The sequence below is a fragment of the Streptosporangiales bacterium genome (assembly GCA_009379825.1).
In the GTDB taxonomy this organism is placed as follows: Bacteria; Actinomycetota; Actinomycetes; order Streptosporangiales; family WHST01; genus WHST01.
In genome coordinates, this window is record WHTA01000028.1 from 1 (window position 1) to 57671 (window position 57671).

Genomic DNA, 57671 nt, shown 5'->3' on the forward strand with positions numbered 1-57671 from the left:
CTAGGCCGCACAGCAGATCGACGGCACCGGCCGGGTCGGTCGTGGTGAGCGTGTGCCTGAGGGCATCGGCCAGGTTGACCTCCTCCGCGCCGAGGGCGTCCATCGCCGCGAACTGGTCCGGGCCGAACAACCGGTCCGCCTCCACCCGCGCGTAGCGCGTCGCCCACCCGAGCCAGGCCGCGGTGGCCGCCGCCTCCGCACCGGCGTCGACCAGTCGCATCCGCCCGAACTCGCGGACCGTCTCCAGCATCCGGTACCGCACCGTCGCGTCCGTCTCGACGACCTGCAGCAGCGACTGGTCCACCAACGCCTGCACCGCAGGGAGGGCGTCGCCGCCCAGCATCTCCTCGGCGGCGGCGAGCGTGAACCCGTCGTGGAACACCGAGAGCCAGCGCAGCGCCGGCGCTCGGGCTCGTCGAGCAGGTTCCACGACCAGTCGATGACGGCCAGCAGCGTCGGGTGCCGGTCGGCTGCGTTCCTGTCGCCGCCGCGCAACAACGCGAACCGGTCCGCCAGCCGGGTGCGGATCTCCTCGACCGACATCGCCCGCGCCTTCGTGGCGGCCAGCTCGGTCGCCAACGGCAAGCCGTCCAGGCGGGTCACGATGTCGGTCACCACGTCGTCGTCGAGCCGTGCGGTCGGGCGCGCGGCGAGCGCCCGGCGCCGGAACAGCTCGACCGCGTACGCAGTGTCGAGTGCGGCGAGCTGGTAGACGCGTTCGGCGCCGATGGCCAACGGCGCACGGCTGGTGACCACCACCTTCAGGTCCCTGGCGGTCGCCACGAGGAACGCGACCAGGTCGGCCACGACGCCCACCAGGCGCTCGCAGTTGTCCAGGATCAGCAGGCTCGGCGCCTAGGCGAGCTGGCTGGCGATGCGGCCACGTACGTCGGAGCGCTGCTCGGAGGACAACGTGCGACGACCGCTGACCGAGTCACGGACGCCGAGCGCCGAGCCGACCTCACCGACCAGGTCCTCAGGCGCCGTGACGCCCACCAGCTCCACGAAGTGCACCACCGGTTGGTCCGCGTCCCGTCCGAGCGCGTGCGCGAGCCTGGTCTTGCCGAGTCCGCCCGGCCCGACGATCGAGACCACCCGCGCGCCGTTCACCAGTGCATGCAGCTGTCTGATGGCGTTCTCGCGCCCGATCAACGAGTTCGCGTCGTAGTGCACCCCGCACGTACCGGCCGGTCGCGGGAGAGCAGCTCCTGGTAGGTCCGCTGGAGGTCCGCGCCGGGATCGACACCGAGCCGGTCGCGCAGCTTGGCGCGGTACTGCTCGTACCTGCCCAGGGCGGCGGCGGTTCCCCGTACGGCCGCCTCGCTTCGCAGCAGGCCGGCGAGCACGGCCTCGTCCGTAGGGTCCCGCTCGAACGCCTCGGTCAACCGCGGCAGCGCTGCGGCATGCTCGCCGCTCGCGCTCAGCGCCCGGCCGAGCAGGCCGGTCAGCTCGCTCGCCCGGGTTGCCGCGGTACGGCGCAGCTCGGCCAGTGCCCCGTCGTCGGTGTCGGCCGGCGGCACCAACGGCTCGGTTAGCGCCACCGCCTCGGCTATCGCATCGCGCGCCGCCGTCGGCTCCGCGGCGGCAAGCGCCTGGCGTACCCGGCGGATCAGGTCGGCCAGCCGCAGCGCGTCCACCTGGTCGGGAGTCGTGCCCAGCCGGTAGCCCTGAGCGTCGCGGACGACGGCGTCCGCGCCGCACGACGAACGGGTGCGCGAGACCAGCACCTGCAGTGCCTTCGTGGTGTTGGCCGGCACGTCGTCGCCCCAGACCGCGTCCACCAGCCGGTCGACGGGGACCGCACGGCCGCCGCCTGCGGCCAGTGCCGCAAGCAGCGCCTGCGACCGGTCGCCGCTCACCGGTCTGCCACACCACCGCACACCGTCGAGAAGCGTCAGCACGATGGACACCCGGGCAAGTCTAGGCAGGCGAGCTGGGGATCAGTCGAAATCCGCCGGGGCGGCGGGGTCGTCCAGCCGGGCGACGATGCGGGCGAGCAGCTCTGCCGAGTTGCGGGTCTTGGACAGCGGCGGCAGCTGGTCCGGCGGGAAGAACCCGACGTCGGCGATCTCACCGCCGGCACCGTCTGCTGGGCCGCCGTCGGCGGCGCCGAGCAGCTGGCAGGCCACCACGACCTTGTACACGTGGTACGCGTGCGGCGGATGGTTCCACTGCGGCGCGTCCCGGTCGTAGACGCCGAGCAGCCGGACCGGCTCCACCGGGTAGCCGGCCTCCTCCGCGGTCTCCCGCACCGCGACGTCTGCTGGCGCGTCACCGATGTCCGCCCAGCCACCCGGCAGTGCCCAGCAGCCGTCGGAACGCTCCTGGACGAGCAGCAGCCGGCCGGCCTCGTCGCGTACCGCGGCACGGACGTCCACCTTCGGCGTGACGTAGCCCTTGTCCGGCAGGTAGAGGTCGGCCACGCGTCCCGGCGACGTCCCGGCGAGGTCCGCGAGCATCTCGGCCGCGAGCACCTGCAGCCGTTCGTAGCGTTGCCGGTCGTAACCATCGGTGGCGTAGGTGCGCCCGATCGCCGCCATCGCCTGCAACTCGCGCGCCCGCGCTACCCACGTCTCGTCGCCCACGCCTGCTCCCGTCTCTGGTGCTCACGGTCCACCGTACGGGGACGCTCACTGTCCGCCGACAGCGCGAGCACGCTCCGATGGACGTCTTGAGGTGCCACTACGGCGCGTCGACACTTGAGGCCAGCTGGCGTGCCCCCGCGCCGGCAGCTCACAAGGAGGTGCCCTCATGCGGTCGATCAGGCTTTCCGTTGGCACGGCGATTGGATCCGCCGCACTGCTGTTCGGCGCCGCGGTTCCCTCGGCCGCAGCGGCACCGCCCGTCCAGCCGGGTTCGCCCATCACCATGGGCGGCTCGTACTGCACGCTCAACTGGATCTACGACGGCACCGGCAGCCGCGACGGCGTGGTGTACGCGGGGACGGCCGGGCACTGTGTCAACCGCACCGGCCAGGCCGTGCACCTCGCGGACGCGGCGCTCGGCGACCCGATCCAGAAGATCGGCCGCGTCGCGTACATCAACAAGAAGCTGGATACCGCACTCATCAAGCTCAACTCGGCGGCGCGCGCGCAGGCGAAGCCGGCGATGGCGGGTCACCCGAACATCCCGACCGGCGTCGCGACCGCCAAGGAGACCAACCTCGGCGACGTGTGTCAGTTCTCCGGGCACGGTGTCGGTTTCCACGCCACCGAGGTGACGCAGCAGCGCCGCGTAGGCGTGCTCGCCTCGAACAACGGCAAACAGCACTACTGCGACGGCGCCGTAACCCCCGGCGACTCAGGCGGCCCCGTCGGGGACGTCACCGCAGGCAACCAGGCCCTAGGCATCGTCAACACGGTAGGCGTCTACACCGACGGCGACATCCCCGCAGCCGGCGAAGGCGGCGTCTCCATGCCAGCCTTCCTCGCCGACGCCCGAGCCCACGGCTTCCCGGTGAAACTCCGCACGGTCTGACGCCCCCTCCCGGAAGCGGTCACGCCACGGCAACCGGCAGTGGCCGCAGGGGTGGTGGCGACCGGCGCAGGACCACGCGGCGCGAACCGCCAGGCGGATAACGCACGGTGCCGCGCATTGCGGCACGGTGCCCGCGCAGTCCAGCGCGGCGGCGCACGGTGACCCGCGGTGCCGCGCGGGCAATGCGACGGTCGGCATTGCCGGCAACCATCGCGACAGCGCAGAGCCCACAGCGCCGCCCGGCGCGCACGCAGCGCAGAGCCCACAGCGCCGCCCGGTGCACACGCGGCACCGAGCCGGCAGGGGGCGCGGCGTGGTGCGGTTGGCTGCATGGCCTTGCGGTTGGGCGCGCTGCGGGACGGTGGGCACTCTCCCGTGCGGGGTGTGGTGCGGCGGGATGCCCGGGCGCGCGCAGTGCGCGGCGACCGCCGGGGCATGCGGCGGTGCCGGGGGCGTGGTGGCCAGTAGGGACCATCCCGGCTCGGGTGCTGGGGTGTGCATCTCGTTCGGGCGCCTGGGGTGTGGTCGTGGTGGGGTTGGTGATGCGTGCGCGACGGACCGGTCGGTGGCGCTGGGGTGGTGGTAGCCGTCGGTGTTGGCCGGGGGCGCGGTGCGCTGCGGCGCAAGTAGCTGCGGGTGTGGCGGGGTTACTTCTTCTCTAGGGTGACTGTGGCCTTCTTGTCGGTGATGGCGATCTTGCCGGAGCGGTAGCCGTTGCCCTTGAACTCGATGAAGCTGCCGCCGGCGTCGCCGATCTCTACGTTCTGCTTGTTGGTGATGGTGTAGCCCTTCTCCGGCAGCTGCTCGACCCAGAAGTCGTACGCGTCGCCGGCGTCCTTGACAGTCACCTGGCCGGCCGTCCTGCCGTTCGCCTCCGTGATGTTGCCCTTCTTCGCGCCCGGCGGCACCGGGAACCCGGCGGGCAGACCGCTCTGCTTCACGTCGGTGTACGCACTGCTCGGAACCTTCGACTTCACCGGCTCAGGCTCGTTGTTGATACATCCGGTGAGTCCGGCGGTCGCGACGACGGCGAACGCCGCCGCGCAGATGGCGACCCGGATGCGGTACATCGATTCACTCCCCCGGGTTCGGCGTCGGACAACAGCCACGGATCATGCCACGTCTAACAGCTCCGTAGGGGTGCCCGGACGGGGGCAGTGCTACTGCTCTACGCGCTCGGCTGCGATCGCCTCGTCGACGACGCGCATCGCCACGCCGGAGGAGTACCCCTTCCTGGCCAGCATGCCCACCAGCCGACGGACGCGCCGGTCGTGGTCGAGCCGGCGGGTGCTCGGCAACTTGCGGTCGACGAGGGCACGCGCGGTGGCCCGTTCGTCGTCCGGGTCGAGCCGCTCGACCGCGGTCTGCACGTCGTCTTCGGCGACACCGCGACGGCGGAGCTCATGGGCGAGCGCCCGCCTCGCCAGCCCCCGACCGGCGTGCCTGGACTGCACCCACGCCTCCGCGTAGGCGGCATCGTCGATCAGGCCGACCTCCACGAAGCGGTCCAGGACCTGCTCAGCGACGTCGTCGGGCACATCCTTCTTCGCCAACGCGGCAGCCAGCTCCGCACGGGTACGCGGCGCGGCGGTGAGCATCCGCAGGCACACCGTGCGTGCCACCTTCTCCGGGTCACCCGGCGCCCCGGAGGCAGCCAACGAGCCAGGCGTGGGGCCGTCGGCCGCCGCAGAACTCGAACCGCGCCGGCTCGCCATCCGGCAGCCCCTTACAGGTCGACCGGGGCCGGCGCCGGCTCGTCGAGCGTCGGGCCGATACCGAGCTTCTCCTTGATCTTCTTCTCCAGCTCGTCGGCGAGCTCGGGGTTGTCGCGCAGGAAGTTGCGGGCGTTCTCCTTGCCCTGGCCGAGCTGGTCGCCGTCGTAGGTGTACCAGGCGCCGGACTTGCGGACGAAGCCGTGCTCGACACCGAGGTCGATCAGGCTGCCCTCCCGGCTGATCCCGACGTTGTACAGCAGGTCGAACTCGGCCTGCCGGAACGGCGGCGCCACCTTGTTCTTCACGACCTTGACCCGGACCCGGTTGCCGACCGCCTCCTGGCCGTCCTTCAACGTCTCGATCCGCCGCACGTCCAACCGCACGGACGCGTAGAACTTCAACGCCTTGCCACCCGAGGTGGTCTCCGGGGAGCCGAAGAAGACGCCGACCTTCTCCCTGAGCTGGTTGATGAACACCGCCGTGGTGCCCGACTGGCTCAGCGCGCCGGCGAGCTTGCGCAGCGCCTGCGACATCAGGCGCGCCTGCAGGCCGACGTGGCTGTCGCCCATCTCACCCTCGATCTCCGCACGCGGCACGAGCGCCGCGACCGAGTCGATGACGATGACGTCGAGCGCACCGGACCTGATCAGCATGTCGGCGATCTCCAGCGCCTGCTCACCGGTGTCCGGCTGGGAGACCAGCAGGCTGTTGGTGTCGACCCCGAGCTTCTCGGCGTAAATCGGGTCGAGCGCGTGCTCGGCGTCGATGAAGCCGGCGACCCCACCGGCCTTCTGCGCCTGCGCGACGGCGTGCAGGGCGACGGTGGTCTTACCCGAGGACTCCGGGCCGTAGACCTCCACGATCCGGCCCCTGGGCAGCCCGCCGATGCCCAACGCCACGTCGAGAGCGATCGCACCGGTCGGGATCACGGCGACCGGCACCCGGCCCTCGTCGCCCAACCGCATGACGGATCCCTTGCCGAACTGTCGCTCGATCTGTGCCAAGGCGGTGTCGAGTGCCTTGTCGCGGTCAGGTGCTGCCATCAGGTGCCACCTCGGGTCGTGAGTTGCTCTGTCTGTCGAGACGACGTTAGGACGTGGCTCGGACACTTGGGGTGGCGCCACACCCATCTGTGGACATCTCGATGGGCCGATCCTAGCCGAACACTTGTTCGAAGCCGACGCGGGACACGCCGACCTCGCAAACCGGCCGCAGCAGGCCGCCGGCTGCCGTACGCGACCATGGACGCCATGACCGCGCATCCCGTCGACCTCCCGCGCTCCGCTGCTCGCTCACGTGCGGTGCGTGCCTCAGTTCCGGCTAGCGTTCTCGCTACGATGCTCACGCCGGAGGCCTCCTCGTGACCGACGAGGTGTCCGCAGACGACTTCCGCGAGACGATGGCCACCTTCGCAACCGGGGTGGTCGTGCTCACCGCCCACACCGACGAGTACGGCGACGTCGGCAGCACGGTGACCTCGTTCAGCTCCGTGGCGCTCGAGCCACCGCTCGTGATGGCGAGCATCGGCACCCTCTCGCGGATGTTCGACACCATGGACACCCAGCCGCTGTGGGCGGTCTCCATCCTGTCCGCGGCGCAGCGGCAGATCGCCGGCCGGTTCGCCGTGCCAGGACGGCCGGGCGGCGAGGTGCTGCTCACCGGCGTGCCGTACCACCGCGGCGAGCACACCGGCGCCCTGTTGGTGGACGACGCCCTGGCGACCTTCGAGTGCCGCACGGCACAACGGGTCGAGGCCGGCGACCACACGCTGTTCATCGGCGAGGTGCTCGGCATCGACGGGCGCACCGACGGCGAACCCCTGCTCCGCTACGCCCACAAGTACCGCTGACCCGCCGGGGTCAGCGCTCGCGGTCGGGCAGGTCGAGCACGTCGCAGACCGCGCGCCACACCACCACGGCGTCGTAGCCGTCGGCCAGCGCCTTGTGCACCGTGCGGCCGCCGAGCGCCTCGATCACGTAGTCGCGCGCGAACGAGTCCGCGTACGCCTCGCCGAGGTGTCGCTCCATCCGCGCCCAGAACTCGGTACGCCACAGCGCCACGGGTGACCCCCAAAACCGGCCGTTCTCACCTGCTGGGACGCTCTCCAGTGAACACCGTTTCCTCACAGTGGAGACAGCTGCCCTCCGACTGGCAGTATCTACCACGATCGCCCCACGCAGCGTCGCGCCACCGTCCCCGGATCGAAGGCACCTACGTGACGACGAAACGCATCGACGATTCGCCCATCACGAAGTTCCACGTCCGCGCCTGCCGCTACACCGTAGGCGGGTTCGTCTGCGACGGGTACATCCTGGGCACCATCGGCCTCGCGCTGCCGCAGATCGCGACGGAGATGGACCTCGGCGCCGTCTGGCAGGGCCTGCTCGGGGCGTCGGCGCTGATCGGCATCTTCGTCGGGTCCATCGTGTTCGGTCCGATCACCGACAAGATCGGCCGGCAGAAGATGCTGGTCGCCGACCTGATCCTGTTCGTGATCGCCTCGATCCTGCAGCTGTTCGTCGCCGGCCCGATCGCGCTCTTCGCGTTGCGTTTCATCCTCGGCGTGGCCATCGGCGCCGACTACGCGATCGGTCCCGCACTCCTGGCGGAGTTCCGTGCCGAGACGCCGCCGCGGCCGGCTGCTGTCCAGCCTGAACGCCACCTGGACGGTCGGCTTCGTCGCCGCGTACGGCGTCGGTTTCGTGTTGCAGTCGTTCGGCGACGACACCTGGCGCTGGCTGCTGGCCAGCAGTGCGGTGCCGGCGTTCATCACGTTGCTGCTGCGGCTCGGCACGCCGGAGTCGCCGCGCTGGCTGGTCAGCAGGGGCAGGCACGACGAGGCGCGCGCGATTGTGCACAAGTACTTCGGTCCCGAGTACGAGCTCGAAGAGGTCGACGAGGCGGCCGGCAAGGTCAGGTACCGAGAGCTGTTCACCCGCCGATATCTCGGCCGGACGGTCTTCGCCGGCATGTTCTGGTTCTGCCAGGTGTTCCCGTACTTCGGCATCGGTACGTTCCTGCCGAGCATCATCGACGCGTTCGGCCTCGGCGAGGGCATGCTCAGCGAGGTGCTGTTCAACGCCTTCCTGCTGTTCGGCGCGGCCGTCGGCTGGCTCGTAATGGACGCGATCAGCCGCCGCTCGATGGTGATCTGGTCGTTCGTCATCGTCGGGGTCGCACTGCTGATGCTCGGCCTGAAACCCGACCTGCCGCTGGTCATCCTGATCCCGACGTTCCTCGTGGTGGCGTTCGTCATCTCCGCCGCCGCTGACCTGGAGAGCGTCTACCCGTCGGAGATCTTCCCGACGGAGGTACGGGCTTCCGGTGTCGGCCTGGCCGCCGGCGTCAGCCGGATCGGCGCGGCGATCAGCACGTTCGTGCTGCCGTCGGTGCTCGAGGGCCTCGGCATCGGGCCGACGATGCTGATCCTCGCCGCGGTTGTCGGGCTCGGTGCCGCCATCTCCATCCCGCTTGCGCCGGAGACGCGGCGGGTCGCGCTGCACGAGGCCGCGAAGGGCGCTCGGGTCGAAGAGGTGAAGGGATGACCACGTACGACGTCATCGTCGTCGGGGTAGGGGGAATGGGCAGCGCCGCCGCCTACCAGCTCGCCAGCCGCGGGCAGCGCGTGCTCGGCATCGAGCGGTTCACCGCGGGCCACGACCAGGGCTCCAGCCACGGCCGCTCGCGCGTGATCCGGCAGGCGTACCACGAGCACCCGGCGTACGTGCCGCTCGTGCTGCGCGCGTACGAGCTGTGGGAGCGCGCCGGCCGCGACACGGACCGCGAGCTGCTCACCGTCACCGGCGGAGTGATGGTCTCCGGCCCGGACGCCGGCCTGGTCACCGGCGCGCAGACCAGCGCACGGCAGTGGGGCCTGCCGTACGAGATCCTCGACCACACCGAGGTGCACGACAGGTTCCCCACCCTCACCCCGCGCGAGCACGAGGTCGGGCTGTACGAGCCTGGCACCGGGTTCGTCCGCCCGGAGGAGTCGGTGCTCGCGCACAGCGAGCTGGCCGCCGCTGCCGGCGCCGACCTGCACTACGAGGAGCAGGTGACCGGCTGGACGGCGACGGACAGCTCGGTGGAGGTCACCACAACGTCCGGTCGCTACACCGCCGGCCGGCTGGTCTTCTGCGGCGGCGCGTGGTCGCCGCAGCTGCTCGCCGAGCTGCAGCTGCCGATGGTCGTCGAACGCCAGGTGATGCACTGGTTCGACCCGATCGGCGGCGCCGAGCAGTTCCGGCCCGACCGGCACCCGATCTACCTGTGGGGCGAGACCGACGACGAGCTCGTCTACGGCTTCCCCGCCCACGACGGCGAGTCGACGGTGAAGGTCGCGTACTACCGCCGGCCGCACACGTGCACGCCGGACGACGTGGACCGCACGGTGAGCCAGGCGGAGGCCGACGAGATCCGCGCGTTCCTGCGGCCGCGGATCTCCGCGCTCGGCGGCAGGCACGTCACGGCGAAGACCTGCCTGTACACGATGACGCCCGATCACCACTTCGTCATCGGGCACCACCCCGGCCGGCCGAACGTGGTCGTCGCCTGCGGGTTCTCCGGGCACGGCTTCAAGTTCGTCCCGCTCGTCGGCGAGGTGCTCGCCGACCTGGCCATCGAGGGCGGCACCCGGCACGACATCGCCCTCTTCGACCCGACCAGGTTCGCCGCCGAGTAGGTTCTGCGGTATGACGCTCACCGAATGGTCCCGCCTGTGCAGTGCCGAGCTCGGTCTCGACGTCGCGTTGGAGAAGGCGGACGTGGACCGGATCCTGGACCTCGCGCGCGACGCGGCGCACCAGGTGGCACGGCCGGCAGCTCCGCTGACCACGTTCCTCCTCGGCGTCGCCGTCGGGCGGGGCGCCGACCCGGCCGACGCCGCCGCGCGGCTCACGGAGCTCGCGAACAGTCAGGAGACCACGGACGAATCGTGACGCAGCGCTCACTGCGCTACGTCGTGCTTACCGTTCAACACTGGCCGTGGTAGGAGTGCCTGGCTAACCTCCCCGACATCGGGACGCCGGCAGGGGACCGGCGCCCGAGAGGTGCCTACCATGTTCACGAAGATCCTGCTCGCCATCGCGAGCGCGGCCGCGCTGTCCGGCGCGGCCGTACTGTTCGGGGCGTCGCCGGCCCAGGCGGCGCTGAGCTTCCAACTACCGTTCCCGTGCGGACAGACCTGGCACGGCAACTCGAGCGCAAGCAGCGCACACACCGGCAAGGAAGTCGACTTCAACCGCGGCTCGTCGGCGACGGCGGACCGCGGCGACACCGTGGTGGCCGGGGCGTCCGGCGTCGTACGTACCGCCGCGCACCAGGGCAGCGCGAACGACTACGGCAACCTGGTGAAGGTCGAGCACTCCGGCGGCTACTTCACCTACTACGCCCACCTGAACGCCATCGCCGTGAAGGCCGGCGAGCGGGGTGCTGCGGGGTCAGGCGATCGGCCAGGTCGGCAACACCAGCCGGCCGGGCAGCGGCATCTCGCCGCACCTGCACTACGAGGTGCGCGAGGGCAGCAGCGGCTACCCGGGCAACCTGCGCAGGGCCGCGTTCGACGGCCGGACGTTCGGCTACCCGGATGCCGACGTGACGTCGAAGAACTGCGCCAACAGCTATGACACCAGGGAGGTGTGCGGCAGCGGTTACCACGTCATCGACTCGGTGGCGCTCGGCGCGAAGGGCGTCGCCGAGCTGGCAACTGCACGGTGACGCTGAAGTTCGCCGCCGTCGGCACGTCGACGCCGACGGCGGCGTACCTGGAGCCTGCCGGTGGTTCACGGGCCACCGACTCCGGTGGCTTCGGCTACTACGCCGGACCCGTGCGCAAGGTCGCACCCGGGTGTGTCCGTTGGGGCGGCGCCACCGGCGGGGAGAGGTACGACAGCCCCGCGGAGCACTGCGGCTGACGCCCGGTCAACCGTGGCGGCCGGACTCGTAGATCTCGATCGCGTGCGCCAACCAGCCGACCGACCGGGCGACGACGAAGACCGCCTCACCGCTGCCGTACGGCATGTCGTGCACGAAGCACAACGCGCCGAGGGCGAACTCGACGTTCGGTGGCAGCTGCCGCCGTTCCTCGACCAACCGGGTGACGGCCTGCACGATCTGCAGCCGGTCGTCATCCGGTGGGTCCTCGGCCAGCATGTCGAGCAGCAGGGTCGCCCGGCCGTCGGTGCGTTCGTACCGCGGCTGGCCGAACCCGGAGATCCGGTCGCCACGGAGCAGCCGCTCGCCGATGACCCTGCGTACCGAGGCGGGCGAGTCGATGTCGCCGAGCCACGCCTGCACCGCGAGCGACGAGCCGCCGTCGAGCAGCAGGCCGCTCGCCACGCTCATCCCGGCGAGCACCACGGAGTACGGGTCGGCCGCCATCGACGCGGCGGCCCGGACGGCGCGGGTGGACGGCGCCACCGCATGGTCGCCGAGCATGACGAGCGCCGCGGACAACAGGGCGATGTCGCGCTCGCGGGCCGGCCGTGCGGACAGCCGCGACCACAGCCGCGCGGCGACCGCGCCCGACAGCGGTTGGGACGAGAGTTCGGGCAGCGACTCGACGAGCGCAGGCACCAGTGACCGCCCCACCGAGCGTACCGAAGGCGCGGAGAGGTCGTACCTGAACGAGTCCGCCGCACCGAGCATTGCCGTGGTCACCTTGAGCCGGTCGAGCGGCAGGCTCGACTCGGGCACTGCGGCACGGACGGCCTCGACCGTCGCCTTGGCCTGCTCGTTGAGCGCCCACGGCACGTCCGGCTCGATGCCCGACTCCCACAGCAGCTCGGCCACCGCCTCGAACGAGTGCGTGGCTGCCAGCTCCGCCGCCTCGTGCTCGCGGTAGTAGAGCCGGTCCTCGACGATGCTCGCGACCCTCGTCGTCTCGCCTGGCGTGGTCGGCTCGAGCGGTTCTGCCCTCGCGCCACTGCGCACGGCCATCGCGTCGACCTCGGCGCGGGACAGCCAGCTCCTGCGGTCCCCAGCCAGCCGCTTGCTGCGCAGCAGGCCGCGGCTGACGTACGCGTACACGGTGCTCGGCTTGACGCCAAGCTGTTCTGCCGCCTCGGCGACCGAGATCAGGCCCGGATCTGCACCACCGCCCGTTACGGCTGCCGGCACCACGCCTCCCCGGGGACTCCAGACGACGTTGACAAGCAAGGGAGCTTGCCGAGTGCGTACCCATCGGATCGCCGTCATCCGTGGTGACGGCATCGGCCCCGAGCTGGTGGACGCAGCACTCCAGGTGCTCGACGCGGTCGCCGCAGGCCGCGACTACCGGTTCGAGACGGTCGAGGTGGACGCCGGCGCGGACACCTACCGCCGCACGGGTACCGCCTGTTCCGCCGAGGCGCTCGAGCTGATCAGGTCGGACGTCGCCGGCACGCTGAAGGGGCCGGTCGGGCTACCGCAGGTACGCCGGCCGGACGGCACGGAAGCCGGGCTGCTCGGCGGCATCCTCCGCACCGGCCTCGACGCGTACGCGAACGTGCGGCCGGTCCGCCTGCTCGCCGGCACCACCTCCAGCCTCGGCCTGCGCGCCGGCGAGATCGACTACGTGATCGTCAGGGAGAACACCGAGGGTCTCTACGCGTCCCGCGGCAAGGGTGTGGGCAATGCCTGGGCGATGGCGGACACGTCGATCACCACCAGGGAAGCGACGCTGCGGGTGTGCCGCCGCGCCTTCGAGCTCGCCCACCGCCGCAACAGCGCGCCGTCCGACGGCACGCGGCGGGTCACCTGCGTGGACAAGAGCAACGTACTGCGCACCTACGCGCTGTTCAGGGACATCTTCCACGAGGTGGCGCAGGAGTACCCGGACGTCGAGACCGAGGTGCTCTACGCCGATGCGGCGGCACAGGCGCTGGTGCTGCGGCCGGGCGACTTCGACGTGCTCGTGATGGAGAACTTCCTCGGCGACATCCTGAGCGACCTCGGCGGCGCGACGATCGGCGGCATCGCGTTCTGCCCGTCGGGCAACATCGGCGACGAGCACGCCTACTTCGAGCCGATCCACGGCAGCGCACCCGGCGTGGCCGGCCGCGACCTCGCGAACCCGATCGGCCAGGTACTGGCCGCTGGCATGCTGCTCGACCATCTCGGACATCCCGACGACGCCCGTCGGGTCACCGCCGCCGTCGAAGCCGCACTCGCGTCCGGCGCCGTGCAGGTCGCCGGCGACGGGACGGTGACCGGCGGCGCAACCGCCGCGGCAGACGCATTCGTCGCCGCACTACGGAACACACCGGAGGTGTCGTCATGACGACGGCCACTGAGTTCACGTTCACCGGACGCAGCAGGCGACGGATCATCGTCGCCGCGTCGGCCGGCAACTTCGCCGAGTGGTACGACTGGGGCGTCTACGGCGTGGTCGCCACGATCATCGCCACGACGTTCTTCCCCGAGGGCGACCCCGTCGTCGCGCTGCTGAACACGTACGCGGTCTTCGCGCTCGGCTACCTCTCGCGCCCGTTCGGCGGCGTCGTCTTCGGTTGGATGGCGGACAAGCTCGGCCGCCGCAGGGCTCTATCGTTCACCATCATCCTGACGTGTGCGGGCACTGCGTCGATGGGAGTGTTGCCGACGTACGCGCAGGCCGGCCTGCTCGCGCCGATACTCTTGCTCGTCGGCCGGCTGGCGCAGTCGATGGGCGCGGGCGGCGAGTACGCCAGCGCGATCAGCTTCGTGTTCGAGCACAGCCCGGCCAGCCACAAGGCGCGCAACGTCGGAATGCTGGTCGCGTCCACGTTCGTCGGCATCATGTCGGGCTCGGTGATGGCGCGCCTGTACTCGTTCGTGCTCGGCGAGGACGCGTACACCGCGTACGGCTGGCGCTTCCTCTTCCTGTTGGCCGTGCCGCTCGCGGTGTTCGGGTTCTACCTGCGCCGCCGGGTGGAGGAGACACCCGAGTTCGAGCAGATCGCCGCCGCGCGCCGCGCCGCGAAGCACAAGAAGTCGCCGCTCGTCGAGACACTGCGGTGGCACTGGCCACGGGTCGTCGTGTTCATCGTCTGCGCTGCGAGCTACGCGCTCATCAGCACGACCATCACGTCGTACCTCACGACGTTCCTCATCAGCGTGGGTCACCTGGGCAACACCGAGGCGTTCAACGTGACGATCGTCAGCAACGTGTTCGTCATCGCCGCGGCCCTCGCCACCGGCGTGCTGTGCGACCGGATCGGGCTGCGCAAGACGATGACCATCGCGGGCGTCGTCGTCGCGGTGCTCGCCGTACCCGGCTTGGCGGTCGCTGCGCAGGGGCTGGTCGGCGGGTTCGTCGGCGGCATGGCGATCGGCGCGTGCAAGGGGCTGCTCGCACTGCCGGTGCTGCTCGCGGTCAGCCAGCTCTTCCCCGGCGCCATCCGCGTGACCGCGGGAGCGTTGGCGTACAACGTGGTGCAGGCGGTGTTCGGGGGTACCGGACCGATCGTCGGTGTGTGGCTGAACGACAGCACCGGCGGCCCGGACGGCCTCGGCATCTACCTGGCCGCGCTCGCCGTGGTGACCGCGGTGTTCTCGTACCTGGCGAGGCGGTGGTTCGAGACCCCGTCGAGGTGCGCTGAATGGTCTCGGTCGACGATCTGGAGCAGCTGGCGACGGAGGCACTGCAGGCAGGCGGGGTGGACCACAACCACGCAGTGCGGACTGCGCATGTGCTCGTGCTCGCCGACCTGTTCGGCATCCACACCCACGGCGTGCAGCGTGTGCCGCAGTACCTCGAACGGGTACGCGTCGGCGGCATCGACCCGCAGGCCGACATCACCGTGGAGCGGGTCGCGCCCGCGCTCGCCACCGTGGACGGAGCCGGCGGCCTTGGACCCGCGGTCGGGTCGTACGCGCTCGAGGTGGCTCTCTCGGCCGCGCGGGACACCGGCGTCGCGGCAGTGTTCGCGCGGGACAGCAACCACTTCGGCCCGGTGATGCCGTACCTGTCCGACGCCTGCCGGCAGGGTTTCGCCGCGGTGATCGCGAGCAACGCCACCACGACGATCGCACCGTGGGGCGGCCGGGAGGCGAAGCTCGGCAACAACCCACTGGGGATCGGTGTGCCGAACCCGGCCGGCGACCCCGTGCTGCTCGACATCGCGATGAGCGCCGTCGCACGCGCGAAGATCCGCACTGCCGCGAAGGCCGGTGAGCCGATACCGCCAGGCTGGGCGACCGATGCGTCCGGCCGCACGACCACCGACCCGTCCGCCGCGCTCGACGGTCTGCTGCTTCCGTTCGGCGGCCACCAGGGGTACGGACTCGCGCTCATGGTCGACCTGCTCGCCGGTGTGCTCGCCGGTGCCAGCTTCCTGACCGGCGTGAGCTCGTGGAACCTGAACCCGGAACGGCCGCAGGACCTCGGCCACGTGTTCCTGGTGGTCGACACGTCGAGGCTGGGTGCCGCCGACGCGTTCAGCGCCCGGATGCGGGAGTTTTCCGAGACGCTGCACGCGACGACGCCGATCGACCCCGGCCAGCCGGTGCGGCTGCCCGGCGAGAGCGAGCTCGCCGCGTACCACAGACAGCTCGCCGAGGGTGTCGACGTCGCGGCGGCCGACCTCGCGGCACTGCAAGTCATCGTGGACGGGAGACACGCATGACACCGTTGCCGGCCGGTTCCTGTGACTGCCACACGCACGTGTTCGGCCCGTACGCCAGGTTCCCGCTGTCGGACGACCGCCCGTACACACCGCACGAGGCGTCCATCGAGCAGCTGAACCAGTTGCACCGCGGGCTCGGCATCGACCGCGTGGTGCTCATCCAGCCCAGCCCGTACGGCGTCGACAACTCCTGCCTCGTCGACGCGTTGCACCAGCTGGGCCATCGGGCGCGTGGCGTCGCCGTGGTGGACCCCGACGCCTCCGCGAGCGAGCTCGCACAGCTGCACGCCGCCGGCGTGCGCGGCACCAGGGTCAACGTCGCCAGCTACGGGCTGGCCGAGCACCGCGCGTTCGTCGACCGGCTGCGGCGGACGGCCGTCGCCGTGGAACCGTACGGCTGGCACGTCCAGCTCTACGCGCAGCTCGCCGAGCTGGTGGCTCTCGCCGACGAGCTCGCGACACTCCCGGTCCCCGTCGTGTTCGACCACTTCGCCATGGCACGCGCCGAGAAGGGTGTGGCACAGCAGGGGCTCGACACCGTGCTCGACCTGGTCGCGTCCGGCCGCGCGTACGTCAAGCTGTCCGCTCCGCACCGGATGTCGACGGCGCCCGACCACGCGGACGCCGCGCCGTTGGCACGTGCGTTCCTCGACGCCGACCCGGCGCGCGTGCTGTGGGGCACCGACTGGCCGCACACCGACGCCGACGGCCGCAGCCCGGAGAACCGGCTGATCCCGCGGCCGTTCAGGAACGAGGACGACACCGCCGCAATACGACGGCTGACCGGCTGGGTCAGGTCCGCCGAGGAACTACACCAGGTGCTCGCCGACAACCCCCGCCGCCTCTACGGGTTCTGAGGCCCGCGACCCACTGCATCACCTATGGCCGACCTATGACGGCCGCCGCCAGCATTGGCACCGTGGTGGAGAAGCGGCATCCGGTCGGCGGGATCATCTTCGGCGGGCTCGGTCTCGTGATCCTGCTGGCGAGTTTCGGCTCGCCATGGTCACGGGCCACCGATTTCGCCTCCACCGGCGTCGGCACGTCCGACCTCGACGTGCTCGACCTCGGCGCCGGCTCGGTGCTCTACCTGTTCGGCGTGGCGTTGCTCGTGGTGCTCGCCGTCGGCACCATCGCCGCCAGGGGCACTGCCAGGCTCGTCCTCGGCGTCAACGGCCTCGTCAGTGCGCTCGTGCCCACCATCGGACTGGTCCTCACCATGGGCGCGATCCGACAGGCCAACATCGCCGCGCTCGAGGACGCGAAGGCCGACGACGGCGGCGCGGACCTGGCGCTCGGGCTGCAGGCGGGCCCAATCCTCGCCGGTGTCGCCGTCTTCGCGCTGGCGCTCGCGGTCAGCAGGTTCACCTGGCCGAACCGTCCGACGGTCTGCTACTCGACCGGCGTCGCCGTCGCGGCGGTCGTGATGCTCACGATCCCGTGGGCGGGTCGCCGGGCGGTGCTCGCCGACCAGGTGGTCGTGCGCGACTACTGGTTCTTCTCGCTCGGCACCCTGGGCTACGTCGCGGCGGCAACCGTCGCCGTGCTCGTCGCGCTCGCGATACTCAGTGCGGTGCTCGCCGGCACGGCATGGTGGCCGGCGGCGCCGATGCCGTTGGTCGCGATCGCCACTGCCGTGCCGGCCATCGTGCTCGAAGTCTCCGGCCTGCAGCCCGACGCATCGCTCGCGAGCGCCGAGGACGTCAACTCGGTCCTCAACACCGGCGTGCCCGGCGTGTGGTCACTGGTGTGCCTGGTGTCGTCCATCTGCGCCCTGGCCATGTCGGCCAGGGAGTACGTGAAGGCACGCAGGCGGGCGGCGAACACGGTCACCGTGCCTGCGCTGTGACGGCTAGCCGCCTTCGCGGCACGCCGGCTGCTCGGCTGCCGCCGAGGCGTGCCTGCGTCTGGCCTTGGTCAACCGTTTCCGTGCCCCGTGCACGTGGCCGCGCCGGATCACGGCCTCGATGACCTCCGCGTCCTCCGCGCTGATCTCCTCGGCTCTCCGCGCTTCGTCCAGCGACTGCATCGCCGCCAGCTGGGCAGCATTCAACTCGTTGTCGCGCAGCACGTCACTCCCCCGAGTCGCGCCGGGTCAGGCCGCCGGGCGGCCTGACGACCTACCCGGAACCGTCGACCCGGCCACCGCGCCCAGACGGGACCGCCAGCCCCCGCGTTCGGCTACGGCGCCGCGCGAGCGGCTCCGGTCACCACCATCGCTGCCCCTATGCTCTCGCATCGGGACCCGCCGCGTCCGCAAGATCGAGTACTCAGTCCGCCAGGATCGCGTCGCGCCTGCGGTGCCGCAGCCGCGTCGACGCCACCGCGACCTCGACCGGGTCGCCCTCGCGGTCGAGCGCGACGGTCAGCGGCTGACCGTCCACCCGCAGGCCGTCGACGCGCAGCGCACCGACCGGCGGGGCTCCTCCGGTCAGCGTCGTCAGCTCGCCGGACGGCACGTCCGGCGCCAGGCCGAGCAGCACCTGCACCGCACTCACGGCCGACGCCGCCGCCCACGCCTGCGGGAAGCACGCGGTCGGGTACGGCACCGGTCGGCTCACCTCCGCCCGGCCGTCGCCCGCGTACAGCTCGGGCAGCCGGTACGCGAACGTGGGCGCAGACTCGAGCAGGGCGGCGGCCAGCGCCACCGCGTCGGCGTGCAGCCCCTCGCGCATCAGGCCGAGCGCGACGATCGCCGTGTCGTGCGGCCACACAGAACCACAGTGGTACGACAGCGGGTCGTAGCCGCCGTCCGCCGCCGAAATGGTGCGCAGCCCGTAGCCGGACCGCATGTCCGCGCCGCGCAGCCGCTGCGCCACCAGCCGCGCCTCGGCTCCGGTCAGCAGGCCGGTGCCGAGCAGGTGGCCGATGTTGCTCGTGACCGCGTCGACCGGCCGTTTGGTGCGGTCGAGCGCGAGCGCCGGGTAGCTGCCGGCCGCGTCCGCCACCCAGAACTGCCGGCGGAACGCGGCGGCCAGCTCGGCCGCGTACGTGGTCAGCCGCTGCGCGCCCTGGCGGTCGAACGCGTCCAGCAGCGCCGCGGCGGCGAGTGCGGCCTCGTGCGCGTAGCCCTGCACCTCGCACAGCGCGATCGGCCCCTCGGCCAGCCGGCCGTCACGGAACCGCACGGCGTCCGCGGAGTCCTTCCAGCCCTGGTTCGCCAGCCCGCGGCCGGACTCGTCCACGTACTCGAGGAAGCCGTCGCCGTCCGGGTCGGCGTGGTCGAGCAGCCAGCCGACCGCCGCCTCCAGCGCCGGGAGCAGCTCCCGCACGGTCGCATCCGCGAACCCCCACCGCCACGCGTCGTGCAGCAGCAGGATCCACAGGCAGGTGGCGTCGACGGTGCCGTAGTACACCGGCGGCAGCACGATCCCGTCGGCGTCGTCCACGGTGGACGTGCCGCGCCGCAGCTCGTGCGGGATCTTGCCGGGCGCCTCACCGGTCGACTGGTCGTGCCTCGTGCCCTGCAGGTCGGCCAGCGTGTGAAGGGTGCCGGCCGCCAGGTCGGTGCCGAGCGGCAGCAGCATCCGTGCGGCCCACAGGCTGTCGCGGCCGAACAGGGTGAAGTACCACGGCGCGCCTGCGGCGAGGAACTGCGCGTCCGGGCGGCGTGCGGTGGCCAGGCGCAGCGTGTCCAGGTCGGCCAGCGACCGCTCGACGAGCGCCGGCAGCCGCCGGTCGTCCGCCACCACCCGCGGCAGCGGCCAGGGCCGGTCACCGGCTGGCCCGACCACCCGGCCGGGATCGGTGACCACCAGCCGCCAGCCCACGGTGGCCGTGCCGCGCGCCGGCAGCTGGACGGCCCAGGTCAACGCGGCGCCCGTACCGTCCACCTCCAGCCGGGCGTCGGGGCCGGTCAGCGACACCCGCAGCCCGTCCGGCCCGGACCAGACCAGCGCACCGTCGGCCAGCTCGGGTGGCACCGGCGCGGTGGGGACAGCGCGGCGCACGACGTGCATCTCCGCCAGGTCGCTGGCCACCGCCACGCGCACCGCGACGGTACGTACCTCGGCAGCGCGGGACGGTAGCTCGATCTCCTCGACCACGCCGTCGGCCGTCGCCAGCCGCCGGCGGTGCACCCGCAGCCCGGACTGCGCTACGGCGACGAACAGCACCTCACCCGGCCCCTCGTAGGTCGCCGTCAGCGGCACCGGCTCGGCGCCGTCGACGGTCAGCGTGGCCTGGGCGAGCGCCCGGACGTCCGCGTGGAACACGCCCTGCGCCCCGGTCGCACGCACCTGTCCGTCGGCCGCGCTCAGCACGGCGGTCGGCGCGCGCAGGCAGGTGGTCAGGTCGTGCAGCATCGGTTCCCTGGCCAAGGTCGCTCCCGCAGCGTGGCTGGTTGGACGGCGGTCGCACCCATCGTCCACCGCCGCAGCGCAGCAGTCGGCACCGCCCTCTTAACACGCCGACAACGTCGTGCACAAGGGGTTTAGGCCCCCTAGTGTTTCGGGCGCTGTGCCTCCTGCGGACCGCGCGGCCAGGGGAGAGGCTTAATGCAGGGCCGTACGAACCTCCGGCGGCTCCGTCCGCCACCTCAAGGAACCGCCCATGTCGCTAGCCCCTGCCGTCGAGCGCCCCACGAGGGCGAGTACGTTCCCGCCGCTGCGGCGACGGATCAAGGAGAGCGGCCTGTTGCGCCGCCGTCCCGGATACTACGTCGGCATGCTCGCCATGAACCTGATCTCGATCGGCGCGGTCGCGGCGGCGATGCTGGCGATCGGACCGTCCTGGTGGGCGCTGCTGCTCGCCGTGCCCGCCGCGATCCTCACCGGCCGCACCGGGTTCGTCGGCCACGACGCCGGCCACGAGCAGATCTCCAGCAAGCACAAGGTGAACCAGTTCGTCGGCCTGCTCCACGGCAACCTGATACTCGGCATGAGCTACGGCTGGTGGAACAGGAAGCACAGCGCACACCACGCCAACCCGAACCACCACGAGCTCGACCCGGACGTCCAGGTCGGCGCGCTCGCCTGGTCGAAGGACCACGCCCGCGGGCGGGAGAGCGGCGTCACCAAGTGGCTGACCCGCAACCAGGCGTACCTGTTCTTCCCCATGCTGCTGCTCGAGGGCTTCAACCTGAAGCTGTCCAGCATCGTCGCCCTGCGCGAGCGGACGCGGAACCAACGGATCATCGAGATCGCACTGCTCGTCGCGCACACCGTCGGCTACGTCGGGTTCCTGCTGTTGGTGCTGACGCCGCTGCAGGCGCTCGTGTTCGCGCTCGTGCACCACATGCTCTTCGGCCTGCACCTCGGCATGGCGTTCGCGCCCAACCACAAGGGCATGCCAGCGCCTGAGCCCGGCCAGGAGTGGGACCACCTGCAGCGGCAGGTGCTCACCTCCCGCAACGTCCGTGGTGGCGTGCTGACCGACTGGTTCCTCGGCGGGCTGAACTACCAGATCGAGCACCACCTGTTCCCCAGCATGCCGCGGGCGAACCTGCCGAAGGCCGTGCCGATCGTCCGGCAGTACTGCGCCGAGATCGGCGTGCCGTACGCCGAGGCGAGCATCGTCGGCTCGTACCGGGAGGCGATCGAGTACCTGCACGAGGTCGGCGAGCCGCTGCGGCTGGACTTCTGAGCCACGTCTCAACTGCTGACACCGTGATCTTGACAGCTGGTCGTACCGTCATACGAGGATGACCTTGTCGCTGTAACCGGCGAGGGAGCCGCCATGCGCAAGGTCGTCGACACCCTGTTGCCCGTCACGATGGTGGGGTCGTACCCGCGGCCGCTGTGGTACAAGCACCAGCTGCACGGCCAGGACATCAGGCACGGTGATCCGGGAGCAGGAGCTCGCCGGGCTCGACATCGTCACCGACGGCCAGATGTACTTCGACGACTACGGCGGCTCGATCAACCTCGCGCTCCACGTGCACTACGACCTGCCCGGCTGTCACTACACGAACCAGCGCTACCTCACCGAGGACCTGGTGCCGGTCTTCAACGCAGAGCTGAAGGAGCTGGTCGCGGCCGGCGCGACGTTCATCCAGCTGGAGGATCTCGGCGCGTGGCTGCCGATCATGTCCGGCGACAAGGACGACGCGAGGTACGTCGTGGACGTGATGAACCGCACGTTCGACGGCGTGGACGCGAAGCTCGCCTGGCACTGCTGCCTCGGCGCCGCGTACGGCAGCAGCAACCAGTCGCTGTGGGGCGGGCAGCTGAAGCAGATCATGCAGCCGCTGTACGACGTGGCGGTCGACCAGTTCGTACTCGGCTTCTCGCTGCGTGACATGGCCGACGTCGACGTGCTGCGCACGCTGCCGGAGGACAAGGAGGTCGCCGCCGGCGTCATCGACGTCCGCACCACGGAGGTCGAGAGCGCATCCGCAAGGTGCTCGACCACGTGCCGCCTGAGCGGGTGTACCTCACCACCAACTGCGGCATGCGCGTGCTGCCGAGGCTGATCGCGCAGACCAAGCTGATGGCGCTGGCACGGGGCGCCGCCGTAGTGCGCGACGAGCTGTAGGAAGGGCCGCATGCAGCCAGTGGACCGCATGGTCGTCACGACGGTCGTGGAGAACTACGTCGACATGCTGCTCGCGGACGAGCCGCAGGTCACCCGCACCGGGCTTGCGCACCACTTCGACCCGAAGAAGACCAACCCGCTCGGCGAGAACGGCATCGCGCTGCACGTACTGCTGGAATGGGACAGGTACCGGTACCAGCTGCTGTTCGACACCGGCATGTCTGGGCAGGTGCTGCTGCACAACGCCGCGGCGATGGACGTCGACCTGGACGCCGTCGACCACCTGGTGATCAGCCACGGCCACCCCGACCACTACGGCGGCCTGCTCGCCCTGCTCGACCAGCGCACGGCAGCACTGCCGATCTCCATGCACGACGACGCGCTGCTGCCGCGCTACCTGCGGCTGGCGTCCGGCCAGGTGGCGCCGTACTACAACCACGACCTCACCCGTGGCGCGATCGAAGCACACGGGGGCCGGCAGGTCAGCCACGACGGCCCGCTCGAGGTCGGTCCTGGCGCGCTGGCGACGGGGCCGATACCGCGCGAGGTCGCGTTCGAGCAGCCACCATCGAGCATCACCACGCCGAACGCACTTATCCAGCTGGTGGACGGCGAGATGCGCCCCGACTCCGTACCGGACGACCAGGCGCTCGTCGTACGGCTCGGCGACGGCATCGTGGTGTTCACCGGGTGCAGCCACGCCGGCGTGGTGAACACCGTGAAGCACGCGATAGAGATCACCGGCGTCGACCGGGTACGCGCCGTCTTCGGCGGTTTCCACCTCGGCTTCCCCGGCACCCCGGAGAGCAAGACCGACGCGACCATCGAGGAGCTACGCAACCTCGACGTCGACCTGCTCTGCCCCATGCACTGCACGGGCATGGCCGCCATGATGCAGATCCGCGCGGCGTTCCCCGACCGGTTCCTGCTCAACTGCACCGGCACCGAAGTCGTCCTCGACAGCTGACCGCTACCGCCCGCCCTGCGGGTCCCGCTGCTGGCTCCGATCCGCCCGCGGGTCCTTGTCATGTCGCTTCGCCCCTGACCGTCCGGCCGCACGCTGACCCGCCGGCCGGACGGTGACGTTCGGGGCGTTCACGTGCAGGCCACGCTGAACTCGCGGATCCGTCGGCTGGGTGTATGTGACGCGCCCCTCATCCGGGCTGTTCAGCGTCACGCCGCCGTGGATGCCCTTCACGTCGAGGTGGCCGGACTGGGTCGTCAGCACCACGTTGCCACCGACATTGTCCACGGTCATCGTGCCGGCACGGGCGAGCGCGTTCACGTCGCCGCGCACGTCGATCAGGTCCATGTCACCGCCGTTGGCCGTCAGCTTGACCGGACCCGACACTCCCCGACCGACGACGTTGCCCGCCTCGCTGCGGACCGACGACCCCTGGTCGAACCGTCCACGCAGCTCGAGGTCCGACCGGTCGAGCTGCACGTCCAACCGGGTACCGACGGGGACGCGCACGTCGATCCTGCCCACCTCGTCAGGACGTGCACCGTCCGGCGAGGCGGGTATCTCGATCTGTCGGACGTGCGAGTCGGGACGGGCCGGGATGTCACCCGGCCGCTGCTGCTCGTACGGGCCTGACTGGTGATGTCCCTGACACCATGCGCTCTCGGCTGACCCGCACCAGCGAAGACGAGCGCGTGGGGTCCGCGGTGATGGATACCGGTATTCGGGCACCTTCGGCCGAGCGGATCTGCAGCAAGTTCGGGCGATCAGCGGGCGTGTGGGCCGGTCGCGGTCTCGGTCAACGGGGCTCCTCGGTCACTGGAACGGCAACGTCCAGCCTCGGACGTGCGAGACGCGATCCGGTTCCTGCGTCGCGATGGCCGGCCAGCTCTTGACAGATTGGGTTTAGATCCAATCCTTATCTCGTTCCCTCCGAGGGACGTTCAATGGCGAGCCCCGACTCCAGCTACCGCTGTCCAGAACGCCCCAACGCCTGACCACCGCGCCACCACCGCGGGCTGCACGGGCTGGCCGGCCACCCTCCCGGTCGCTACCAGGCGAGCACCAACACCACCGTTGTTGCCAAGCGCATCGCCGCTGCTTGCGCCCCGACCAGCACGAAGGAGCCCCCTATGGCGCGCTCGAACCCGGTCACCCGTCGGTCCTACCTACGCTGGGCGGCCGTCGCGACAGCGGCCGGCCTGGCCTTGACCGGCTGCTCGCTGAGCAGCGACAGCGGTGACGAGGGCGACGACGGCTCGAAGCAGTCGCTGACCGTGGACATCCCGAACTACCCGGCCAGTCTCGACCCCGGCCTGCAGTACGACTCGGCCAGCTACACGGTCTACCGCAACGTCTTCGACCAGCTGCTCCGCAGGGACCCGAAGACACAGAAGGTGGTGCCGTGGGTCGCGGACTCATGGAAGCGGGTCGACGCCACCACCTGGACATTCAAGATCCACGACGGGATCGAGTTCAGCAACGGTGAGGAGCTGACCGCCGACGACGCCGCGTTCAGCATCAACCGGATCCTGAAGAAGTCCCTCAACAGCCCGCAGTTCGCCAACTTCAGCGCCATCAGCAAGGCGACGGCGAAGGGTGACGAGCTGACCGTCGAGACCCACGAACCTTCGCCGACGCTGCTCTCGTACCTGACGACGCTCAGCGTCGTGCCCGAGGACTACGTGACGAAGGTCGGCGACGAGAAGTTCAACACCGAGCCCGTCGGCTCGGGCGCGTTCCAGATCACCTCGACCACCAGCGGCTCGACCGTCGAGATGAAGGCGAACACCAAGTACTGGAAGGACGAACCCGACGTCAAGAAGGTCACCTTCCGCGCGGTGCCGAACGTCGCCACCAGGGTAGCCGACCTCAAGTCGGGACGAGCCGACATCGTCACCCAGCTGACCCCGGACGACGCAGTCGACCTCAAGGGCGGCGGGCAGGCCAACGTGCTCTCCGTACCGACGGAACGGATCTCCTACCTCGCGCTCAACACCGCCGGCGACGCGCCCACGAAGGACGTCAAGGTGCGGCAGGCGGTCGCCCACGCCATCAACTACCCGTCCATCATCAAGAACCTGCAGCACGGGTATGCCAAGCAGGTGAAGTCCGTGGTAACCCCGCTGGCGTTCGGCTACCCGAAGGACGTCTCCGGGTACGACTACGACCCGGCGAAGGCCAAGCGACTGCTCAAGGAGGCGGGCAGCGGATCGCGCACCCTCGTCTTCCCCACGTCGCCGTCCTACGACCCGCAGCTCACCCAGGCCATCCAGGCGGACCTGCAGAAGGTCGGCTTCAAGGTCAAGCTGGTCAACTCCGACCAGGCGACGTTCCTCAAGAAGGTGCAGAGCCCGAAGCACGACTGGGGCAGCCTCAGGTTCGGCCGCTGGTCGTGCTCCTGCCTCGACGCCGATGGCGTGATCTACCCGCTGTTCCGCAGCGACACGGTCTGGTCGAGCTACTCCAACCCGCAGTTCGACAAGGCGGTCGACGCAGCCCGTAGCACCACCGACACCGCGAAGCGGGAAACCGAGTACGGCAAGGCGTTCGGCATCATGCAGCGCGACGTGCCCGGTATCGGCCTCTACCAGGACTACGCGATCTACGGCACCGCGAAGAACATCTCCTGGAAGCCGGACGCACAGGAGAACTTCTTCGTGACCGACGTCGAGTTCAACGGTTGACAGTGCGCTCTGTCGGTCGGTTCGTCTCGTCCGGGCCACTGCGCTACGTCGCTGGTCGAGCAGGTCAGGCGCTGCTGTCGATCGCCGGCGTGTCCGTGATCGTGTTCGTCACCCTGCGGCTGTCCGGCGACCCGAGCAGGCTCCTGGTGCCGGACAACGCCACGGCAGAGGACGTAGCGAGGGTGCGGCACGAGCTCGGCCTGGACGAACCGATCTGGGTCCAGTTCGGCCGCTACCTGGCCGGTCTGGTGCAGGGCGACCTCGGCTACTCCTACGTGCAGCATCGCCCGGCGTTCGACCTCATCATGGAACGGTTGCCCTTCACCATCGACCTCGCGATCGCCGCGCTGCTGCTCTCGCTGGTCGTCGGGATCCCGACGGGCATGATCAGTGCGCTGTACCGCAACCGGCTACCGGAACGGTTGCTGATGCCGATGGTGCTCGTCGGGCAGTCCATGCCGGCGTTCTGGACGGGGATCCTGCTCATCCTGCTGTTGAGCGTGCGGTTCCAGCTGCTGCCGTCCACCGGTGTCGAGGGGGTGCAGTCGCTCATCATGCCGGCGATCACACTGGCGTCGCTGTCCATGGCGACGATGGCGCGGATCACCAGGTCGAGCTTCCTCGAACAGCTCGACCAGGACTACGTTCGGACGGCGCGCGCGAAGGGCGTAGGTACCGGCCGGCTGCTCGGCCGGCACCTGCTGCGCAACGCGTCGATACCGATCGTCACGCTGGCGGGTCTCGAGCTGGCCAGCCTGCTCGGCGGCGCGGTCATCACCGAGACGATCTTCGCCTGGCCGGGCATCGGCCAGCTGACCGTCCAGTCCATCGAGGCCCGCGACTTCCCCGTGGTGCAGGCGATCGTCCTGTTCGTCGCGATCGTGTACATCGTGGTGAACCTGCTGATCGACCTGCTCTACGGGCTGATCGACCCGCGGGCCAGCCTGGTGACGAGCGAGGCCGGCGCATGAGCAGCACGGTGACACCGCAGCAGCTGGAGTCGCTGCCACCTGAACCACAGCAGGGCAACCTCGGTCGGCTGCTCGCCCGGGCCCGCCGGTCGTACCAGATCTGGCTGTTCCTCGCGCTGCTGTGCGGCTTCGCGTTGCTCGCCATCGCACCAGGGCTGTTCACCGGCACCGACCCCACGCAGTCCGACCTGCCGGCACGGCTGCTGCCGCCCGGTTCGACACACGAAGGCACGTACCACGTGTTCGGCACCGACCAGCTCGGCCGCGACGTGTTCAGCAGGGTGGTCTACGGGTCCAGGATCTCGCTGGCCATCTCGCTCGCCGCGGTGCTCGGCGCCGGCGTGCTCGGCAGCGCACTCGGCATCGCGGCGGCGTTCCTCCGCGGCGTCGGCGGCGCGATCGGCCGACATGGTTTTGTCGATCCCGTTCTTCCTGCTCGCGATCCTCACCGTGGTCGTGCTCGGCCCGAGCCTGGTCAACGTCGTCGCGGTGCTCGTGCTCGTACGTTGGCCGCGGTACGCGCGGGTAGCCTTCGCGCAGACGCTGGAGACGCGCGGACGTGACTTCGTCCGTTCTGCGGTGGCGATCGGCTCGACGCCGTGGCGCGTGGTGCTGCGGCACATCGTGCCCGAGGTCGTGCCGTCGATCATCGTCGTGGCGACGCTGGAACTCGGGCTGATGGTGATCTACGAGGCGTCGCTGTCGTTCATCGGACTCGGGGTGCAGCCGCCGGACCCGAGCTGGGGTTCGATGCTCTCCGACGGCCAGGAGTACGTGTCGCAGGCATGGTGGCTCGCCACGTTTCCCGGCCTCGCCCTGTTCCTGCTGGTGCTTTCTGTGAACATGCTGGGCGACTTCATCCGCGACCAGCTGGACCCGTCCGAGCGCTCGGCGCGCATGTGACTGCAGAGGAGACCAAGTGACCGAGACCCACGAGGGCCAGCGCGTCGTCATCACCGGTGCCACCGGGGTGTTCGGCGAGTGGATCTCCGCGGCGTTCGCACGCGGCGGCGCCGAGCTGCTGCTCACCGACGGACGCGCAGAACCACTGGAACAGCTCGCGAGCCGGCTGGCGGCGCAGGGCGCGCAGGTCCACACGCAGCCGGCCGACCTGACCAGCCCGGCGGACATCGAGGCGCTCACCGCTCGCTGCGGCGAGCTGTGGGGCAGCCCAGACGCGCTCGTCAACAACGCGGGCATCTACCCGCGCGGCTGGCTGCTCGACATGACGCGCGAGCATTTCCAGCACATCCTGGACGTGAACCTGCTCGCCCCGTTCCAGCTCACCCAGGCCGTCGCACGCCAGATGATCGACAACGACGTGGCCGGCAGCATCGTCAACCTCAGCTCGGGGGCGGCTCATTCGACCCAACCGGGCGGCGGCCCGTACTCCACGAGCAAGGCGGCCGTGGCGATGTTCACCCGCGCCTGCGCGCTCGAGCTCGCGCCGTACGGGATCCGGGTGAACGCGGTGTCTCCCGGCTTCGCCCCAGGCAGCGAGGTCAGCCAGCTGGACGAGAGCCACATCGATGCCATGACCACCTCGATCCCGCTGGGCCGCACGTCGGGACCGCAGGACGCGCCGGAAGCCGTGCTGTTCCTCTGTTCCGACCGGGCGTCGTTCATCACCAGCTCGACGATCACCGTGGACGGCGGCCGCACCGCCGGTACGTTCAACGCGGCCAAGCACGGCCGGCCGGAGGAGCGCCGGTGACCCAATACCTCTGGCCGGACGCCGCCCCCGCGGCGGTGCTGCTCACGTTCGACGTGGACGCCGAGGCACCGCACCTGTGGCGGTCGAGGAACGAGGGCCCGCGGCTGGCCGAGCTGGAACAGCGCAGGTTCGGTCCCCGCGCCGGTGTCGCGCGCCTGCTCGCACTGCTCGACGCGCACCAGCTGACCGGCACGTTCTACGTGCCGGGGCACACCGTCACCCGGCACCCGCAGGTGGTCGCGGAGATCGCCGCAGCCGGCCACGAGCTCGCCCTGCACGGATACCTGCACGAACCACCCACGCAGATCGAACCGGCCATGTTCCGCGAGACCATGGTGCGCAGCATCGACGCGCTCGGGAACGTCACAGGCGCACAGCCGACCGGTTACCGATCGCCCAGCTGGGACATGACTGCGGCCGCCTTCGAGGTCCTGCGCGAGCTCGGCATCACCCACGACAGCTCGCTGATGGGATACGACCACCCGTACTGGGTCGGCGACCTCGTCGAGGTGCCGGTCGACTGGGCCACCGACGATGCTCCGTTCTACCGGTACGTCGGCAAGGGTGACACCAGACCACCGACCGCACCGACGGCACTTATCGACGCGTGGCACACCGAGCTGACTGCTGCGTGCCGGTTCGGCACCCTGCTCAACATCACCATGCACCCGTGGCTGTCCGGCCGTGCCGCACGCGCGCAGGCGCTCGACTCGCTACTCGCGGCGATCCGGGCCAGCGGCGCATGGACCGGCACGGTCGACGCGCTGGCCGCCTGGCATGCGGCGAACCACCGCCAGCCGCGGATCGAGCTCGACGAGCTGATGGGGCACGGCGATGGGTGAGCCCGCGGCCGCGTCCGGTGACGACGTCGTGCTCGACGTGGCTGACGTCTCGGTGACCTTCGGCGAACGACGCGACCGGCTCGCGCTCTCCCGGGTCTCGTTGCAGCTCACCGCCGGCAAGGTGATGGCCGTCGTCGGCGAGAGCGGCTGCGGCAAGAGCCTCACCGCGCTGACCGTGATGGGCCTGCTCCCGCGCGACGCCCACGTCGTGCAGGGACAGGTGGAGGTCTGCGGCTCACCGGTCGTCGGCGCGTCCGAGCGACAGCTGAGGAAGCTGCGCGGGCGCGACGTGGCGATGGTGTTCCAGGACCCGATGCTCGCGCTCAACCCGCTGCAGCCGATCGGCCGGCAGATCGCCGAACCGCTGGAGCTGCATACCAGCATGAGCCGGTCAGCCAGGTACGCCAGGGTGCTCGAACTGCTCGACGCCGTCGGCATCTCCGACCCGAGGTCGCGTGCGCGCCAGCTGCCGCACGAGTTCTCCGGCGGTCTGCGCCAGCGCATCACCATCGCGATCGCCCTGGCCTGCCGGCCGCGGTTGCTCATCGCGGACGAACCGACCACCGCGCTGGACGTCACCATCCAGGCGCAGATCCTCGACCTGCAGCGCGAGCTCACCGGCGCACAGGACACGGGCGTGCTGTTCATCACCCACGACATGGGCGTGGTGGCGGAGATCGCCGACGAGGTCAGCGTCATGTACGCGGGGCACGTAGTCGAGTCCGGACCGGTACGTGACCTCTTCGCCCACCCCACGCATCCGTACACCCGCGCACTGCTGCGCAGCGTCCCGCGGCCGGACACACCGACGCAGGACGATCTCCCGACCATCGCCGGCCGGGTACCCGCGCCAGGGGAAGCGGGTGCCGGGTGCCCGTTCGAGGACAGGTGCGAGTACCGCTCGGCGCAGTGCGCGACCCGCCCCGGCCTCGACCTGGTACGCGCCGCGCACCGGGTGGCCTGCTGGCACCCCTACGGCGAGGAGGATGCCGGATGACCGTCACACCCACCGACCTCGTCGAGGCGGACAACGTCACGAAGGCCTACTCCGTACGGACCAGGCGGGGCAGGCGCGACCTGGTCGCCGTCGACCAGGTGTCGCTGCGGATCGCAGAGGGGAAGACCGTCGGCCTGGTCGGCGAGAGCGGCTGCGGCAAGAGCACGCTCGGCCGGCTGCTGCTGAACCTGGAACGCGCCAGCTCCGGCAGCGTCACGTTCGACGGGCAACCGATCAGCGGGCTTGCCGGTGCCGAGATGCGGAAGGTGCGCAGGGACGTCCAGATCGTCTTCCAGGACCCGTACGCGTCGCTCAACAGCCGGATGACCGTCGGGCAGCTCGTCGCCGAGCCGTTCCGCGCCCACGGCCTGCACCGCGAACGCGACGTGCCCGCCGAGGTCGCCACGCTGCTCGACCTGGTCGGCCTGCCGCCGGAGGCAGCGAAGCGGTACCCGCGGCAGCTCTCCGGCGGTCAGCGGCAGCGGGTCGCGATCGCCAGGGCGGTCGCCCTGCGCCCGCGCTTCGTGGTGTGCGACGAGCCGGTGTCCGCGCTCGACGTGTCCGTGCAGGCGCAGGTGATCAACCTGCTGCGGCGGCTGCAGCGTGAGCTTGGCCTCACCTACCTGTTCATCAGCCACGACCTGGCCGTGGTGCGCTACCTGTGCGACGAGACGGCCGTCATGTACCTGGGCCACCTGGTCGAGCAGGCACCCACGGCCGAGCTGTTCGCCGACCCGCGACACCCGTACACGCAGATCCTGCTCTCGGCGATTCCCGTGCCAGACCCTGAGCTCGGCGGGGACCGCAGGATCCGGCCGCAGGGCGAGGTCCCCAGCCCGCTGCAACGACCGAGTGGCTGTGCGTTCCGCACGCGGTGCCCGCTGGCCACCGAGCGCTGCGTGACCGAGCGTCCTGAGTTGCGCGAGCTGTCGTCCGGCCACCTGGCCGCCTGCCACTACGCGGAGACCGCCGACGTGAAGGGCACGATGTGACCAACCCGAACGACGTCGTCTCGATCGCGCGGGACGAGCACAGCATCCCGACGGTCACGGCCTCGACCGAGCACGACGCCTGGTTCGGCCTCGGTTACGCGGCGGCCGAGGACCGGCTCTGGCAGCTGGAGTACGACCGGCGCCGCGCGTGCGGCCGCTGGGCGGAGGCGGCCGGCCGCGAGGGGCTGCCTGCGGACCGGCTCGCCCGCAGGCTCGACCTGGAGACCGCCGCGCACGCCGACATCGCGGCGATGGACGAGCGCACGCTGAGCAGCTTCACCGCGTACGCCGATGGGATCAACGCCAAGGTCGAGAGCGCAGGTCTGCCACCCGAGTACGAGGCCGCGGGCATCGGTTGGGAGCCCTGGCAACCGTGGCAGTCGGTGGCCGCGTTCAAGATCCGGCACGTGCTGATGGGCGTGTGGCAGTACAAGCTCGCCCGCGCCGTGGTGCTCGCCACCGAGGGCCAGGAGGCGTTCGACTGGCTCGGGCCAGGACCGCTGCCCGGCATGCGCGTGACGGTGCCGGCCGGCGGCCGGCTCGGCGAGCAGTCGCCCGAGCTGCGCGCACTGCTGGACGACGCGCGCGCCGACATCGTGGCGTCCGCCGAATCCCTCGGCTTCCTCGCCGAGGTCGAGGCCGGCTCCAACGCCTGGGTGGTGGCCGGCTCACGGACGACCACCGGCGCGCCGATCCTGTGCAACGACTCGCATCGCGCGCTCGACGTCCCCAACGTCTACTGGCAGGCGCACCTGCGGTGCCCACAGTTCACCGTCTCCGGCGGCACCTTCCCCGGCATCCCCGGCTTCCCGCACTTCGGCCACAACGAGCACGTCGGCTGGGCGATCACCAACGCGTCGGCGGACGCGCAGGACCTGCTGGTGGAGGAGTTCCGCGAGGCCCCCGGCGGGCTCGAGGTGCGTACGACGGAAGGCTGGCAGCCCGTCGAGCAGACGGTGAGCACCATCGAGGTACGCGGCGGCGGCACCGAGCAGGTGACGTCCTACCGCACCCCGAACGGCCCTGTGGTGCACGGCGACCCGCGTACCGGGCTGGCACTGAGCCTGCGGTGGACGGCGACCGCGGAACCCTGCCGACAGTTCGGCGTGCTACGCCGGATGCTCGACGCGCGTACGGTCACCGAGCTGCTCGACGCACAGGACGGCTGGGTCGACCCGGTGAACAACCTGCTGGCCGCCGACACCGCCGGCAACATCGGATACCTGCTGCGCGGCACGCTCCCGCGGCGGGAGCGGCCTGCTCTGCAACAGGTGCCGATGCCGGGCTGGCAACCGCAGTCGCAGTGGTCCGGGCTGCACCCGTTCAGCGCGATGCCGCGGGAGGAGAACCCGCCAGAAGGCGTGCTCGCGAGCGCGAACAACACGATCGTCGAACCGTCGCCGCGGCTGACCGTCAGCCACGCGGTGAACGACTCGTACCGGGTGGAGCGCATCCACGAGCTGCTCCACGGCCGTACGCAACACTCGCTCGCCGACCTCGCCGGCTACCAGGGCGACGTGACCTCCGTCGCCGCACGGCGGTGGGGCGTTGCACTCGCTGCGCGCGGCCCGTACGAGGGGGATGCAGAGCTGGCCAGGGCCATGCTGGCCGGGTTCGGCGGCCGGCTGGCGGCCGACGGCGGGGGCGGGTTGGTGTACGCGTGCTTCCGGCGGGCGCTCGCCGGGCTGCTGCTCGGCGAACGGCTGCGCCCTGCGACCGTCGCCTTCCTGTTGGGCGGGCGGCTGCCGGCGGCCGCCGTACTGGCCCGCCGCTGGTTCGCACAGCTCACCTGGCCGCTCGAACCCGGCAGCGCACCGGTGGACCAGCTCGACGACGCCGTACTCACCACGGCACTCGCGCAGGCTTGGCAGGACGCCTGCGCGCTCGCCGGCGACGACGCGACGCGGTGGCGGTGGGGCGACCACCACGGCCTGGTCGGCAAGCACACCCTCCAGGCGGTGCGCGAGCGCTATCGCGACCGGGTGACCGCGCCGCTCGGCGGCGACAACGAGACGGTGCAGAACGCCTCGTACTCCTGGCCGCGCGACGAACCGTTCACGGTGGCCAACTGCGCGGTGTACCGCCAGGTGCTCGACCTCGGCGATCTGACACGCTCGTTGTGGGTCATCCCCGGCGGCGCGAGCGGCGACCTCGACTCACCGCACGCCACCGACCAACTGCGCATCTACCAACAGCACGGACACTTGCCGATGAAGCACCACACGGCAGAATCGGCATGCCACATACTCGAACTCCGACCGAAACCCGACAGCCACGAGGGCCGCCGTTGACCGTACCGCGTTCGACGTTCCTGCGGGCCGCGTACGAGCACGTACGGGCCGCGGTCGTCGACGGTACGCTGCCGCCCGGTGCACGAGTGACGGTGCGGCCGCTGGCCGAGGAGCTCGACCTCAGCCCCACCCCCATCAAGGCGGCACTGGCCACCCTCGAACGGGAAGGCTTCCTCGTCTCCGTGCCGCACCGCGGCTACTTCGTACCCGAGGTGGAGACCAAGGACCTGCTGGAGATCTACGAGCTGCGCGAGGCCGTCGACGGGATGGCCGCTCGGCGCGCGGCGGTCGCCGCGAACCGCGCCGAGGTAGCCGACCGCCTGCAGGAGCTGCTCGACGAGCAACGCAAGCTCGTCGAGAAGGGCGACCTCCGTTCGTACGGCGAGTCCGACGTGGAGTTCCACCACCTCATCTGGGAGAGCTCGGGGAACCTGCGGCTGCTCGCCATGGCGGAGAACCTCACCGCGCAGGTGCGGCTGGCCAACCGATACTCCGCCCGGGCACCTGGACGCCTACCCGGCGCACTCGACGAACACGAGGCGATCGTCGCCGCCATCAGGAACGACAACGCCAGGACCGCGGAACGCCACGTACGCCGCCACGTCCGCCAGTCGGCGGAGGCGCTGCGCCGCTACGCCCGCACCGAGCAGGAGTCCGGCGGCTAGGCGCTCACCAGTGGCCAATGCCGCACACGCGGCGCAGACTGGAAGTATGACTGATACGCCACGTTTCGACCCGATCAGCATGGCGTGGAACACCGTCGCCAGCTACGACTCGTACGAGAACGCGCAGGGCGCGGTCGACTACCTCTCCGACCACGACTTCCCGGTGGCGAACGTCGACATCGTCGGGTCCGACCTGCGCCTCGTCGAGCGGGTGACCGGACGGCTCACCAAGGGCCGCGCCGCGGCCGCCGGCGCCGCAAGCGGAGCCTGGTTCGGGCTGTTCATCGGCCTACTGGTCGGGCTGTTCACCAGCGGCCCCGCATGGGTGGGGCTGATCCTCGGCGGGCTGATCCTCGGCGCGGCCTGGGGCGCCATCTTCGGCTTCGTCGGGCACGCCGCCACACGCGGCAAGCGCGACTTCTCCAGCGTCAAGACGCTCGTCGCGAGCCACTACGACGTCATCGCGTCCGGCGGGCACGCGGAACAAGCCCGCACCCTACTGAGCGACGGCGGCCTGTTGCCTGGCACTGCCGCTGGCCAGTAAGGACGGTCATGTGTAAAAACCGACGCTCTTCACCCGCCAGCCGATGTCGCTGCGGTAGTGACGGAGGTACAGCGTCGTCCGGTAGTCCTCCCGGATCGACAGGTTCCCTGTGCACTTCCTCCCGTCCCGAGCCCAGACATTGAGATCGACGACGTTCCCATTGGGGCGCACGAACTCCGCCGAGGCAAACCCGGTGAAGGCCCGGACGCAAAGAGTGTCCGTCAGGTCGTCCCAATGCGCCCTGGCATCAGGATCCTTCGCTGTAGCAGCGCGGTCGATCTTGAGCGTCACGTCGTTCGCCCACGCAGGTGATGCCAACATCGTCGTCGACAACACGGCAGAGACGAATGCAACCAAGAGCGTTCGCCGTCTCATCGGGTCTCCCAGAGGGCATCGGTCGCCTACCGATGCCTAGAATGCACAGTGCTGAAAGATGCGGCACGAGCATCGAGAAAGTCTCGACAGCGCGTGATGGTCGGAAGCGCTGCCTAGTCGTACTCGGTCAGGGCGTCGATCACCTGCCTGGCGTTCCTCTGCGCATAGTCCGAGTAGCAGTTGTTCCACAGCGAGTGCACCTCGCGGGCCTGCCCGGCAAGCTCGCGCACCCGCGGCGCCCAGGCGGCCACCTCGTCCCCGCTGTACAGGTAGCCGAACCGTTCGTAGATGTCGCGGCTGGTCCAGTTGTCGCTGTGTCCGTGGAAGCGGATGACGGCGAGGTCCGCGGTCGCGGCGACCACCGGGCGCACCGAGCTGGTGTGTCCCTGCGGCATGTCCACGCATACGTACGGCAGCGCGTACTTCTCCAGGAAGTCGAGCGTCTCGCGCTCGTTCTCCTCGCTCAGCCAGGTCTTGTTGCGGAACTCCACGCAGATCGGCATCGGGTCGGCACGCTCGCGGCAGCGCAGGATGTACTCCCTGTTGCGCTTGCCGATCACGAACCACTGCGGGAACTGGAACAGCAGCGCGCCGAGCTTGCCGGCCTCGTGCAGCGGCTGGAGCGCACCGAGGAAGCGTTCCCACACCTGCTCGACGACGTCGTCGTCGAGGTCCTTCAGGTAGACGTTCTTCGTGGTCTCCGGTCGCAGGTCCTTGTACAGCGCGCGGGGCTTGGTGGGGTGCTGGGTCAGCAGCGAGAACGCCTTGACGTTGAACGTGAAGCCGGGCGGGGTGCGCTCGACCCACGACCGCGCGACGTTCTCGTTCGGCGGCGAGTAGTACGTCGAGTCGACCTCGACGAGCGGGAACTGCTCCGCGTAGTACTTCAGCCTGGCTTCCGGCGTGGTCGCGTCGCTCGGGTACCAGCCGGACGCGAGCAGCGTCTTGTCGGTCCACGACGCGGTGCCCACCTTGACCGTGCCGTCCGCGCCCTGTGCCGCCATGCCTCCACTGTGCACCATGGCACCGTCAGCTGTCGGTGGCACGAGAGAGGATGGCCGGGTGACCGACAGTGTGCTCGACGCGTTCACGGCGGTGACCCGCGAGTGGTTCACCGCGGCGTTCGCCGCGCCCACCGCCGCCCAGCGCGGCGCCTGGCAGGCGGCCAGCGCCGGCGAGCACCCGCTGGTGGTGGCGCCCACCGGGTCGGGCAAGACGCTGGCCGCGTTCCTCTGGGCGGTCGACCAGCTGGTCAGCCAGCCACCGCCGGACGACAAGAAGGCCCGTTGCCGGGTGCTGTACGTGTCCCCGCTGAAGGCGCTCGCCGTCGACGTGGAACGCAACCTGCGCTCCCCGCTGACCGGCATCAAGCACGCCGGCACCAGGCTCGGCGTCGAGGTGCCCGAGGTCACCGTCGGCATCAGGTCGGGCGACACCCCGGCCGAGGACCGCAGGCGGCTGGCGAACAAGCCGCCGGACATCCTCATCACCACGCCGGAGTCGCTGTTCCTGCTGCTCACCTCCCAGGCACGGGAGGCGCTGCGCGGCGTCGAGACGGTGATCGTGGACGAGGTGCACGCGGTCACAGGCACCAAGCGCGGCGCTCACCTGGCACTGTCGCTCGAGCGGCTCGACGCGCTGCTGCCGCAGCCTGCGCAGCGCATCGGGCTCTCCGCGACGGTACGTCCGGTCGACGAGGTGGCCAGGTTCCTCGGCGGCACCACCAGGCAGGTGACCGTCGTGCAGCCGCCCACGGACAAGCAGGTGGAGCTGCGCGTCGTCGTACCGGTCGAGGACATGCGCGAGCTCGGCACCACCACCGACGACGTCGCCGGCGCGACCGCACAGCCGCAGCCGCGCAACTCGATCTGGCCGCACGTCGAGGAGCGGGTGCTCGACCTGGTGCAGGACCACCGCTCGACGATCGTGTTCGCGAACTCCCGCCGCGCGGCGGAACGGCTCTGCGCGAGGCTGAACGAGACCTGGGTCGAGCGGCAGGACGGCGAGCTCGACGACGACCCCGGGCCGGCGGAGGTGATGGCGCAGTCCGGCGCCAGCCGGGGTGCACCGCTGGAGATCGCACGGGCACACCACGGCTCGGTATCGAAGGAGCAGCGGGCCGCCACCGAGGAGGCGCTCAAGGCCGGCCAGCTACCCGCGGTGGTGGCGACGAGCAGCCTGGAGCTCGGCATCGACATGGGCGCCGTCGACCTGGTGGTACAGGTGGAGGCGCCACCTTCGGTGGCCAGCGGGCTGCAGCGCGTCGGCCGGGCCGGACACCAGGTGGGCGCGGTGAGCAAGGGCGTGCTGTTCCCGAAGTACCGCGGCGACCTGCTCGCCACCACGGTCACCGCGGAGCGGATGACCGCCGGCCTGATCGAGCGGATGCGCTACCCGCGCAACCCGCTGGACGTGCTGGCACAACAGATCATCGCCGCGGTCGCCGTCGACGACTGGCCAGCCGACGACCTGCTCACCCTCGCACGCCGCGCGGCCCCGTTCGAGACGCTGCCGCAGTCGGCGTACGACGCGGTGCTCGACATGCTCGCCGGCCGCTACCCCAGCGACGAGTTCGCCGAGCTGCGCCCGCGGCTGGTCTGGGATCGGGTGGCCGGCACCCTCACCGCGCGGCCGGGCGCGCAGCGGGTCGCGGTGGTCAGCGGCGGCACCATCCCCGACCGCGGGATGTTCGGCGCGTTCCTCGTCGGCGGCGACAACTCGCGGGTCGGCGAGCTGGACGAGGAGATGGTCTACGAGTCGCGGGTGGGTGACGTGTTCACCCTCGGCTCCACGTCTTGGCGGATCGAGGAGATCACGCACGACCGGGTGCTCGTCTCGCCCGCGCCTGGCCAGGCCGGCCGGCTGCCGTTCTGGAAGGGCGACTCGGTGGGCCGGCCCGCCGAGCTCGGCAAGGCGATCGGCGCGTTCACCCGCGAGCTCGCCGGCCTGGACGAGCAGGCCGCCACCGTCCGGCTGCGCGCCGCGGGGCTGGACGACTGGGCGAGCAGCAACCTGACCACGTACCTCGCCGAACAGCGCGCGGCCACCGGCCACCTGCCGGACGACCAGACGCTTGTGGTCGAGCGCTACCGCGACGAGCTCGGCGACTGGCGGGTCGCGCTGCACTCGCCGTTCGGCGCCCAGGTGCACGCGCCGTGGGCGCTGGTGATGACGTCCAGGCTGCGCGAGCAGTACGGCGTGGAGGCCCAGGCGGTGCACTCCGACGACGGCATCGTGCTGCGCATCCCGGACACCGACGAGCGGCCACCGGACGGCGTCGCGCTCTTCGACCCGGACGAGCTCGAACCCCTGCTGACCGAGGAGGTCGGCAAGTCGGCGCTGTTCGCCGCGCGCTTCAGGGAGTGCGCGGCGCGGTCGCTGCTGCTGCCGCGGCAGCGGCCCGGCAAGCGGATGCCGCTGTGGCAGCAGCGGCAGCGCTCGGCGCAGCTGTTGCAGGTGGCCAGCAAGTACGCGTCGTTCCCCGTGGTGCTCGAGACCATGCGGGAGTGCCTGCAGGACGTCTTCGACGTGCCAGGCCTGGTCGAGCTGATGCGCGACGTGGAGCGCCGCAACGTCCGCCTGGTGGAGGTGGAGACCCCCGAGCCTTCGCCGTTCGCGCGGTCGCTGGTGTTCGGCTACGTGGGGGCGTTCGTCTACGAGGGCGACGCGCCGCTGGCGGAGCGGAAGGCGCAGGCGCTCGCGCTCGACTCCACCCTGCTCGCCGAGCTGCTCGGCCAGGCGGAGCTGCGCGAGCTGCTCGACCCCGGCTCGATCGCCGAGGTCGAACGCGAGCTGGCCAGGCTCACGCCGGAGCGCGCCGCCCGCGACGCCGAGGACACCGCCGACCTGCTGCGCGTACTCGGCCCGCTCACCACGGAGGAGGCAGCGGCCCGCGGCGTACAGGCGGCCTGGCTGGTCGACCTGGAGGGCGCCAGGCGCGCGATCCGGGTGCGGATCGCGGGCGTCGAGCGGTGGGCGGCGGTCGAGGATGCCGGCCGGCTGCGCGACGCGCTCGGCACGGCGCTGCCACCCGGCGTACCCGAGGCGTTCCTGCAGCCCGCGGACGACCCGCTCGGCGACCTGGTCGCCAGGTACGCGCGTACGCACGGGCCGTTCCGTGCCCCGGAGGTCGCTGCGCACTTCGGGCTCGGGGTGGCCGTGGTCTCGACGATCCTGCACCGGCTGGGCGTCGAGGGCCGGGTGGCCGAGGGCGAGTTCCGGCCCGGCGGCTCCGGCACCGAGTGGTGCGACGTCGGCGTACTGCGCCGGCTGCGCCGCCGGTCGCTTGCCGCGCTGCGGCAGGAGGCGGAACCCGTACCGCAGGCGGCACTCGCCACGTTCCTGCCGGCCTGGCAGCACGCCGGCGTCGGCAAGCCGCTGCGCGGGCTGGACGGCCTGTTGCGCGCGGTCGAACAGCTACAGGGCGCACCGGTGCCCGCGTCCGCGCTGGAGTCGTTGCTGCTGCCGGCCCGGGTCGCCGACTACGCGCCCACCATGCTCGACGAGCTGACCACCGCCGGCGAGGTGGTGTGGGCCGGTTGTGGCGCGTTGTCCGGCAACGACGGCTGGGTGTGCCTGGCGCTCACCGACTCGGCGCCGTTGCTGCTGCCGCCGCCGGCGGAGTACGACCTCACCGAGCAGCAGCAGGCGATCCTCGACGTGCTGGACGGTGGCGGGGCGCTGTTCTTCCGCCAGCTGTCCGACCGGGTGGGGAGGACGGATGACACCGAGCTGGCGGCGTCGCTGTGGGACCTGGTGTGGAGCGGCCACGTCACCGGCGACACGCTCGCGCCGTTGCGTTCGTTGCTGGGCGGCCGCGGCAGCCACCGCAGCCGTTCGGCCACGCCACGCGGCAGGTACACGAGCAGGCGGACGCGCGCGGCCATGCCCAGCCGCAGCGGGCCGCCGACCGTACGCGGCCGCTGGTCGCTGACCGTAGAGCGGGAGCCGGACGCCACCCGCCGCGCGCACGCGGTGGCCGAGACCCTGCTCGACCGGCACGGCATCGTCACCCGCGGCGCGGTGGCGGCCGAGCGAGTACCCGGCGGCTTCGCCGCCGTCTACCGAGTGCTGAAGGCGTTCGAGGAGACCGGCAAGTGCCGCCGCGGCTACTTCGTGGAAGGCCTCGGCGCCGCCCAGTTCGCCACCCCAGGCGCCGTCGACCGCCTACGACTAGGCGCCGAACCAGCCGCACCCGGCGACGCGCCCTGCCCAGGCGCACCCCTGGGCGCGGTCGACGGGCTGGGCACCGAGCCAACCGCACCCGGCGACGACCTCCGGCCGAACACCACCCCAGGCCCGCCCGGCGACGGGCCCTGGCACGGCACCCCGGGCGCACCCGGCGACGCGGCCCGGCCGGGCACACCATCGAGCGCGCCCCGGGGCACGGCCGGCGACCGGCGCGCGGCCGTCACGTTGCCGGCGACCGATCCGGCGAACCCGTACGGCGCGGCATTGCCGTGGCCGGAGCGACCGGGCGACGTGGGCTCGCACCGCCCGGGTCGCAAGGCCGGTGCCCTCGTGGTGCTGCTCGACGGCCAGCTGGTGCTCTACGTCGAGCGCGGCGGCCGCACGCTGCTGTCCTGGACCGACGACCCCGAGGTGCTGCAACCGGCCGTCGACGCCCTCGCCCTCGCCGTTCGCGACGGCCACCTGGGCAAGCTCTCGGTCGAACGCGCCGACGGCGAGTCGATCCGCGGCACCCCACTCGCCGACGCCCTCCGCGCCGCCGGCTTCCACGCCACCCCGAAAGGCCTACGCCTGCGCGCCTGACCAGCTAGCCCCGCAGACCCACGCCCGCACGCCCGACCGACTACGGGCCGCAAGACACACATCCCCACGCACAACCGACTCGCCTCACCAAACCCACGCCTACACGCCCGACCGGCTGGGCCCCGCAAGACCCACACCCCCACGCCCAACCAGCTCACCCCGCAAGGGCCGACGCCTGCGCGCCTGGCCTCGGCGGCGCCATGCCGCCCCCGACCACTGCCGCCGCCCGAGACACCTCACGACATGCGGACGTCTGCGGCTAGCAGGGTGCGCAACCAGGCGGTGGCGTGCTGGTCGCCGTCGGCGGTGGTTGCGCCTGTGGTGTCGCCGTACGCGCGTAGCCACGCCGACGCGCGGATCACCGGGCCGGTGCGCAGGGCGTCGTCGGCCAGCGGGCGTGCCTCGGCCCGGGGGAGCAGGTCGCTCAACGGTTCGAGGTAAGCGTCGCGCAGCCGGGCGAGCTCGCGTGCGTCCGACGCCAGCGCGAAGGTCTTCGCGTAGACGCGGCTCGCCACCAGCAGCACGGTGAACGGGTGCGCGCCTGCACGAGCGGCGCCTCGTAGCTGGTCGCCGTCGCGTTCGCCTTCAGCCAGCTGGGCCCGCGTCGGTGGGGATGCGGTACGGCATGGACCACGGGCGCACCCGCAGCTGGACGGGCTCGCCGGCGACGACCCGGTGCCGCCGGGCGAGCTCGTGTACGGCCCAGTCGAGGACGGCGGCCCGGCGTACGGGATCCACCGGCTCAGCGTACGGTCGCCGCACTGCTGCGGCCGCCGGCGAGCTGCGACACTGCTGCCATGGCCGAGGTGAAGACGCGCGGCACCGGCGAGGTGAAGCACCGCGCCGACCGCGCCACGCTGAGCTTGACGTACCGCGCGCGGGCAGCCGACCGCACGAAGGCCACCGAGGCGCTGAACGCGAAGGTCGGCCCCGTCGAGCAGCTCCTCGAGCGATCGGGGGTGCGGATCCGGTCCAGGGACCTGTTCGTGCACGACACCTGGAACGGCCGGCGCCGGTCGGGCGCGGAGGCCGAGCAGCGCTACGAGGTGCGGATCGCCGACTTCGACGTCCTACAGGAGCTGGTGGCCGAGCTGGTGGCCAGCGAGCCGGCGTGGCTGTCCGGCCCCAGCTGGGAGCTGAAGGACCGCGCCGCAGCGACCCGCGAGGCCCAGAACCTCGCGGTGATGGACGCCCGCGACCGGGCCGAGGGGTACGCGGCCGCCCTCGGCGCACGGCTGGCCCGGCTGGTGCGGATCGAGGACGAGGCCGCCGGCGGCTTCGACGAGATGGCACCGCGGCTCGCCCACGGGATGCCGGGCGGCGCCGAGGGCGCCCCGAACCTCGGCGAGCTGCGCATGGAACCCGAGCAGGTGAGCGTCCGGGTCAACTGCGTCGCCGTCTGGGACCTGGTGAGCTGACGGTGGCAGAGCGGCAGTTCGTGCTCGACGACGACCCGCGGTGGGTCGACCGCGACGCAGCGTGGGCGTTCCTCTCCACCGACGCGTACTGGGGCAAGATGCGTACCCGCGAGATGTTCGAGCACCAGCTCGACACCGCCTGGCGGGTCGTCGCCGCGTACGCGGATGACACCGGGGAGATGGTCGGGTTCGCCCGGGCGATGTCCGACGGCGCTACGCTCGCCTATCTCGCCGACGTCTACGTCCTGCCGGTGGCCAGCGGCCAGGGCCTCGGTAAACGACTGGTGCAGGCGATGATCGACGACGGGCCTGGCGCGGCTTTCCGCTGGATGCTGCACACCGACGACGCGCACGAGCTCTACGCCAAGTTCGGCAACGTCGCTCCCGACCATTCCTACCTGCAGCGGGAACGCACCCAGCCGCCGCTGCGCGACTGACCGGCGTGAGGTTATACCGCGTATAGCCAACTTCGTAGTTCCCCGCGTTCACCAGCCGCTGTTAGACAACTCTCGACGACGACAGCATCGACGGCGGGAGTGAACGGATGGCGGTACCACGCATCACCGTGAATGGGCGCGACTACGGCGCGGGCGACGAGCCCGTGGTCGTCGTCTGCGTGGACGGCGGCGCGGCCGAATATCACGACGAGGCCATAGCCGCCGGCCGGATGCCATTCTTCACCAAGCTGCTCGCTGACGGCACCTCGTTGGCCGCCGACTGCGCGATGCCCTCGTTCACCAACCCGAACAACCTGTCCATCGCCACCGGTGCGCCGCCTGCCGTACACGGCATCTGCGGCAACTACATCTACGACAGGGAAACCGGCGAGGAAGTCATGATGAACGACCCACGCTGGCTGCGGGCACCGACGCTGTTCGCCAGCTACGCGGACGCGGGCGCGAAGGTGGCCGTGATCACCGCGAAGGACAAGCTGCGCCGGCTGCTCGGCGTCGGCCTGGAGAACGGCATCAGGTTCTCCGCCGAGCACGCCGACACCGTGACGATGGCCGACCACGGCATCGAGGACGTGCTCGGCCTGGTCGGCAAACCGCTGCCCTCGGTGTACAGCGCCGATCTCAGCGAGCTGGTGATGGCCGCCGGTGTGCGGGTGTTGGAACGCGACCGTCCCGACATCATGTACCTCTCGCTGACCGACTACATCCAGCACAAGCACGCGCCTGGGTCGGCTACGGCGAACGACTTCTACGCCATGCTCGACAGCTACTACGAGCAGCTCGACGCGTTGGGCGCCGTGCTCGCCGTCACGGCGGACCACGGCATGAACGCGAAGTCGGACGAGGCCGGCGAGCCCAACGTGGTCTACGTCCAGGAGCACCTCGACCGGTGGCTCGGTACGGCCAAGGCACGAACCATCCTGCCGATCACCGACCCCTACACCGTGCACCACGGCGCGCTCGGCTCGTACGCGAACGTGTACCTGCCGGACGACGCCGACCAGACCGACGTCGCGCGCCGCCTCGGCGGCCTCGACGGCGTCGACCTGGTACTCACCGCCGCCGAGGCGTGCGAGCGTTTCGAGCTACCTCTCGACCGCACCGGCGACCTCGTGCTCATCACGGCGGCCGACGTCGCCGTGGGCACCACCCCCGACCGCCACGACCTCTCCCAGCTCGACGAGCCACTGCGCTCGCACGGCGGGCTGTCGGAGCAGCAGGTGCCGCTGGTGCTGAACCGCACGGTCAGCGGCATACCGCACGACCACGGACTCCGTAACTACGACGCCTACTGGGTGGCCACGAACTTCGCCGAACCCAGGCGATAACCGACTCCCGGTCGGCAACCACTATCCCTCGGGAGGATCAATGACGACATCGCCACGTGGGATCGAGAACGTACCGGGGGAGATCGACGAAGCGACCCGACCGCGGCTGCGCCGCATGCAGTGGCTCGTGCTGCTCGTCACCATGTTCTGCTACCTGTTCTTCTACACCGGACGGCAGACGTTCGGGTTCGCCATCCCTGGCATCGAGGCGGAGCTCGGGCTCAGCAAGACGACGCTCGGCTGGGTCAGCACCGCGCTGCTGTGGGCGTACGCCGTCGGCCAGGCAATCAACGGGAACCTCTCCGACAAGTTCGGCGGGCGCAAGATCATGTCGCTCGGCGCCGTCGTGTCGACGGTACTGAACTGGATCATGAGCTTCGCGACCGGGCTGGGCAGCATCGCCACCACCTGGGGCACCAACGGCTACTTCCAGGCGATGGGCTGGTCCGCCGGCAGCCGGGTGATCTCCAACTGGTGGCCGCGGCGGGAACGCGGCAAGACCTACGGCTTCTACGTGCTGGCCGCGGGCACCGGCTCGGTCGTGGCCTTCGCCACCTCCGTCGTCGTACTCGACGTCTGGGAGCTCGACTGGCGATGGATCTTCCGTATCCCCGTGCTGCTGATGCTGCTCGGCGCCGTCACGTTCTTCGTGATAGCGCGGAACTACCCGGCCGAGCGCGGGCTGCCGTCACCGGTGGCGATGGAGGAAGCCACCGACGACCCGACAAGTGGCGGCGTCAAGCCCAGCTCCAAGGAGCGCTACCTCGCCGTACTGCGGCTACCCAAGATCTGGGTCACCGGCGTCTCCATCGGCTTCCAGAACGCCGCACGCTACGGGCTGCTGGTGTGGGTGCCTGTGCACTTCCTCGGCACCAACTGGGAGGAGAGCGCGTCCGGCGGCGTCAACCCGCTGTGGATCTCCGTCGCGCTGCCGATCGGCATGGCCGTCGGCGCACTGGTGAACGGCCAGCTCTCCGACCGGCTCTTCGGCTCCCGCAGGAGCCAGCCGATCATGCTCTTCATGGGCCTGGGCGCGGTCGCGTCGCTGAGCATGTACCTGGTGCCGACCAGCTCCACCCTGCTCGCGATCGTGCTGCTCTTCCTCACCGGGTTCTTCGTGTACGGGCCGCAGGCGTCGTTCTGGGCGCTGTGCCCGGACCTGGCCGGCGCGGCCAGGGCCGGTACGGCGACGGGCGTCGTGAACTTCTTCGCCTACCTGTTCGCCGGCTTCGGCGAGCCGCTGGCCGGGTACATCATCGACACGTCGGGCCAGACCTCGTACGTGTTCCTGCTGGTCGCCGTCTGCTGTGCCGCAAGCGCAGCGCTCGCCGCCCTGATCCGACGCTGAGAGGACAGCCATCGATGGTCGACACCGCAGTCGCTGCCGTCTGGCACGGCACCGAGGAACGGTTCCGGTTGGAGGAGTTGCCGCTGCCCCGGTTGCAGCCGGGCGAGGTGCTCGTCGAGAACCGGTGCGCCACGTTGTGCGGCAGCGATCTGCACACCATCGGCGGGGAGCGGTCGACGCCGCTGCCGACGGTGCTCGGCCACGAGATGGTCGGCGAGGTGGTCGCCGTCGGCGGGCACGTCGAGACGTACGACGGAACGCCGGTGACACCTGGCCTGCGGGTCACCTGGTCGATCGGCGCGTCGTGCGGCAGCTGTGTGCGGTGTCGACGTGGCATCCCACAGAAGTGCGCGCGGCTCAGGAAGTACGGGCACGAGGCCATCGACGAGCAGTGGCAGCTCAGCGGCGGCCTGGCCAGTCACTGCCACGTGCAGCCTGGCACCGCGCTGGTGCAGGTGCCGGACTCGATACCCGATTCCGTTGCCACGCCTGCGAACTGCGCCACGGCCACGGTCGCCAGCGCGCTACGGACGATCGGAGTGCGGCCGGGTAGCACGGCGCTCGTACAGGGCTGCGGCATGCTCGGCCTCACTGCCGTCGGCTACCTCCGCTCGCTCGGGGTGCAGACGGTCGTCGCCTGCGACATCGACGCCGACCGCAGGGCGTTGGCAGAACGCTGTGGTGCCACGACAACGGCGGCACCTGACGAGCTGCGTACGGCGGTGCTCGATGCCACCGCGGGGGAAGGCACCGAGTACGCCGTCGACCTGACCGGCAACGACGACGCCTGCCGCGCCGCCCTCGAGCTGCTCGCCGTCGGCGGCCGGCTCGGTCTGGTCGGCTCGGTCTTCCCGACGCCGGGGCTCCAGATCGCGCCGGAGCAGCTCGTGCGGCGGCTGATCAGCGTCACCGGCGTGCACAACTACGCCCCCGTCGACCTCGCCGACGCGGTGCGCTTCCTCGACCGGCACGCGGATCACGAGCTGTTCGGGTCTTTCGTGCCTGACACCTTCCCGCTCGCCGAGATCGAGCAGGCGGTGACGCACGCGACGGAGAAGCGTCCGCCACGCGTGGCGATCGACCCGTCCAGGCAGCGGTAGGGGAGGTATGCCATGAGCAGCGACCCCACGACCAGCACCCGGGCGGTTCTGCGCGACGCGAGGTTCCGCCGGTTGCGCATCCAGATCTTCGCCATCACCTGGCTCGCCTACGCGGGCTTCTACTTCACCAGGCAGGCGTTCTCGGTCGCCAAGGTCGGCATCCTCGACGACCCGGACGCGGACGCGTTCACCGAGCAGATGATGGGCAACCTGGACGCCCTCTACCTCGCCGCCTACGCCGTCGGCCAGTTCATCTGGGGCTCGACCGCGGACCGGTTCGGCCCGCGGGTGGTCGTACTCGGCGGTCTCGCCATGTCGATCGTGGCGGCGACGTTGATGGGCATCACGACCGCGGTGTTCTTCTTCGTCCCGCTGATGATCGTGCAGGGGCTGGCGCAGTCGACCGGCTGGTCGTCGCTGTGCAAGAACATGTCGTCGTTCTTCGCCGTACGGGAGCGCGGCCGGGTGCTCGGCATGTGGAGCACGAACTACGCCGCGGGCAGCCTGCTCGCCGGGTGCCGCCGTGCGTGCTGTCGTTGCTCGGTCTGGTCGTGGTGATGGCGGCGTTCGTGCCGCTTACGGCGTCGCAGAACGTCGCCGTCATGGTGACCATGCTCGCGCTCATCGGCCTCACCGTGTACGCGGCGGACTCGATGATCTCGTGCGTCGCCGCCGTCGACTTCGGCACGTCGCAGCACGCCGGCGCGTCGACCGGTTTCGTGAACGGCTGCGGCTCGATCGGTGCGATCCTCGGCGGTCTGCTGCCCGGCTACCTCGGCAGTACGGCGCTGTTCTTCGGTTTCGCAGGCGCGGCACTGCTCGCCGCGTTGCTCCTGCTCCCCCAGTGGCGCCGCGAGTCGGCCGCCTGAACTATCGAGGAGGAACTTGGTGAACAGGAGACACGCTGATGTGGCCGTCGTCGGCGGCGGCATCGTCGGACTCGCGCACGCACTTGCGGCCGCCCGCGCCGGGCACAGCGTCGTGCTCTTCGAGCGCGACGCACGGGCGGTCGGCGCGTCGATCAGGAACTTCGGGCTGATCTGGCCGATCGGGCAGACCGGCGAGTACTACGAGGTCGCGCTGCGCAGCAGGGAGACCTGGCTGGAGATCCTGCAGCAGACGGGGATGTGGCACGCCGACACCGGTTCGCTGCACCTCGCCAGGCATGCGGACGAGGTCGCGGTGTTTGAGGAGTTCCTCGACACCACCCCGGCCGCACGCGAGCAGGGCTGCCGGCTGCTCGGCCAGGGCGACGTGGCGCGCCGCAGCCCCGCCTCGCGTACGGACGGTCTGCTCGCGGCGTTGTGGAGCCCGAGCGAGCTCAACGTGGACCCACGCGTCGCCATCCCAGGCGTCGCGGAGTACCTGGAGAACAAGCACGGTGTCGACGTGCGGTTCGGCACCGCCGTGCACGAGGTCGCACTGCCCGAGGTACGCACCACCGGCGGCACCTGGCACGCCGAACGCGTGATCGTCTGCAGCGGCAACGACTTCCACACGCTCTACCCCGACGTCCTCGCGGCCAGCGGGATCAGGAAGTGCAAACTGCAGATGATGCGCACCGTCACGCAACCCGCGGACTGGCAGCTCGGCCCCGCGCTGTGCGCCGGGCTGACGCTGCTGCACTACGCGTCCTTCGCGCAGTGCTCCACCCTCGGCGCCGTACGCGAGCGCGCCGACGCCACGCTGGCGGACCAACGGCGGTGGGGTGTGCACGTGCTGGTGTCGCAGACCGCGACCGGGCAGCTGTCGCTCGGCGACAGCCACGAGTACGCCGCCACGCACGACCCGTTCCTGCACGAGGAGATCGACACCGCCGTGCTCGACTACCTCGACGAGTTCGCGGCCGTCCCCAACAGAGAGATCGCCGAGCGATGGTACGGGGAGTACCCGTCGCTGCCCGACGGCCGCGAGCTGTTGCGGCACGAACCAGAACCGGGCGTCACCGTCGTCAACGGGCTCGGCGGCGCCGGCATGACGCTGTCCTTCGGGATCGCCGAACAGACCCTCGCCAGCTAGAGCAACAGGAGGACCAGTGCAGGTGGAAGAACGGCACCTCGGCAACTACATCGCCGGCGAGTGGATCGACCCGGCAGGCGGCGAACGTAGGGCCAACGTGAACCCCGGCGACATCAGCGACGTCGTCGGCGAGTTCGCCGAGTCGGACGCCGGTGCCGCCACGGCCGCGGTCGAGGCGGCCGCGGCCGTGCTGCCGCAGTGGCGCGACCGCGGGCCGATCGAGCGGGCGAAGGTACTGCAGGCCGCCGGCCGGATCATCGAGGAGCGCAAGGAGCAGTTCGCTGCGGCCATCACCCGCGAGCAGGGCAAGCGGCTGTCCGAGGCACGCGGCGAGGTCGACCGCAGCCTGGCCATCCTGGACTTCACCGCAGGCGAGGCCAGGCGGCTGAACGGCGTCACCACCCCGGCCGAGGACCCCCGCACGGTGGCAATGACGTTCCGCCGGCCGATCGGCGTGGTCGGCCTGATCACGCCGTGGAACTTCCCGCTGGCGATACCCATGTGGAAGGTCGGCCCTGCGCTGCTCGCCGGCTGCCCGGCCGTGCTGAAGCCGTCGCCGTTCACCCCGTACACGGCGGCGCTGCTGGTGCAGGCGTTCCACGACGCCGGGGTGCCCGCAGGCGCGCTGAACCTGGTGCACGGCGACCGGCCGGTCGGCGAGGCGCTGGTGGCGCACGAGTCGGTGGCCGGCATCTCGTTCACCGGCTCGCTGCCGGTCGGCCGCGCGATCCAGGTGGGCGGCGCGGCACGGCTGTTGCGGACGCAGCTGGAGCTCGGCGGCAAGAACGCCGTGCTCGTACTGGCCGACGCCGACCTCGACAAGGCGACCGCGGCGATCGTGCACGGCGCGTTCGGCCAGTCCGGCCAGCGGTGCAGCGCCACCAGCCGAGTGGTCGTCGACGTCGCGGTGAAGGAGCAGCTGCTCGAACGTCTGGTGGCGAAGGTCGAAGCGATGCGGGTGGGCCCAGGCACCGACCCGGCGTCGGACATCGGCCCGGTCATCAACGCCGACCGGATGCACGCCTGCCTGGACGCGATGGAGGCGGCCACCAAGGTCGGCGCGTCGATCGCGTGTGGCGGCGGCCGTGCGGTGGAGGGCCTGCCGGAAGGCTGGTACGTGCGGCCGACGGTGCTGCGCGACGTGCCGTGGGACAGCGAGATCGCGCAGGAGGAGATCTTCGGCCCGGTGCTGTCGGTCGTCGACTGCGACGGTTTCGACGACGCGATCAGGATCGCCAACTCCGTGCGCTACGGCATGTCAGGCACCGTCTTCACCCAGGACCCGACCCGCATCTTCGAGGCCCTGGACCGGCTAGAAGCCGGCATGCTGCACGTGAACCGGCCCGGCGTCGGCGCGTACGCGCACCTGCCGCACGTCGGCGCGAAGAGCTCGCAGTACGGCCCGCCGGAGTGCTCACCTGAGGTCTGGGACTTCTACACCGAGTGGCGGTCGGCCTGTATCTCCTACTGAGCGAAGCCGCATGCCCGTAGCCTGGGGTCGAGGCAGGCAAGGTCCGCGACGCCAGGAAGCGACGACATGGAGCTCAACTTCCACCGGTTGTGGATCTTCCTCCAGGTCGTCGAGTGCGGTGGGTTCTCGGCCGCGGCGAACAAGCTGTTCATGAGCCAGCCGTCGGTCTCCAACCAGGTCAGGCAGCTGGAGGCGTCGCTGGAGACCACGCTGGTCGACCGTTCCGGCGTCCGCGTGCGGCCCACGGCGGAAGGCGAGGTGCTCGCCGAGTACGCGCGCCGGCTGTTCCTGCTGGCGGACGAGGCGGTCACCGCGGTACGCCAGGTGCAGGGCCTGGCCACCGGGCGGCTGTCCGTCGGCGGCACGACGACCGTCGGCACGTACCTGCTGCCACTGCTACTGGCCAGGTTCCACCGCAAGCACCCGCAGATCGACAGCGACCTCTACGTGGGCAACGCCGAGCAGGTGACGCGCAGGCTGGTGGACGGCGAGCTCGGCCTGGCCGTGCTGGCCGGCCAGCCGCAGGCGGAGCAGCTGTGCTGCGAGCAGATCCTCACCGACCGCCCGGTCGTCATCGCCCCGGCCGACCACCGGCTGGCCGGCAAGACCATCGAGCCGGGCGAGATCGCCGGCGAGCGGTTCATCCTGCGCGAGGTCGGGTCGTCCACCCGCCAGATGCAGACCACCGCGCTGGCGCTGTGGCAGCTGGCCGACGTCGCGTCGGTGGAGGTGTGGGGGACGGAGACGCTCAAGCAGGCGGTGCACGCCGGCCTCGGGCTCTCGCTGATCTCCGAGCACGCGGTGGGCCAGGAGGTCGTGGACGGACGGATCGCGACGCTGACCGTGCAGCCGGCGCCGCCTGGCCGCCCGATCGTGGCCGGGTACCGGCGCGACCGGTTGCTCGCCCCGGCCGAACAGGCGTTCCTCGGGCTGCTGCGCCGGATCCACGACTGGCCGCTCGACTCGTAGCCACCGGCGTGCCCACCTGGGCCTACGGCGTCGACGAGGCTACTTTCTGGTACCACTTGGGGAAAAGAGCGGCCGACGGCGGTATGCTCAGCGGCTCGGGGAGTCCGCATGGGGCAGCGAATACGCGGCGGACGAACACCCCAGGTCGGCAGGGCTGGCACCGAGAGGACATGAGGTTGGAAAACGTTCGACCGATCATTGTGCTGGGATGCCCCCGGTCTGGCACCACCATGCTGCAGGTGATGCTGCACTCTCATCCACGTATCGCCATCCCGCCGGAGATCCGCTTCCTGCTCCCCACCTACATCGGCCGCCGCAAGTACGGCGACCTGCGGCAGCCGGACAACCGGCGCAGGTTGGCCGACGACATCGTGCAGGGCCGGATCACACCCGGCGCCACCGGCGTCGCGTCGGACGAGACGAAGAACAGGTTCCGCGACCTGAAGCTCGACCCGGACGAGGTGACCGAGGCCATCGTCGGCGGACCGCCGACGGTCGGCTCCGCGCTCGCCATCGTGCTGCAGCTCTACGCCAAGCGCTTCGGCAAGCCTCGCTGGGGTGACAAGCGGCCGGCGTACCACCGGTGCCTGCCGTTCATCCAGCGGATGTTCCCCGACGCGCAGATCATCCAGATCGTCAGGGACGGGCGCGCGTGCGTCGCGTCGCTGAAGCGGATGCCGTGGTGGCAGCGCGACGTCTACACCGCGGCTGCTGAGTGGGCCATCGCGTATGACAACTGCCAGCGGTTCGCCCGCCAACTGCCGGCCGACACCTTCTACCAGGTCAAGTACGAGGACCTGGTGGACGACCCGGAGACCGAGCTCACCAAGCTGTGCGCGTTCCTCGGCGAGGAGTACGACCCGGCGATGAGCCACCCGGCGGACACCGCGCGGATGGCCGTGCCGAAGCGCAAGACCTGGCACGCGGCCACCAGGTCGGACGTCGACGCCAGCCAGGTGGACAAGTGGCGCGAAGAGCTCGACCCGTGGGAGATCGAGCTGTGCGAGACCGTCCTTGGTGACCGGCTGCGCTCGTACGGGTACACCGTGGACGGCCCGGCGAACATTGGCGCCAAGCACCGGATGACCTACCGCTGGCGCAAGGCCAGGCTGCAGCTGCACACCAGCCGGCTGCTCGTCAGCGACCGGCTCCGCCTGCTCGCGGAGAACCGCCAGGTCGCGAACCTGACCGAGACCCCGTCGACCGCCCCGTCGACGAGCTCCACGCGGTCCTAGCCGCTCGCCATGCCGTAGCGCTCGTCGATCTCGGCGCGGACCGGTGCGGACGTGCTCGCGCCCTTCCGGCCGACGCTGATGGCGGCCGCGGCGCTCGCCCAACGCAACGCGTCCGGCCAGGCCCGCCCCTCGGCCCTGGCGACGGCGAGTGCCCCGGCGAACGTGTCGCCGGCGGCCGTCGTGTCCACCACGTCCACCGGCAGCGCGGGCAGCTGCAGCTCCTCACCGTCCGCGGTGAACAGCAGGCAGCCGTCGCCGCCGAGGGTGACGACGACGGCCGGCACCTTGCGCAGCAGCGCCTTGGCGGCCGTCTCGACACCGCTCTCCCCGGTGAGCCTGGTCGCCTCCCCGGCGTTGGGCACAAGCACGTCGACGGCGGCGTACAGGTCGTCCGGCAGCGGCACCGCGGGCGCCGGCGTGAGCACGACCTCCGCGCCTGCCCCGTGCCCGACCTGGGCGGCCTGCACGACCGCGGACAGCGGCAGCTCCAGCTGCAACAGGACGGTGCTCGACGCCGCGACGACCGCGCGTTCTGCGTCGGTCAGCTCGGTCACCGTGCCGTTCGCGCCGGGAACCACCACGATGGTGTTCTGGCCCTGGTCGTCGACGGTGATGTGGGCGGTGCCGCTCGCGCCTTCGACCGTACGTACGGCCGCCGGGTCGACGCCGGCGGCGGCCAGCGTCGCGCGCAGGTCCGCGCCGAACGCGTCCGAGCCCACCGCCCCGACCATGCGCACCGAGGCGCCGGCACGGCTGGCGGCGATCGCCTGGTTCGCGCCCTTGCCGCCCGGGATGGTCTCGAACGCATGACCGGTCAGCGTCTCGCCGGTGTCGGGTAACCGCGGCGTGTACGCAACCAGGTCCATGTTGGCGCTGCCGACTACGACGACGTCACCGCGACCCACCGGCCACCTCCAGGGCTAGGAGAACCGGACCGATCCTAGCCCTGCCCCTGCCGCCCACGCGGTCCCCCGCAGCCAACAGGCGCGGGGGACCGCGTCCGCGAGGCTGTCGGAGGCACCTCCCCGTCCGGCCGGACGGTACCGACAGTCTCGGGTCCGGCGTACCGCTACACGGCAGGGCCGTGGTCGAACCGGCCCCGCGACGGCGGGAACGGCCCGTCGCGGTGCGGCCGCCGGACGGTCCGCTTCGGGTCGGGCCGCTGCCCCATCGCCGCAGCGACCCGGTCCCGAAGCTCGGGGAGCATGTCGTAGAGCACCTCGCCCGGGCACTCCGTCGCGTTGTAGTCGCGGTGCCCGACGATCGCCTGGTACGGGTCGAGGAGGTACGTGTCGCACAGCCACGCCATGGTCTCGACGAGCGACGCGAGCAGCTCGTCGGTCGGCGTGCGCTTGGTGTACAGGCCCTCGTTCTCGATCCCGATGGTGTGGCTGTTCTCGTCCGCGACGTGCGCGCCGACCACGTGGCGCCCGGTGCGGATCGCCGACAGGGTGCGCGACCTGCCCTCCATCACGTGGCCACCGCGGGAGATGGTGAGCTGCTGGCCGATGTCCCACCAGTCGTTGTTGTCCATGTGCCAGCCCTGGATGGTCCTGGACAGGTCGTACGCGTGTGCGACGGAGAGGTCCTTGGCGTTCGCGGTCGCCGTGTGGTGCACGACGATGCGGTCCGGCGCGCGGTCGAGGACGTCGATCGCGTGCGTGGGCCGTCGGGCGCGCCAGGCCGCGCGGTCATGCAGCCGTGGCTGCTGCACCGCGGCCGCCGCCGCCCCGGGCAGCGCGAGTCCGGCCGCGCCGGTGACCAGGGCGCCGCCGAGCGCTGCGGCGCCGCCGAGCAACCTTCGCCGCGACAACAGCTGGTCGGCGTCGTCGGGAGGTGGCGCGGGCTGGCGGTCAGGGCAGCAGGCACCGTTGCGGGGAAGGCGGGTCATCGAGCTCCTTGCTACACAACGTACGGGGGCAACTACATGTCGGTAGCTGACCAATGACCACTGCCTTGTGTCAACTCTTGCCTACACAACGTCGTACCCATTCCGGCAATTAACAGCAACAACACGTGTCACAGCGACGCTTCGTATAACGAACCGGTCACGGCGCGCGGGATGTCGCGGCGGTCGCACTGGGCACCGGGGTACCGGACGCCGTCCGATCGCCCCGCCGGCCCGGCGGGGCGATCGGGTCGCCGGCGCCCCAGTTCGAGTACGTCACCGTGTACTGCCAGTACTCCGAGTTGCCGCCCGGCGTGTACACCTTCACATCGAGCCGCTTCGGCAGCACGTCCGCCGCGAGCACCACCGTGTAGTCCAGCTCGTTCTCGGCCAGCTCGCCGTACACCGCGGACAGCCGGCGGTCCTCGGCGATCACCGCCGCGGTCGTCGAGCTGCCGCGTACCGTGCGGCCCTCGGCCCGCACCTTCGGCTCGGCGTGCCCTGAGGTACGCAGCAGCGCCTCGATGTGCTGCGCGCTGACCGCCGCCCGGGTGTTGAACGCGTTCCGCGCCGCGGTCTTGTACCTCGTTCGGATAGAGTCCGGCTGCTCGCCGTCGTACTCCGCGGACGCCTCGGTGTAGCGCCGCCAGCCCTGGTCGACGTTCACGTACGCGGCGGGGCCGACGGCGTACGCGCGCGCCTTCCTGGCCAATGACGCCACCTCCGGGTTGTGGAAGACGAAGCGCTCGCCGTCCAGGGTGTACGAGCCGTCGCTGCCGTCGTACACCGTGCCCAGGTAGGCCGACGTGCCCGACGGCCACATCTCAGCCCGGCCGCGCGCGAGGATCGCCCGGCTGCAGCAGCCCTGCATCTCGTACCTGAAGTTCGCGGTGCCCTGCTCCTCCATCCGCCGCCGCGGCTCGCTCTTGTCCTCCTCGCCGTCCGGCGAGCGCGTGGCCGGCGCGCTGCGGCCGGTGGGCTCGGACCGCGCGATGATCCGGTCGATCGGGTCCACGAGGATCAACGTCGCGGTCACGAACAGGGCGCCGGCGGTCAACACCGGGATGAGCACCGCGGGTTTGCCGAGCACAGTCTTGCCGAGGTGCGTGAGCTGCCCACCCTGGCCACCGTCCGCGGGCAGCTTGTCGAACAGGCCGCGGCCGAGCAACGACAGCACACCGGCCGCCAGGGCGGCCAACGCACGCCGCCCGCGCTTCTCCCAGCGCCGGCCGTACGCCTTGCGTGCGGTGCTCTCCAGCTCGGTGAAGAACGCGGCCGCCGAGGCCGGCCGGGACGCCGGGTCCTTGGCCATCCCATGCTCGACCAGCCCCCGTAACGGCGCCGGCACCTGCACGGCAGGGATCGGCGCCCGCTGGTGCGCCGCGGCCCATTCCTCCAGCGTGGTGCCCCGATACGGCTTCGCCCCCGCGACGCACTCGAAGAACACGACCGTCGCCGCGTACACGTCGGTCGACGGCGAGACGGTGCCGGCCGCCCACTGCTCCGGCGCCATGTAGGCCGGGGTGCCGGCCAGCTCTGCCTTCCTGCCGGTCGGCACGGCGACGCCGAAGTCGGCGAGCTTGCTCGTGCCGTCGCGCAGCACGAGCACGTTCTCCGGCTTGTAGTCCCGGTGCACCACACCGGCGGCATGCGCGGCGGCCAGCCCGAGCAGCGAGCCCTTCAACAGCACGAGCGCGGCCTCAGGCGGCAGCGGGCCGCGGCTGTTCATGACCGTCCGCAGCGTCGCGCCCGGCACGAACTCCATCACGATCGCCGCACCGTACGGCGATTCCACGTAGTCGAAGAACCGCACCAGGTGCGGGTCGGTCAGCCCGGCCAGCAACCGCGCCTCGACCCGGAACCGCTCGACGAACCTGAGGTCCGCGAGCAGTGCCGGCGCCAGGTACTTCACCGCGACCTGCCGGCCGGTCTGCTCGTGGACGGCGTGCACTACCCGCCCGGACGCACCGGAACCGAGCTCGCTGACGTGCCGATAGCCGGGTACGACCCAGCCGGTACCCGGCCCCCCTCCGTCGGACACTCCGCCCTCCCGTCCGTGACCAGGCGACGCCGTTCACGCTAGGGAGGGGCCACTAACCGGCGGCTAACTCCGGGCGGACAGCGTCGCCAGGTAGCGGTCGAGCAGCGCGCTGACCACCGCGGGGTGCACGCCGAGCGGCTCGGCCACCACGTCGGCGCCGGCCTCGGCGAGGCCCTGCTGGAACAGGCCGGGGGCGAGCAGCCAGGACGCCACCGCGACCCGCGCCGCACCCGCGGCGCGCGCGGCCCGCACCGCCTCCGGCATGGTCGGCCGGGCGGTCGCCGCGTAGCCGACGGTCACCGGCCCGTCCACCCGGGCCGCCACCGTCGCCCTGGCGGTCTCCACGTCGGCCAGTGCCCGCCGGTCCGATGACCCGGCGGCGGCGAGCACGACGGCGTCACCGGCGCTGCAGCCGGCCGCGGCCAGCCGGTCGAGCACCGCGTCGACCAGCCGCGGGTCGGGGCCGAGCGACTCGGCGATCACCACGTCGTCGCGGCCGCCGCTGGCCACCTGCCGGGGCAGGTCGGTACGCACGTGGTACCCGGCGGCCAGGAACGCGGGCACCACCACGACCGGCCCTTCGATCCCGGCGAGCGCGGCACCCACCGTCGGCTCGATCACGTCGACGTACGCGAGGCGGACCTCGACCGCACCGGCCCGCGCGACCTCCGCACCGAGCCGGTCAAGCAGCCGCGGACCGGCCGGGTCACGGGTCCCGTGCGCCGCGAGCAGCAACGCCGGTCGGCCGGCGGACGCGTCGAGTGTGCCCATCCCTCGATCATCGCGTATGCGCGGCCGCCCGCCCTAGCTCGGCCACGCCCCGGGCCGCATCAGCACACCGACGGCGACGGACAGCGCGAGCCTGCCGTCCGCGGAGTCCAGCTCGAGACCGGTGAGCCTGGCGACCCGGTGCATCCGGCGGCGGAGCGTCTCCCTGTGCACACCGAGCTCGTCCGCAGCAGGATCCCACCGGCCGTGATGGCGTAACCATGTCGCCGCGTCGGCGAGCAGCGCCTTGCCGTCCTGCTCGGTGACCAGCCCGGCGGCGACCTGGCGCGCCAGGTCGCCTGCCTCCGCGGTGGTGAGGAGACGACGTAGGAGCGGATCGGCGGTATCCGCGTAACAGGTCGCGACGCCCGGACGGGCGAACCGGGCCGCGGCGTGTGCCTGTCGCAGCGCTTCGGCGGCGCCGTCGAGCGGGAGCTCCGCGGACAGTCCCGCTGCGCAGCCGGTGTCGTGCACGATGGCGCGTACGTGTGTGGAGCCGACGGGTGGCGAGAGGAAGATGAGCTCGGTGTCCGCGGCGACGGCGACGGCCTCCGGGTCGGGGAGCCGCCAC

General features: G+C 71.1%; 48 protein-coding genes and 6 pseudogenes (1 of these 54 running past the window's edge). 36 read left to right on the forward strand and 18 right to left on the reverse strand.

Going from position 1 to position 57671, the window contains the following annotated elements; translation table 11 throughout:
- Window positions 1-1910, reverse strand: a pseudogene (locus tag GEV07_15325) (AAA family ATPase).
- 30 nt (window positions 1911-1940) lie between these two features.
- Window positions 1941-2540, reverse strand: a complete 600-nt coding sequence (locus GEV07_15330) for an NUDIX domain-containing protein (protein MQA04032.1) — start codon at window positions 2538-2540, stop codon at window positions 1941-1943.
- 211 nt (window positions 2541-2751) lie between these two features.
- On the opposite strand from GEV07_15330, the gene GEV07_15335 reads away from it, so the two are divergent.
- Window positions 2752-3477, forward strand: coding sequence for a trypsin-like serine protease (locus GEV07_15335; protein ID MQA04033.1), 726 nt, complete (start codon window positions 2752-2754; stop codon window positions 3475-3477).
- Between the two features lie 647 nt (window positions 3478-4124).
- On the opposite strand, the gene GEV07_15340 is transcribed toward GEV07_15335, so the two are convergent.
- From GEV07_15340 to recA, 3 genes are all read right to left on the reverse strand, one after another.
- On the reverse strand, window positions 4125-4547 hold the full coding sequence (locus GEV07_15340) for a hypothetical protein (protein ID MQA04034.1): 423 nt from the start codon (window positions 4545-4547) through the stop codon (window positions 4125-4127).
- 90 nt (window positions 4548-4637) lie between these two features.
- Window positions 4638-5192, reverse strand: coding sequence for a recombination regulator RecX (locus GEV07_15345; protein MQA04035.1), 555 nt, complete (start codon window positions 5190-5192; stop codon window positions 4638-4640).
- An 11-nt stretch (window positions 5193-5203) separates the two neighbouring features.
- On the reverse strand, window positions 5204-6235 hold the full coding sequence (gene recA, locus GEV07_15350) for a recombinase RecA (GenBank protein MQA04036.1): 1032 nt from the start codon (window positions 6233-6235) through the stop codon (window positions 5204-5206).
- A 329-nt stretch (window positions 6236-6564) separates the two neighbouring features.
- Here recA and GEV07_15355 point away from each other — a divergent pair, with 329 nt between their 5' ends.
- The gene (locus tag GEV07_15355; protein MQA04037.1) at window positions 6565-7041 is read left to right on the forward strand and encodes a flavin reductase; all 477 of its coding nucleotides are present in this window, start codon (window positions 6565-6567) and stop codon (window positions 7039-7041) included.
- A gap of 10 nt (window positions 7042-7051) precedes the next feature.
- Here the strand turns inward: GEV07_15355 and GEV07_15360 are convergent, their stop codons facing one another.
- The gene (locus GEV07_15360; protein MQA04038.1) at window positions 7052-7246 is read right to left on the reverse strand and encodes a DUF3046 domain-containing protein; all 195 of its coding nucleotides are present in this window, start codon (window positions 7244-7246) and stop codon (window positions 7052-7054) included.
- A gap of 146 nt (window positions 7247-7392) precedes the next feature.
- On the opposite strand from GEV07_15360, the pseudogene GEV07_15365 reads away from it, so the two are divergent.
- The 4 genes and pseudogenes from GEV07_15365 (at window position 7393) to GEV07_15380 (ending at window position 11104) form a co-directional block, all read left to right on the forward strand.
- Window positions 7393-8737, forward strand: a pseudogene (locus GEV07_15365) (MFS transporter).
- Window positions 8734-9873: an N-methyl-L-tryptophan oxidase gene (gene solA, locus GEV07_15370; GenBank protein ID MQA04039.1), complete on the forward strand. Its 1140-nt coding sequence runs from the start codon at window positions 8734-8736 to the stop codon at window positions 9871-9873. The pseudogene GEV07_15365 and the gene solA overlap by 4 nt, the downstream one beginning before the upstream one ends.
- Before the next feature lie 10 nt (window positions 9874-9883).
- On the forward strand, window positions 9884-10129 hold the full coding sequence (locus GEV07_15375; GenBank protein ID MQA04040.1) for a molybdopterin-guanine dinucleotide biosynthesis protein: 246 nt from the start codon (window positions 9884-9886) through the stop codon (window positions 10127-10129).
- 120 nt (window positions 10130-10249) lie between these two features.
- Window positions 10250-11104 (forward strand): annotated as a pseudogene (locus tag GEV07_15380) (peptidoglycan DD-metalloendopeptidase family protein).
- 7 nt (window positions 11105-11111) lie between these two features.
- On the opposite strand, the gene GEV07_15385 reads toward GEV07_15380, so the two are convergent.
- Window positions 11112-12401, reverse strand: a complete 1290-nt coding sequence (locus tag GEV07_15385; GenBank protein MQA04041.1) for a hypothetical protein — start codon at window positions 12399-12401, stop codon at window positions 11112-11114.
- Between GEV07_15385 and GEV07_15390 the strand changes: the two genes are divergently transcribed.
- The 5 genes from GEV07_15390 to GEV07_15410 are packed head-to-tail and all read left to right on the forward strand — an operon-like array spanning window position 12361 to window position 17624.
- The gene (locus tag GEV07_15390) at window positions 12361-13449 is read left to right on the forward strand and encodes an isocitrate/isopropylmalate dehydrogenase family protein (GenBank protein ID MQA04042.1); all 1089 of its coding nucleotides are present in this window, start codon (window positions 12361-12363) and stop codon (window positions 13447-13449) included. The two genes, GEV07_15385 and GEV07_15390, sit on opposite strands and share 41 nt — an antisense overlap.
- Window positions 13446-15107, forward strand: a complete 1662-nt coding sequence (locus tag GEV07_15395; GenBank protein ID MQA04043.1) for an MFS transporter — start codon at window positions 13446-13448, stop codon at window positions 15105-15107. The genes GEV07_15390 and GEV07_15395 overlap by 4 nt, the downstream gene beginning before the upstream one ends.
- Window positions 14750-15775, forward strand: a complete 1026-nt coding sequence (locus tag GEV07_15400) for an Ldh family oxidoreductase (protein MQA04044.1) — start codon at window positions 14750-14752, stop codon at window positions 15773-15775. The genes GEV07_15395 and GEV07_15400 overlap by 358 nt, the downstream gene beginning before the upstream one ends.
- Complete coding sequence (locus GEV07_15405) at window positions 15772-16632, forward strand: amidohydrolase family protein (GenBank protein ID MQA04045.1); 861 nt, start codon at window positions 15772-15774, stop codon at window positions 16630-16632. The genes GEV07_15400 and GEV07_15405 overlap by 4 nt, the downstream gene beginning before the upstream one ends.
- A 35-nt stretch (window positions 16633-16667) precedes the next feature.
- A complete protein-coding gene (locus GEV07_15410) occupies window positions 16668-17624 on the forward strand; it encodes a hypothetical protein (GenBank protein ID MQA04046.1) in 957 nt (318 codons plus the stop codon).
- A 3-nt stretch (window positions 17625-17627) separates the two neighbouring features.
- Here the strand turns inward: GEV07_15410 and GEV07_15415 are convergent, their stop codons facing one another.
- Both GEV07_15415 and GEV07_15420 read right to left on the reverse strand, forming a co-directional pair.
- A complete protein-coding gene (locus tag GEV07_15415; GenBank protein MQA04047.1) occupies window positions 17628-17846 on the reverse strand; it encodes a hypothetical protein in 219 nt (72 codons plus the stop codon).
- A 199-nt stretch (window positions 17847-18045) separates the two neighbouring features.
- Window positions 18046-20079, reverse strand: a complete 2034-nt coding sequence (locus tag GEV07_15420) for an amylo-alpha-1,6-glucosidase (protein MQA04048.1) — start codon at window positions 20077-20079, stop codon at window positions 18046-18048.
- A 247-nt stretch (window positions 20080-20326) separates the two neighbouring features.
- Between GEV07_15420 and GEV07_15425 the strand changes: the two genes are divergently transcribed.
- From GEV07_15425 to GEV07_15435, 3 genes are all read left to right on the forward strand, one after another.
- The gene (locus GEV07_15425; GenBank protein MQA04049.1) at window positions 20327-21358 is read left to right on the forward strand and encodes an acyl-CoA desaturase; all 1032 of its coding nucleotides are present in this window, start codon (window positions 20327-20329) and stop codon (window positions 21356-21358) included.
- A 196-nt stretch (window positions 21359-21554) separates the two neighbouring features.
- Entirely contained in the window at window positions 21555-22187 is a 633-nt protein-coding gene (locus tag GEV07_15430; GenBank protein MQA04050.1) for a hypothetical protein, read from the forward strand.
- 72 nt (window positions 22188-22259) lie between these two features.
- A complete protein-coding gene (locus GEV07_15435) occupies window positions 22260-23216 on the forward strand; it encodes an MBL fold metallo-hydrolase (protein MQA04051.1) in 957 nt (318 codons plus the stop codon).
- A 3-nt stretch (window positions 23217-23219) separates the two neighbouring features.
- On the opposite strand, the gene GEV07_15440 is transcribed toward GEV07_15435, so the two are convergent.
- Window positions 23220-23738: a hypothetical protein gene (locus GEV07_15440; GenBank protein MQA04052.1), complete on the reverse strand. Its 519-nt coding sequence runs from the start codon at window positions 23736-23738 to the stop codon at window positions 23220-23222.
- 605 nt (window positions 23739-24343) lie between these two features.
- Here GEV07_15440 and GEV07_15445 point away from each other — a divergent pair.
- The 11 genes and pseudogenes from GEV07_15445 to GEV07_15495 all read left to right on the forward strand — a co-directional run bounded on the left by GEV07_15445 (window position 24344) and on the right by GEV07_15495 (window position 34913).
- Window positions 24344-25897 carry a peptide ABC transporter gene (locus tag GEV07_15445; GenBank protein ID MQA04053.1) on the forward strand — a complete coding sequence of 518 codons (1554 nt, stop codon included), beginning with the start codon at window positions 24344-24346 and terminating at the stop codon, window positions 25895-25897.
- A gap of 38 nt (window positions 25898-25935) precedes the next feature.
- Complete coding sequence (locus GEV07_15450; GenBank protein ID MQA04054.1) at window positions 25936-26868, forward strand: ABC transporter permease subunit; 933 nt, start codon at window positions 25936-25938, stop codon at window positions 26866-26868.
- A gap of 39 nt (window positions 26869-26907) precedes the next feature.
- A complete protein-coding gene (locus GEV07_15455) occupies window positions 26908-27771 on the forward strand; it encodes an ABC transporter permease subunit (GenBank protein MQA04055.1) in 864 nt (287 codons plus the stop codon).
- Between the two features lie 16 nt (window positions 27772-27787).
- Window positions 27788-28582 (forward strand): SDR family oxidoreductase, encoded by a 795-nt coding sequence (locus GEV07_15460; GenBank protein ID MQA04056.1) that lies wholly within the window; start codon window positions 27788-27790, stop codon window positions 28580-28582.
- A pseudogene (locus tag GEV07_15465) lies at window positions 28471-29034 on the forward strand (polysaccharide deacetylase family protein). Before GEV07_15460 ends, GEV07_15465 begins: the two are co-directional and overlap by 112 nt.
- A 218-nt stretch (window positions 29035-29252) precedes the next feature.
- Window positions 29253-29480, forward strand: coding sequence for a hypothetical protein (locus tag GEV07_15470; GenBank protein MQA04057.1), 228 nt, complete (start codon window positions 29253-29255; stop codon window positions 29478-29480).
- Window positions 29417-30421: an ATP-binding cassette domain-containing protein gene (locus GEV07_15475; GenBank protein MQA04058.1), complete on the forward strand. Its 1005-nt coding sequence runs from the start codon at window positions 29417-29419 to the stop codon at window positions 30419-30421. The genes GEV07_15470 and GEV07_15475 overlap by 64 nt, the downstream gene beginning before the upstream one ends.
- On the forward strand, window positions 30418-31413 hold the full coding sequence (locus tag GEV07_15480; protein MQA04059.1) for an ATP-binding cassette domain-containing protein: 996 nt from the start codon (window positions 30418-30420) through the stop codon (window positions 31411-31413). Before GEV07_15475 ends, GEV07_15480 begins: the two co-directional genes overlap by 4 nt.
- Window positions 31371-33704: a hypothetical protein gene (locus GEV07_15485; GenBank protein ID MQA04060.1), complete on the forward strand. Its 2334-nt coding sequence runs from the start codon at window positions 31371-31373 to the stop codon at window positions 33702-33704. The genes GEV07_15480 and GEV07_15485 overlap by 43 nt, the downstream gene beginning before the upstream one ends.
- Window positions 33650-34369, forward strand: coding sequence for an FCD domain-containing protein (locus GEV07_15490; protein ID MQA04061.1), 720 nt, complete (start codon window positions 33650-33652; stop codon window positions 34367-34369). Before GEV07_15485 ends, GEV07_15490 begins: the two co-directional genes overlap by 55 nt.
- A 46-nt stretch (window positions 34370-34415) precedes the next feature.
- Window positions 34416-34913, forward strand: coding sequence for a hypothetical protein (locus GEV07_15495; protein ID MQA04062.1), 498 nt, complete (start codon window positions 34416-34418; stop codon window positions 34911-34913).
- A gap of 6 nt (window positions 34914-34919) precedes the next feature.
- Here GEV07_15495 and GEV07_15500 read toward each other — a convergent pair whose 3' ends face one another.
- Together GEV07_15500 and GEV07_15505 are read right to left on the reverse strand one after the other, a co-directional pair.
- On the reverse strand, window positions 34920-35204 hold the full coding sequence (locus GEV07_15500; protein ID MQA04063.1) for a hypothetical protein: 285 nt from the start codon (window positions 35202-35204) through the stop codon (window positions 34920-34922).
- Window positions 35205-35401: 197 nt separating this feature from the next.
- Window positions 35402-36292 (reverse strand): DUF72 domain-containing protein, encoded by an 891-nt coding sequence (locus GEV07_15505; GenBank protein MQA04064.1) that lies wholly within the window; start codon window positions 36290-36292, stop codon window positions 35402-35404.
- Here GEV07_15505 and GEV07_15510 point away from each other — a divergent pair.
- Window positions 36291-41060: an ATP-dependent helicase gene (locus tag GEV07_15510; GenBank protein ID MQA04065.1), complete on the forward strand. Its 4770-nt coding sequence runs from the start codon at window positions 36291-36293 to the stop codon at window positions 41058-41060. The genes GEV07_15505 and GEV07_15510 overlap by 2 nt on opposite strands.
- A gap of 236 nt (window positions 41061-41296) precedes the next feature.
- Here the strand turns inward: GEV07_15510 and GEV07_15515 are convergent, their stop codons facing one another.
- Window positions 41297-41575, reverse strand: coding sequence for a hypothetical protein (locus tag GEV07_15515; protein ID MQA04066.1), 279 nt, complete (start codon window positions 41573-41575; stop codon window positions 41297-41299).
- A 282-nt stretch (window positions 41576-41857) separates the two neighbouring features.
- Between GEV07_15515 and GEV07_15520 the strand changes: the two genes are divergently transcribed.
- The 10 genes and pseudogenes from GEV07_15520 (at window position 41858) to GEV07_15565 (ending at window position 52403) form a co-directional block, all read left to right on the forward strand.
- Window positions 41858-42478 (forward strand): DUF541 domain-containing protein, encoded by a 621-nt coding sequence (locus GEV07_15520; GenBank protein ID MQA04067.1) that lies wholly within the window; start codon window positions 41858-41860, stop codon window positions 42476-42478.
- 98 nt (window positions 42479-42576) lie between these two features.
- Window positions 42577-42915 carry a GNAT family N-acetyltransferase gene (locus GEV07_15525; GenBank protein ID MQA04068.1) on the forward strand — a complete coding sequence of 113 codons (339 nt, stop codon included), beginning with the start codon at window positions 42577-42579 and terminating at the stop codon, window positions 42913-42915.
- Window positions 42916-43022: 107 nt separating this feature from the next.
- The gene (phnA, locus tag GEV07_15530) at window positions 43023-44261 is read left to right on the forward strand and encodes a phosphonoacetate hydrolase (protein ID MQA04069.1); all 1239 of its coding nucleotides are present in this window, start codon (window positions 43023-43025) and stop codon (window positions 44259-44261) included.
- 40 nt (window positions 44262-44301) lie between these two features.
- Window positions 44302-45609: an MFS transporter gene (locus GEV07_15535; protein ID MQA04070.1), complete on the forward strand. Its 1308-nt coding sequence runs from the start codon at window positions 44302-44304 to the stop codon at window positions 45607-45609.
- 14 nt (window positions 45610-45623) lie between these two features.
- Complete coding sequence (locus GEV07_15540) at window positions 45624-46709, forward strand: alcohol dehydrogenase catalytic domain-containing protein (GenBank protein ID MQA04071.1); 1086 nt, start codon at window positions 45624-45626, stop codon at window positions 46707-46709.
- A gap of 12 nt (window positions 46710-46721) precedes the next feature.
- Window positions 46722-47578 (forward strand): annotated as a pseudogene (locus tag GEV07_15545) (MFS transporter).
- 19 nt (window positions 47579-47597) lie between these two features.
- Window positions 47598-48728, forward strand: a complete 1131-nt coding sequence (locus GEV07_15550; protein MQA04072.1) for a TIGR03364 family FAD-dependent oxidoreductase — start codon at window positions 47598-47600, stop codon at window positions 48726-48728.
- A gap of 16 nt (window positions 48729-48744) precedes the next feature.
- Complete coding sequence (locus GEV07_15555; protein MQA04073.1) at window positions 48745-50199, forward strand: aldehyde dehydrogenase family protein; 1455 nt, start codon at window positions 48745-48747, stop codon at window positions 50197-50199.
- Between the two features lie 66 nt (window positions 50200-50265).
- Entirely contained in the window at window positions 50266-51168 is a 903-nt protein-coding gene (locus GEV07_15560) for a LysR family transcriptional regulator (GenBank protein MQA04074.1), read from the forward strand.
- A 56-nt stretch (window positions 51169-51224) separates the two neighbouring features.
- Window positions 51225-52403, forward strand: a complete 1179-nt coding sequence (locus GEV07_15565; GenBank protein ID MQA04075.1) for a sulfotransferase — start codon at window positions 51225-51227, stop codon at window positions 52401-52403.
- On the opposite strand, the gene GEV07_15570 is transcribed toward GEV07_15565, so the two are convergent.
- From GEV07_15570 to GEV07_15590, 5 genes and pseudogenes are all read right to left on the reverse strand, one after another.
- Window positions 52400-53269 carry a ribokinase gene (locus GEV07_15570; GenBank protein ID MQA04076.1) on the reverse strand — a complete coding sequence of 290 codons (870 nt, stop codon included), beginning with the start codon at window positions 53267-53269 and terminating at the stop codon, window positions 52400-52402. The two genes, GEV07_15565 and GEV07_15570, sit on opposite strands and share 4 nt — an antisense overlap.
- A 203-nt stretch (window positions 53270-53472) precedes the next feature.
- Entirely contained in the window at window positions 53473-54294 is an 822-nt protein-coding gene (locus GEV07_15575) for an N-acetylmuramoyl-L-alanine amidase (protein MQA04077.1), read from the reverse strand.
- Window positions 54295-55453: 1159 nt separating this feature from the next.
- A pseudogene (locus GEV07_15580) lies at window positions 55454-56332 on the reverse strand (protein kinase).
- 63 nt (window positions 56333-56395) lie between these two features.
- Window positions 56396-57103 carry a sirohydrochlorin chelatase gene (locus GEV07_15585; GenBank protein ID MQA04078.1) on the reverse strand — a complete coding sequence of 236 codons (708 nt, stop codon included), beginning with the start codon at window positions 57101-57103 and terminating at the stop codon, window positions 56396-56398.
- Window positions 57104-57136: 33 nt separating this feature from the next.
- Window positions 57137-57671, reverse strand: partial view of a hypothetical protein gene (locus GEV07_15590; GenBank protein MQA04079.1) — the 3' portion only. It continues 74 nt past the right edge of the window; the window shows 535 of its 609 coding nt (coding positions 75-609); its start codon lies beyond the right edge, outside the window; it ends in the stop codon at window positions 57137-57139.

Bases quoted from the DNA above. Each gene is read 5' to 3' on its own strand.
- GEV07_15445 (MQA04053.1), top strand. From the start codon at position 24,344: ATGGCGCGCTCGAACCCGGTCACCCGTCGGTCCTACCTACGCTGGGCG.
- GEV07_15490 (MQA04061.1), top strand. From the start codon at position 33,650: ATGCCACATACTCGAACTCCGACCGAAACCCGACAGCCACGAGGGCCG.
- GEV07_15535 (MQA04070.1), top strand. From the start codon at position 44,302: ATGACGACATCGCCACGTGGGATCGAGAACGTACCGGGGGAGATCGAC.
- GEV07_15525 (MQA04068.1), top strand. From the start codon at position 42,577: ATGCGTACCCGCGAGATGTTCGAGCACCAGCTCGACACCGCCTGGCGG.
- GEV07_15510 (MQA04065.1), top strand. From the start codon at position 36,291: ATGCCTCCACTGTGCACCATGGCACCGTCAGCTGTCGGTGGCACGAGA.
- GEV07_15330 (MQA04032.1), bottom strand. From the start codon at position 2,540: ATGGCGGCGATCGGGCGCACCTACGCCACCGATGGTTACGACCGGCAA.
- GEV07_15570 (MQA04076.1), bottom strand. From the start codon at position 53,269: ATGGACCTGGTTGCGTACACGCCGCGGTTACCCGACACCGGCGAGACG.
- GEV07_15505 (MQA04064.1), bottom strand. From the start codon at position 36,292: ATGGCGGCACAGGGCGCGGACGGCACGGTCAAGGTGGGCACCGCGTCG.
- GEV07_15400 (MQA04044.1), top strand. From the start codon at position 14,750: ATGGTCTCGGTCGACGATCTGGAGCAGCTGGCGACGGAGGCACTGCAG.
- GEV07_15560 (MQA04074.1), top strand. From the start codon at position 50,266: ATGGAGCTCAACTTCCACCGGTTGTGGATCTTCCTCCAGGTCGTCGAG.
- GEV07_15335 (MQA04033.1), top strand. From the start codon at position 2,752: ATGCGGTCGATCAGGCTTTCCGTTGGCACGGCGATTGGATCCGCCGCA.
- GEV07_15585 (MQA04078.1), bottom strand. From the start codon at position 57,103: ATGGGCACACTCGACGCGTCCGCCGGCCGACCGGCGTTGCTGCTCGCG.
- recA (MQA04036.1), bottom strand. From the start codon at position 6,235: ATGGCAGCACCTGACCGCGACAAGGCACTCGACACCGCCTTGGCACAG.
- GEV07_15385 (MQA04041.1), bottom strand. From the start codon at position 12,401: ATGCCGTCACCACGGATGACGGCGATCCGATGGGTACGCACTCGGCAA.
- GEV07_15395 (MQA04043.1), top strand. From the start codon at position 13,446: ATGACGACGGCCACTGAGTTCACGTTCACCGGACGCAGCAGGCGACGG.
- GEV07_15375 (MQA04040.1), top strand. From the start codon at position 9,884: ATGACGCTCACCGAATGGTCCCGCCTGTGCAGTGCCGAGCTCGGTCTC.
- phnA (MQA04069.1), top strand. From the start codon at position 43,023: ATGGCGGTACCACGCATCACCGTGAATGGGCGCGACTACGGCGCGGGC.
- GEV07_15345 (MQA04035.1), bottom strand. From the start codon at position 5,192: ATGGCGAGCCGGCGCGGTTCGAGTTCTGCGGCGGCCGACGGCCCCACG.
- solA (MQA04039.1), top strand. From the start codon at position 8,734: ATGACCACGTACGACGTCATCGTCGTCGGGGTAGGGGGAATGGGCAGC.
- GEV07_15340 (MQA04034.1), bottom strand. From the start codon at position 4,547: ATGTACCGCATCCGGGTCGCCATCTGCGCGGCGGCGTTCGCCGTCGTC.
- GEV07_15575 (MQA04077.1), bottom strand. From the start codon at position 54,294: ATGACCCGCCTTCCCCGCAACGGTGCCTGCTGCCCTGACCGCCAGCCC.
- GEV07_15475 (MQA04058.1), top strand. From the start codon at position 29,417: ATGGGTGAGCCCGCGGCCGCGTCCGGTGACGACGTCGTGCTCGACGTG.
- GEV07_15405 (MQA04045.1), top strand. From the start codon at position 15,772: ATGACACCGTTGCCGGCCGGTTCCTGTGACTGCCACACGCACGTGTTC.
- GEV07_15420 (MQA04048.1), bottom strand. From the start codon at position 20,079: ATGCTGCACGACCTGACCACCTGCCTGCGCGCGCCGACCGCCGTGCTG.
- GEV07_15495 (MQA04062.1), top strand. From the start codon at position 34,416: ATGACTGATACGCCACGTTTCGACCCGATCAGCATGGCGTGGAACACC.
- GEV07_15520 (MQA04067.1), top strand. From the start codon at position 41,858: ATGGCCGAGGTGAAGACGCGCGGCACCGGCGAGGTGAAGCACCGCGCC.
- GEV07_15480 (MQA04059.1), top strand. From the start codon at position 30,418: ATGACCGTCACACCCACCGACCTCGTCGAGGCGGACAACGTCACGAAG.
- GEV07_15410 (MQA04046.1), top strand. From the start codon at position 16,668: ATGACGGCCGCCGCCAGCATTGGCACCGTGGTGGAGAAGCGGCATCCG.
- GEV07_15425 (MQA04049.1), top strand. From the start codon at position 20,327: ATGTCGCTAGCCCCTGCCGTCGAGCGCCCCACGAGGGCGAGTACGTTC.
- GEV07_15435 (MQA04051.1), top strand. From the start codon at position 22,260: ATGCAGCCAGTGGACCGCATGGTCGTCACGACGGTCGTGGAGAACTAC.
- GEV07_15540 (MQA04071.1), top strand. From the start codon at position 45,624: ATGGTCGACACCGCAGTCGCTGCCGTCTGGCACGGCACCGAGGAACGG.